We start from the raw sequence: 50688 nt of genomic DNA, 5'->3' as shown, positions 1-50688 counted from the left end.
TTAGTAAGACTCGCTACACTGTGCGATCTAAACACCTTAAATGATAGGTGTTGACATTTAAGTGGCTTTTCTACTTAAGGCAGCTTTCTATTACAAGACGCCTTTCTCATTCAAGAACTAAGAATTATAGGTCTTTAATGTTCTCAGCTTCTAACTCAGAGAAGTACTTAACTGTTTTCACTTTAAGTTCTTGAGTTGCCGGCTCGTCACAAACAATCACTGATTTAGGGTGAAGTTGCAGAGCTGATACCGTCCATAGGTGGTTAACAGAACCTTCAACCGCTGCTTCTAGAGCAAGCGCTTTGTTGTGGCCTGTTACTAGGACCATGATTTCTTCAGAATCAAGTAGAGTACCAACACCGATTGTTAGTGCGTACTTAGGAACTTGGTTGATGTCGCCATCGAAGAAACGAGAGTTCGCGATACGAGTGTCTTCAGTCAACGTTTTGATACGAGTTCGTGAAGATAGAGAAGAAGCTGGCTCGTTGAAAGCGATGTGACCGTCGTTGCCTACGCCACCCATGAATAGGTTGATTTTGCCGTAAGACTTGATTTTGTCTTCGTAACGTTTGCACTCAACTTCGTTGTTTTCCGCGTTGCCATCTAGAAGGTTAATGTTCTCTTCTTGAATGTCGATGTGGTTGAAGAAGTTAGTGTACATGAATGTACGGTATGATTCTGGGTGATCAGCAGGGATGCCAATGTACTCATCCATGTTAAATGTAACTACGTTTTTGAAGCTAACTTCACCAGCTTTATGTAGCTCGATAAGTGCTTTGTAAGTAGCTAGTGGCGTACCACCAGTTGGTAGACCAAGTACAAAAGGACGCTCTGCAGTTGGTTTAAAATCGTTAATGCGTTTAACGATGTGTGCTGCTGCCCATTTACCTACTTGTGCTGCTTGATTTAACGGGATAAGTCTCATTAATTTGCCCCTAGATATTAGAATTTATAGTGTTCCTAAACATTAATTCGCATTATAAAATAAGTTATCAACTTGCGCTATTGTTTTAGGTCAAGTTTTTGCTTTTTCGTCATATCTGTGATTATAACACTCAAAATTGCACAATTATTGTATGGATATTTGGTGAAGTTAAACAAGATTAATACGTTTGTCACATACCGAGATATTGATTTTATGCAGAGCCAAGTGTCAAAAGAAAAAGGTAGGATGAGGAGTGATGAATTCAATTGGGATTAAGATCCATAGAACGGATTGAAATTGTGTGGCTATCACGCTATCGATATGAATTTTATATAAATATTGGTGTTTTTGTGTAGGTTAGCTACACTTGATTATGACGAAGAAGGAGCATGTTTGTTTTAAGTTCCCGTTAATCCGAGGTGAACAAAAAAAAGCTCAAAGTGATGAGGTATCACTTTGAGCAGTTTTACTAATCTTCTAACACTAACTCTCTTTCGTATTCTTCCCGAGAAACTTCGCTGCGTTTGCAGCCGTTTAGGGTATGAAAGCGACGGCGTCCACGAGCCAGTTGAATGTACTTCAACCAAACACGCTCTAACTTGGACTTCGCCTTATGAGGGTGAGACAACACTTTGATGAAGTGTTTTTCTTCTGAGTTGCTTGGCGAAAGTTCGCCAGTCTCAAGTGCAAACATGGTGTCACCAAACAAGGTTAGGATTTCCTCTTCTGAAAGAGTAAAATCACCCGACTTAGCAAACCCTCGTGGGAATTTAATGGTGTCATAAAAACGTTTTTTTCCGTGTCGGAATTCGGTCTCAGACATATCAGCCTCAGTAATGTGGTTAGATAGAAATTAGTGTTTATTGCTCACGCGAAAATATTGTTAAAAGGCTAAAATAGGAAGCAAAACGTTTTTGCCTTTACGATAAACAATCCTAGATCGGCTAGTTAGCAGATTTATTACAGAGATGTATTTTTGATGGATGTGAAAGTATTTAGAACCTTTCTTGAGGTTGCAAGGGTGCGCCATTTTGGGCGTGCAGCTGAAAACTTGTATTTAACACAAGCGGCGGTAAGTGCGCGGATCAAACAGCTTGAAGGCTACTTTGATACTCAGCTCTTCATTCGTGACCGCAATAACATCAAGCTGACCTCTTCTGGTGAGCGTTTGATTGGTTATGCTGAAGTGATGGTATCCACCTTACAACAAGCCAAATTTGAGCTGTCGTTAGAAAGTGGAAAAGCGTTGCAGTTAACACTGGGTGGCACACCGAATATCTGGGATGCGTATCTACAAAACTGCTTAAGTGTGGTGACCGACTCTTTCGGTGGCTACGGCTTTATGGCCGAGGTGATGGGGCGCGAGCAACTGAACCGTAATTTGTTAGAACGAACCTTAGATATGGCTTTCGCTTTTGATCAGATCAAAGCGGAAGAGCTGAACTGTAAAAAAGTCGCTGATTTGGTTTTGGTGTTGGTATCAACACAACAAGATGACCTGGAATCTGTATTCCAACATAAATACGTTTATGTCGATTGGGGAACGCGCTTCGGTTCTGAACATGCCGAGCGTCACCCAAAAGTGCCCGCGCCGTATCTACGTACCTCAACGGCTCGTATCGCTTTAGATTTTATCTTAGAGAAAGGTGGTAGTGCGTATTTACCTGTTTCTATGGTTGAACCTTTTATCGAGTCGGGTCAATTGCACAAGGTCAAAGGGGTTGAAGACTGGTATCGCCCAATTTACCTGAGCTACCGTAAAAGCAGTACTTCGGTTGATGCGATCATTCAGGTTGAGAAGTTGGTTAATGAAATTGACCCTTCGACTGCCTACACGTTGCAACAAGCCGCTGAACAAACACCAGAGTAACAGCTGTTTCTGTAACCAATATGCTTTGTTGATTAAATAAAAATGGCTCCTAACTAGTTGTATAGTTGGGAGCCATTTTTGTTTTTAAACCAGAAATGTACTTCTTTTCGGAACTAGAGCTCGTTTCTAATTCCATAAATATCGTTTAAGCCTGGTATGTGTAGCCTTTTTTAAAAGCCCTATCACTTCAAAGCACTATTCTTCGAAAATTCTAGAGATTCATTAGATTCTCGATAGACTCTTCAAGAGAGTGTGACATGTAAGAATGGATTTGATTGCCATCCGTTGCGTCAATCTCAATCTTAGAAATCCCCTTATCCGCTTCGTCTTCAAGAAAGCTGAGAGACTGCTCGACTGATTGACTGGTGAGAACCTGTTGGTTTGATAAAACAATACGACACGTGTGAAGAACCATAGCCTTTTCCTTTTTATATTCGACAGGTCTCTGCATCTTAGTGTGCTAAGTACCTATCGTTGACGTTGTGAGAAGAGTTTCTTCTCAAGGTTAAATTTAGTCGAATTGCGTAAAAAGAAAACCCTTTTTTGTGATTTATCTAACCTTCAGTTCCGAAAGTGGCTAGCGACAATGACAGTTCACGGTAAACTTTTAGGTATCGGAGTAAAAATTATGGCAAATGGGAAGAGCACAGCATGTCGAGAAATATTCATCACAACAGTACGTTAACGAGTGAGCAGTGTCATTTAGCTCGATACGCGCGAGATGCTCGCTTTGATGGGATGTTTTTTACGGCGGTAAAAACAACCGGAATTTTTTGTCGCCCTATTTGCCCTGCAAGCCCACCCAAAGAAGAAAATGTCGAATACTTTTCTCATCAAGCTCAGGCTTTGAAAGCGGGTTATCGCCCATGCTTACGTTGCCGACCAGACAGCGCGCCTTTTTCTCCGGCTTGGAAAGGTGTTGAAACTACCTTTCTGCGAGCTATGCAATTAATCGACAACGGTGCGCTGAATTCGGGGTCGATTGTCGACCTTGCCACTCGACTAGGCATCTCAGATCGTTATTTACGAACCTTGTTCGACAATTACATCGGGGTGTCACCGAAGCAATATAGCCTTTATAGCCAGTTGATGTTTGCCAAGCAGTTACTGCATACCAGCAGCATGAGCATTACCGATGTCGGTTTTGCGAGTGGTTTTAACAGCACGCGCCGCTTCAATGATGCCTTTCAAAAAGAGCTTCAGCTTTCGCCAAGTCAAATACGAAGAGCTAAGCCAAGTAACAATCTAAGTAATCATATCCAACTCAGTTTCCATGGCCCGTTGGACTGGGATCATTTGCTGGGCTTTTATCGACGACGAATGATCGAAGGCTTAGAAGAGGTGGGCGACGGTTATTACCAACGCACAGTGAACGTGAACGGCTCGAAGGGCTGGTTCAAGGCCACTTTAGCCAAAGAGAGCAGTTTGGATATTGAGTTTGAGTTGGATGATATGAGCCAATTAAGAAGTTTGATCGCCAATATTCGACGTATGTTCGACCTTGATGTTGATATCAGCAAAGTTGAAGATTTCTTTAGCACCATTGATCCCAACTTGGTGGCTAAGAGTGGTATTCGTATCCCTGGTGTGTGGAGTGCTTGGGAAGCCGGAGTAAGAGCGATTCTCGGGCAGCAAGTCTCGGTAACAGCGGCCATTGGTCAGCTCAACTTGTTGGTGCGAAAGCTCTCAGGTTCATATCAGGTGTTTGATTCACAAGAGCAAGCTAATTCACAAGAGTGCTCTGACTTACAACAAATTGCTGATTCATCAGAGAAAGCGTATTTCCCTACACCTAAACAAATAGCTGATGCTGATGTGAGCTTTCTAAGGATGCCGGGAAGTCGTAAGGAAACCTTAAAGCGTTTTGCCCAATACATGGTCGATAACGAAGCTGAGCATCCTTCTAAGTGGATTGATCTCAAAGGTATTGGTCCTTGGACGATTCAATATGCGCTGCTGCGCGGGCTCAGTGAACCTAACCACTTGCTAGTAGGCGATTTGGTGGTGAAGAAATTCATCGAGCATCGCCCTACCATTAATACAGAGAGTGTTTCGCCTTGGGGAAGTTACGCCACGTTCCATTGTTGGAATCAGTCTTAAACGATGTTTCAAGTGGAATAGAGATACCTCTCTGATATAGAAGCAATGAATAAACATCGGAATTACCAAGCTAGGAGAGATTATGACTAACCGTTTTACTTATTATCAAAGTCCACTAGGAACCGTGACGTTACAGGCGAACGATGAAGGGCTGCTCGGCCTTTGGTTTGAAACTCACACTACCAAGCCTGAACAGTTAGGTGTTCAAGATGATAGCTTTCCGATCTTTGCGTTGGCTATCAAACAGCTCGATCGTTATTTTGCTGGTGAAGCTATCCAGTTTTCTGTGCCTATCGCAGCCAAGGGCACTCCGTTTCAGCAGTCGGTTTGGCAAGCGCTGATGACCATTCCTTATGGAGAAACATGGAGCTATGCACAATTGGCCGATGCGATTGGTAACCCAAAAGCGGTGCGTGCAGTGGGTTTGGCGAATGGCAAAAATCCGGTGTCTGTGATTGTGCCGTGTCATCGTGTGATAGGTAAAAATGGAAAGCTGACGGGTTATGCGGGTGGCGTAGAACGTAAACAACGCTTGTTAGTGATTGAGGGAAGAAAACAAACTTAGAAAGCTACTTAGCTAGCGACTTGAAACTCTGTTCTGTCGGTTAAGGTTGAAGGTTTGTACGACTGAGGAGGAATATTAAGAGGCCTCAAGCGTGACTCTGCAATAAAAACGTGACTTTGCAATAAATTCGCCACTTTCTGGAAAATAATGATTTGGTTGCATATTATTTAGCCATGTTTTTTAGGCAAGGATGCCCAAATGAATAACCATCATTTTCTGATAATAGCTTTCACTAGTGTGTTATTGCTGACCGGTTGTTTAACTGATACTAGTCGCCCCTTTGAAGTACCGCAGCTTGTTTTGTTCAAAGGGATGTATGAGAACGCGGACGATAACAGCTATCTACTTTTTGAGTCAGGACAAATGACCTATCAAACAATCGGTAACACGGTCACTAGAACTTATCGTATTGAAAATGATTTGATTAACATCGAGTTGAATTCAGGAAATAGCCGAGTGGATTCTGGGCTGATGATGCGTATTCAACAAGAAGGAGCAGTGTTAACCTGCAACCAGTGTCCAGCAGTGCAGTTAAGCAACGTCTGGACACGTGTTGAAAAGCCTTTAGTTGATTCCCCTTTAGACTAGAACATATCACCGTTCAGCCATAGGTGAGCGGCGATACTGACCCCATAACCAATCATGATTACTGGCATCCATTTTAAGTGGCCAAAAAAGGTGTACTTACCATGTGCAGCCCCCATTAATGCCACACCAGCGGCACTACCAATAGACAATAAGCTGCCGCCAACGCCCGCGGTTAGGGTGATCAGTAGCCAGTTGCCCATCGACATTTGGGGTTCCATGGATAACACGGCAAACATCACCGGAATGTTATCGACAATAGCCGATAAGATCCCCACCATGACGTTGGCCCAAATTGGATCCCACTGGCTATACATCACGCCCGAAGCTAATTCCAAGTAACCAAGTAGACTCAAGCCACCGACACACATTACCACGCCGTAGAAGAACAAAAGCGTGTCCCATTCGGCATGAGAAACTCTTCGAAATACATCGAATGGCACAACAGAACCGAGTCGCTTCAGGGCGCCTTCATCGTTATTGGCGATCGCTACCGCCTTTTTCTTGGCGAGTGAGTTGGGCAAAGTCTTGCGTAAGTAATAGCCAAAGAACTGCAGATAGGCGAGCCCCATCATCATGCCCATTACTGGAGGGAAGTGGAGTACGGCATGGAAAGCAACAGCGGTCGCTATTGTCATGATGAACAAGAATACGATGCGCCTCGCACCACGTTTTAATTCAACGTGTTGATGGACTGTGTCGGGCTGAGTGGTGGGTACAAAGTAAGACATGATCAACGCAGGGACGAGGTAATTCATCACCGAAGGAATAAACAAAGGAATAAACTCACTAAAACTCACATAGCCAGCCTGCCACACCATGAGCGTTGTGATGTCTCCGAATGGACTGAATGCACCGCCAGCATTGGCGGCTATCACGATATTCACGCAGGCTAGGTTGACGAATTTAGGGTTAGAACCTGCCACTTTAAGAACCACAGCGCACATCAGTAGAGCTGTCGTGAGGTTGTCGGCGATAGGTGAGATAAAGAAGGCCAGAATACCGGTTATCCAGAACAAAGAGCGAAAGTTAAAGCCTTTGCCTACCATCCACGCTTGCAACGCATCAAACAGTCTTCTCTCTTCCATGGCGCTAATGTATGTCATGGCGACGAGTAGAAAGAGTAATAGTTCGGCGTATTCGAGTAAGTTGTGTTCGAGCGCTTGTTTGGCGACTTCAACAAGGTTGTGTTCTTGGTAGGTAAAACCAATGATTATCCAGATCAGGCCCGCTGCAAGTAGAACTGGCTTGGATTTTCGGAGTTTTAGGTATTCTTCCATCATCACCACGATGTAGGCGACAACGAAAATGGTCAGCGATAGGTAGCCAGCAAATGAACTGGTTAGTTTGAGCGGCTCTCCCAACTGAGAAGTGGCAGCGCCTGCTACCGTAGAAAAAAATAATAAAGAGAGAACAGCAGAAAGCTGGATACCTAACATGGATTACGCTCCGAAGTTAATCAGTTATTAACACGGGTAAAAGCGTAGACCTAAATAACCCTGTTCAGTGTGATAGATATCTTAATAATTCAATAGATTATATAGAAAACAGTAGATTGGGTGAAAACGTGAGATCACGATGAAAGATTTTTTTGAGCTTTCTATTCGAAGCCTGATTATTGTGGCGATTATGTGCGTTTTTGGTTGCGGTGTTGAAGCTAGGTTTGTTTAGTTTTGTATGAGAAGTATTCTAATTTTTTTAGCGTATACCTCTACTTTAAAATTTGAATCACAGTTTTATATGTTGCTTTGGTTCTTCTATTTAAACCGATGCACTATTTGATTTTGGTCATTAACCTTTTGCTCATTAGTTTGCACTATCTATACGTGTTCTGTTCCACATAAGCGAGATGTATAGAGGTCCTTATGACTAATCCAACCAAAACCGATCGTAAAGTCACGATCGGCAGCTATATCGCACTCGCGTTCGCGATTGTGTTCTTTTCAGGCTTAATGCAGTCCAATGAATGGTATGGAGTGCTCGATTTTACGACGCTCAACGGTTCATTTGGTAAGGTCGCTTACGATGTGAGTGAGTCGGCTGATGGTATCCAAGCGGCAACGACGTCACTGCGTGGTAAAGGCGGTAGTGGTGCGCGCGACGGTTTCATTTTTGCATTGACACTTATTCCGACCGTGATGTTTGCACTGGGTATGATCAACGTACTTGAGCACTACGGTGCACTGGACGCGGCTCGTAAACTACTAACTCCACTACTTCGTCCTTTAATGGGTATTCCGGGCAACTCAGGCTTGGCACTGATTGCTTCTCTGCAAAGTACCGATGCGGGTGCTGCGATGACACGTCAGCTCAAAGATGAAGGGCATTTGACTAAGCGTGAAACCGATGTGTTCACCATGTTCCAGTTTACTGCGGGTGCGGCGATAGTTAACTTTTTCTCTTCAGGTGCGGTGTTGTTCACTCTAACGGCGATGGATGGTTCTTTGGCAGTGACATCGTCAATAGGTCTTGCTGTTGCGGTGATGTTTATCTTCAAGTTTGTTGGTGCGAACTTATTCCGCCTTTACCTCAATATTACTGAAGGTAAAGAAGACAAAACAAAATCAGACAAAGAACAAAAACTGGAAGAGGAAGTAGCATAATGAGCGAAGTTAAAGCGAAGAAACCAATGGTTACTGATATTTTCGTTGAAGGTGCTAAAAAAGGCTGGGTTATCGCGACAACCTCTACAGTACCTAATGTTCTGATGGCGTTTGTGATTATTAAGGCGTTGCAGATTACGGGTGCACTGGATCTGATGGGTAGTGTGTTTGCACCTATCATGGCGGTATTTGGTTTACCGGGTGAAGCGGCAGCAGTATTGATTGGCGCGTGGATGTCGATGGGTGGTGCAGTCGGTGTGGTTATCACGCTGTTTGACCAAGGCATTCTGAACGGCAACCATATTGCTATTTTGGCGCCAGCTATCTACTTGATGGGTTCTCAGGTGCAATATATGGGACGCATCATGGGACCAATTGGTACTGAAGGTCGTTATATCCCTGTGATGATCGCGATTTCAGTATTGAATGCGTTTGGTGCTATGTTTTTGATGAACATTATTTTGTAACGTGGCTTTGAACGGTTAGCTACTATTTGAACGATTAGCTACTATTTGAACGATCAGTTACTAATAGCTTTTCGACGTTGAAAAAAGAAACCCCGTTTGGCTTTCACCAAACGGGGTTTATTCTTTTTCGTAGCCATCCTGCTACTGACGTTGTTACTTATTTTTTAATAAGGTCACGTATGCTCCTTGCATCGTTCCTTGATTTGGCTAAATCCTTTAACCTATCCAATCCATCGCCTTCCTAACGGTGTCCATGCTAACTCATCATCCTGACAAGTGACTCTATCCTAGAGTAAAACTTCCTTGCTGATCTCTCATCCTAAGCCATCAAATCTTCATCCTGAAGATACCTAATCCGTTAGGCTTTTTCCTGTTCCTGCCAACTCCCTGTCGACATGAGTATTAAACACTTTGGAGGCTTTATTCGCAATTAGCCTTAGGAAATAAATATCCTCGCTAACTAAAATAAATATGCGTGGATTCATATAAAACAAGGGGTTGGGTTTGTAATTTTTCTTTTTTCTGCGAAGCTTGACTGTGATCTCTTACGTTCGGTGTGAGAGATCTCTTACAAATTTTCGGGCGCGAATATCATTCGTTGTCGAACTCATCCGTCGATAGGTGAGCGAAATACGCTCAACAAACTCAAAGTAATAGGAAAATATAATGGTTACAGCACTTTACGCAGCCTTGCTGACGGTCGTAATGATTTGGTTGGCGATAGAAGTCATTAAGCAAAGACGAATCAATCTGGTTGCTCATGCAGATGGCGGTGTTGAGTCGCTACAGATAGCACGTTCCGCACAAAGTAATGCAATGGATTACATCCCAATTACGGTTATTTTGATGGGCTTTTTGGAGATGAATGGTGCCAGTGTGTGGCTTATTCATGCCATTGGTGTTGCATTTATTCTGGGGCGTGTGATTCATGCAAAAGGTATTCTGGCAAAAAACTTAAAGGGTAGAAAAGTGGGCATGGTGTTGACGCTTATCTGCATGATCTCTTTGATTGTCCTAAACTTAGCTTACCTACCTTTTGATAAAATGTTCTAGGGAGCATTATGGCATTGCGCCTTCCCCCTGCTTGGGCGATTGTCCTTGCAGGTCTCATACTGAACGTCATGGCTATTGTCATGTCGAGCTTGGTGCTCGACAAAATTGAAGCGGAAAAATCGGAATACAACGATCGTAAATACGGTAATGTGTACTCAATACAACTGGCCTGGAATACGATCGAAACCTTAGAGCGCAAGCGTGAAGCCATTCTGATCCACCTAGATAAACCCTCAACAGAAACCGCTCAACCTGCCACCATCCTCGATGAAGCGCTGCGCGGCCAACTCCGGAGTTGGGTGAGTGAGGAGGTGCCAGCCATCTCGTTGGCTAATTTACCCAAGCTTATGATGCTGATAAACAGTGCTCAAGAAGCCCAACGAGCACGAATTGATGACTACTATTTGGATAATCTGACCTTGGTTGAATTAATCCAAAGGCTCGATGAAAAAATGGCTTTCTACAAGAATATTGCCCTGTTTCTTCAGGTGTTTGGTTTAGCACTTATCTTAGCTCGCGACCTCGCTAGAAGGCCTTAGTATTTATCTACCACTTACTTAGCTACCTAGTTATCTACCCATCGACTGGTATCGCTAGCGAGACTCACTTGGCAGGTTAGGGTGCTGCTGGCCTTGGTACTTCTGTAATTGTTCTTTTAGCCCTTTAAACGTGCTCAGTGCACTATCAATCGATAATTTGTTCATTAACCAATTTGGCAGGATGCCACCTGCGTTCGCGTAAGCGGTATAGGTGATATAGGTATTACCATTGGTGAGCGGTTGCAGAGTCCATAAGGCATCTACATCATAAATTCGAATGTACCCCGACTCTTTCGCCAAATAATCAGACGCATCCTTGATCGACAAGACAAACTGCCCATCCTCGATGCTGTATTTTGAGTAGGTCACCATATCGCGATCTCTGGCAGGCCAAGGCGCTTTGAACTGGGTATAGACGATATTTTCATCCTCAGATATCTGCATCAAAACACGACTTTCCGATACGTTATCTATCCAGTTTGGCACGTTCGCGCTGTCTTCCAATAACAGCAAAAAACCAGAATAAGTGGTGGGCGTTTGCATTTGTGCTCGTATTTCTACCAAGCCTTCAGTGTGAGGTCTCTTATCAATGATGATGCCATCTTCACTTTTTACGAACTGCCATGGAGCAGCGTAAGTCAGTGTTGATAAAGCATAGAGTCCGATTGCTAAAATCCTAGGTAATATCATTATTCTTCCATGAAAAGAAAAGCTTATCTTTAGGAGTATAGAATAAAAATGGTTTTGATTCGTGCTGAAATCGCACTGATTTCTCTCTGGTTTGAGCGTTACATCGCTGTTTATCTTGGTGTTATCAATAATTGGCTGCTTATTTGTATTTGAGCCGTGAAAATAAAAACGGAAGCGTTCGGTTTCTTCCGTTTTGTTCGTGGGCAATGGATAAACGTTGAAGGCTAGAACTTAGAACTTATAACTTAGAACTTAAAACCTAGAGCTTATAGGCTTCGACGGTTTTGATCGTGGTCCAATTGCTGTTGGCGTCTTGGATGAATTCTTGCGTATTCTCCAGCCAACGCTTTTGAACTGACTTATCTAAGTTTAAGTACAGCTTCCCACCTTCTACTTTCCAAGCTAGTGGGTCCGTTTCAAATTTCTTACCCATTGCCACACCAAAGGCACAATAGCCACCATATTGAGGTGCATAAGCCGATGGGTTAGATCGGAATTCATCTCGGTTTTCACTGCTCACAAAGTTATAAATCGCATTCTTATAAGTCGCTGTGAATTCAGATGTGCCTTTAACTGGCCCCTCATTGGCAAAGTAAGCAACAGGGTCATAACCTTTAATGGCGAGATCATTGTTGTCGACACTCATATCAAGGTCTGCTGCCATTAACGAAAAGCTGGTTCCTAGTAACGCGGCCAATAGAGTGATTTTTTGACTGGTCGATTTCATGTGTGACATATCAAGTTCCTTGTCAGTGTTGGTTATCTTGTTTGAAATAATTTAGCCCACTCGTCCGGTCTATAGAGGGACAAAAGAACTAAAAACTAAGCGAATCGTTCGGAGGGTGCATGGATCTGCTGTCACAATTAATGGAACACTTCTCGATACGCACTGGCGTTTTCTATTCTGGAAACCTGTGTGGGGTGTCGTCATTTAACGCGCAACAAGGCAAAGAAGGGCACCTTCATGTATTAAGTTCGGGGGAGTTGACCTTATCTGGTGCTCATACGGAATGCAGGCAGCTTTCTCAGCCCTGTATTATTTATCTGCCGAATAGCACACCACATGTAATTGAAGGTGTGGGAGAAGGTGCAGAGCTTGTGTGTGCGAACGTGGAGTATCGTTCAGGGCAGATGAATCCTTTATTATCGGCTCTGCCCGACATGATAGTAATTCCGTTTGAAGATGCACCGAACTTAATGCCTGTGATTGAGGTGCTGTTTCGAGAGTCGGGGCAAGCATCTTCAGGACAACAATCGTCAGGGCAGCAATACCTAATGGACAAGTTGAGTGATGCGTTGATGGCGTTGATTTTTCGTCATCTCATTGAACAACAAAAAATCGATAGCGGCGTTTTCTCTGCTCTTGCACACCCAAGGCTTGCTGCTGTGGTGACCGCTATTCACCGGTTGCCTGCTCGTCATTTTTCGGTTGCAGAAATGGCGTCACTGGCTTTGATGTCTCGTACTCAGTTTATTGAGGCGTTCAAGCGTGAGGTGGGTGAAACACCGGGAGATTACGTGCAAAAGTGGCGTGTTTCCGTTGCTCAATCTCTGCTACTGCAAAATAAGCCCATCAACTGGGTTGCCGATGAAGTCGGTTACAACAGTTATTCAGGTTTCTCACGCGCATTTCAGCATGTATCGGGTGTGTCGCCACGTCAGTGGTTAAAAGAGAGTAACGCATAAGAGGGAAAGGGATGTTGAAGTTTAAAGTTGCCAGTGAAAGCGAGTTAGTGCTTTCACTGGCAAGGCGAACCTCGTTGCAGAAAAGAATGTTGCATCAAGGCAAATTACAGACTGAGGATTGTCACTAGGCCTGTAATACGTCGTTGGCTAGATGAGCACTAACGAAGTAACCAGTGGCGCAGTGGCGTTTTTTCTATACCAGCGATCAATATAAAGCTCAGGGTAAAGGTGCCGAAGAACACGGTAATGTCTTTAGCGAGTTCAGTGATGCCCAATACTCCGCAGACATTGAATAGCAAAATAATGATCAACAGATGGCAAACGTAGATACCCAGCATACGATTCGAGATAGCGTGAAGCCATGCGTAATCGCCGATGTTTGGATTAGCTAAAAGCCACATGAACACACCAATCCCCCACAAAGCTGTACCAAACAAGAAATCGTGAATATTAAAGGCGATATCAAATTGGGTTAGCCATGCCGCTTCGGCAAAGTGGATGACCATGCCTAACGCCAATAACCCTAATGCTTTGGCTGAGGACACTTTCCATTGATGCTGACGAATGAGGAAACCTAAGGTCACCATTAACGTGCTGAAGAACGGACCGTTACGCGTGAAGAAAGGGGCACTAAGGTCGGTTAAGCTTGTGTAGCTGCCCGCCAATACACCATAGACGTAAAGCAGAATGGCCACCGGTAGTAAAAGCTTATCGAGTTTCATCTCTACCATTAAGGCGATGATCAAAACCGCGCACACAAGGGCGGGAATGAACCATAAATGTACCAACCCACCCTCTAAGAAAGAGTTGAGTGGGGTATTCATTAAGAAACCCCAATAGCCTTCACGTTCGCCTAGATAGCCAAACTCTTCTACTTTCGCGAGATTGAATGGCATCACTAAGCAAATGATGCTCCATGCCAACCAAACTTTGAGTAGTGGTTTGGAGTAGTTGATGAAGGCTGTCCAAGGTGATGCTGTGAGCTTAGGTTGAATCAGATAGCCTGAAATAAGGAAGAACAGAGGCACGGCAAAACGAGCGGTTTGGTTGAGCACATAACCGATCCAAGGCACCTCATCTATTTGCCAATAAGTGAGTGCCATTTGGCCGTGCAAACCAATGATCGCCAAGATAGCAATCACTCTGCCTAACTCGATACTGGCGATGTGTTGTGAAGGCGTATGTTGAACGGAAGACATATCAGATCTCTTAGTAAAATTTTTACGAAATCTAGCAGTCTTTATGCCCAACCAGTTAGTCCTAAATCAAGGCTTATGACCTTTGTTTCAAGGCTTGTGTCGGTTTTTTGAAGCCTGTCGCAGCTATATTAAATCCATTGCAGTAAGTACAAAAATACCGAGAGTACAAGTGATAAGAGAAACAACAGTAGTAAGCGCGATGATGTTAGCCGCCAGTGTTGAGTTTCCTCCCATCGCACGAGCCATAACGTAGCTTGCCGCTGCTGTTGGTGCTGCGCTCATCAAGAAGATAAGCCCAAGATCGAGCCCTTCAAATCCTAAGTACCCAGCCGCCAATGTAATCAGTAACGGTGAGGCAATTAACTTGTAGCTAGAGGCAAACCACGTCGATAACTTTTCTTGTTTGAGCGAGCTGATATCGAGCGACCCACCGGTACATAGCAGTGCTAACGGCAACGTCATGTTGGCAAAGTATTGACCAGCGTCAGTGATCATTTTTGGGATAGGGATAGAAAGCGCATAGAAGACGACCGCTAAGAAAATAGCGATGATCAATGGGTTTTTGGTAATCGACTTGGCGATTACTTTAATCGCTTTCGCGCCAGTGTCTTCGCCTTTGGGTGTCAGTGCAATCACGGCTTGAATGTTATACAGCACGGTTAGGGATGCGACATAGATAGCCGCCAATGCCACGCCTTGGTTGCCATAGATATTAGCCACATAGGCGAGGCCGATGATCGCGGTATTAGCGCGGAATCCACCTTGGACAATCACACCTTGATCTTTCGAACCTTTAAATACTAACTTGGTTGAGAAAATCGTGAACAAGAAAAAGGCAAAGTTAGCGATGACGCCAAACGCAACTAACGCGCTACTGGCTGAAAAGTTGTGATTCGATTGAACAATACTCAGAAATAGCATCGCGGGTAGGGTGACTTGAAAGACCACCTTAGATGCGACATCAATGAAATTGTCATTGATTAAGCCGATTCGCTTGAGCATCACACCAAGAAACAGCATTAAACAGATAGGGCCTGTTACCGACGCCGAAAACGCAAACTGTTCCCAAAGTGTGTTCATTGTTTTTCCTTTGTTAGTCGATTTCAATTCCCTTTGAATACTGTCGCATTTTTCCACAGTTCTTTGATAAGACAAAATGAATACCAAGGGTTAAGTAAAAAACTTGAAAAAAAGTACGAACGTGCTAAAAATAAAGAATCAGATTTATTGTTGGTGAATAATGAGCAAAGGAAAGATAACCAAAGAGTATATTTTGAGCCATGCATTCGCGCTTGCGAGTGAGAATGGTCTCGAGAGTTTGACGATTGGTGAGTTAGCCAAGCAGTGTGGCATGTCTAAGAGTGGATTGTTTGCGCACTTCAACTCTAAAGAGAACCTGCAACTCTCTGTACTCGAGTACTCCAACGCCATATTCACTGAGAGAGTCATTATTCCCGCAAGAGAGCTGGGGGATGGTGATATCGAAGCGAAATTGAAACAGTTGCTCGACAATTGGTTGGGTTGGAATCATTCATTCCAAGGCAGCTGTATGTTTATTGATGCTTGGAAAGATGCAGGCAGCGAAACGTCTGTGATTCAGAAGGCACTGCAGAAAACCATTTCAGTGTGGATTGATTACTTGACGATTCAGGTAGCGAAAGCGGTTGAGAGCAAACAGTTCAGGGCCGATTTAGATCCAAAACAGGCAACCTTTGAGTTATATGGCCTTTATTTGAGTGCGAACTTGTTCTACTCGTTACGAGGTCAACAAGCGAGCCACACCCATTTTTGGAGTGGTGTAGAACGCTTGGTAGCCAGTTGGAAAGCGGTTTAATACATACAGCAGGTTAACTCGTAAGCCACTTAGCTCGCAAATCATGAAGTTCGAAAATCATGGAATTCGCAAAGCATGTGACCTTGCTTAGTTAAGGTTTGCAAAAGATTTTAAGAGAAGTGGCGGCAAGCAGTCATAAACAGCGCTAGCGCCATTTTTTATACTAACAAATAGCACGGTCGTTCGATTTTAGGGCCGAGCTCGATCCGCCAGTAATGATGGCGATACAAGGAACGGTCATGAGTGACAAAATCTATTTCAATACATCGAACAAATTCAGCTTCAAGCGCAGCTTGATTGGCGCTACAACTAATTTGCACTACATTTTAGCGCCAAGTCATGCAAAGAAAACGGCACGTAAACTGCTGCTCACACCGATGCGTACCGAGCAAAAAAATGCCGATCCACAAGGGCTGGTCAAGAGTGAAATCAATGGTCGTGATGGTGTTTTAAAAACCTACTCTTTGGGTACCGGTCCAGTTTGGGTGTTAACTCATGGTTGGTCAGGCACCGCGAGTCAGTTCTTTCCTTTAATGGAACATATCGCAGCTAAAGGTTTTACGGCTCTAGCTTACGATCATCCTGCTCATGGTGGCAGTGATGGGGTACATGGTCATATCCCTGCGTTTGTGAACGGTCTTGAAGCCATTCTCGATTCAGTGGGAGAGGTAGCAGGTTTGGTCGGTCATAGCATGGGTACCGCTTCTGCATTGGAATGTAAGCACGTTAAATTGGAAAACAAGCCGTTATTGCTGATTGCACCTGTACTGGATTATCTAGAAAACCTATTTGGCAGTGTTGCTCGTTCTGGTTACTCAATGAAACTGTTTGAGGCGGTAGTCGGAGAAGTAGAAGAGCAGTTTAACTACCCAATTCAGTCTGTGGATCCCTATGGAAAGCTAGCGCTTCGTGAGTCTCAGACGATCATTGTTCATGATGAGCAAGACAAGTTTACTAAGTTTGATGTCTCTCAGCGTGCAGCTAATGAAATGGATCGTGTCACCTTAATCGCGACTCAAGGTCAAGGCCACGGACGAGTGATGAAGTGCCCGCAAGTGTTCGAGAGCTTTGATAACTTGATTGGCTAAGTTTAACGAATCAAGCAAGTAGAACGCCAATTAAGAAAACAAACACTAAAAAGGCCAACCAGACATTATCTGGTTGGCCTTTGCTTTTAGGTGTTTAGTCGACGCTTAGTTAGCGTTTATCAAAACCCTATTTTTAGTTTGCACAGTTTGCTGGACCGATCTCTTTCCACACGCCCCATTGGCCTGTCGTTGTTGGATCTTCACCTGTTGTCCACCACTTCGCTTCCCAAACTTTACCGCCTTGAGTCACTTGGTCGCCGCCAGTGTATACCGCGCCTGAATCCCAAGCGTTAGTACACGTACCGCCGCCTGTGGTTTTCTTCAGGACTTTCACTGAAGTAGCCGCGACTGATGTATCTGTACCATCACTCACTGTCACAGAGAAGTTCAGTACCGTGTCTTGCGTGTATTCCGCCGCCACAAAGCTTACTGAAGCGCCTTGAACTGTTGCATCAATACCAGCAGGTACATCCCATGTGAAGGTCAGTGTGTCTTGGTCTGCATCGCTCGAAGCCGAAGCATCAACCACGACTACATCACCCGCATTCACTTCAGTCGGAGCCGTAACCACAGCTACTGGAGCGGTATTAACTGGACCTGTGTCTTTAGGGTTTACCGTTACCACAACGGTGTCGGTGGACGTAGCACCTTCGTTGTCAGTCACGGTTAGGCTAAAGGTCAGTGTTTCTTGTTGTGCTACTTCAACCACATCGAAGCTTGCAACAGCCGCATTCGCGTTGGCCAGAGTTACGGCTGTTCCGCTTACTTGTGACCAAGCATAGCTCGCAATCGTACCGTCGCTGTCTTTTGAAGTGCTACCGTCTAGAGAGACAGACGCTGGGCCTTCAACTGATTTGTCTGCGCCCGCTGCTGCGGTTGGTTTACGGTTTACAGGGTCAGTAGTTCCACCTGCTAGACCTTCATGCATCGCATTCAGAATATCGCCGTTATCCGCATCAATTTCCCAAGAGAATAGACCCGCAAGGCCAAGGCTACGAACGTATGCGCCTTTTGCTTTCACTGAGCGGTCATCATCAAATGTGATCAACTTGCCTGAAGTACGGTTCCAAACGTAAGGCGCTTCTGCCATTTCGTCGTAGCCATATTCAAAGCCGTTGATGCCTTGGTTGTTTGCACCAAGCATGTTCGCTTTTATGCCTTTGTAGTCAATAACGCCATCTTCCCATACGCCTTGCGCAGAGCTGCCGGTTAGTTTGCCATTACCCACGCCTGTCATTGGATCGCTAGGATCTGAAAGTGATGACGGTAATACGCCCTCCCAACCACGACCGTACATTGCTGTACCAACCACAAGTTTGTTCGCTGGAACGCCTTGCGCAAGAAGCAATTGGATGCCGTTGTCTGTAGTGTAGGCTGGGCCTGTGTACTGTTCGCCATTTTCATCTAGCCCTGTACCATCACATTGACCCGGGCGCATGAAGTTACCGCAGTTCAGTGCTGTTTGGTGGCCTAACACGTTGTTCCAACCGCCGTAGAAGTCGTAAGTCATTGCGAAGATGTAATCCATGTATTGGATTGCTTCACCATAGTTCACGTCTTCGATCTTGTCGTGACCGACACCAATCGCAGAAGTTAGCTCGTAAGTACGACCGTTTTCCGCTTCTAGTTGATCAAGCATAGTGCGAAGTTCTGCCATCAGTGCAATGTAAGCTGGGCCATCATTCACAGGGTCACCAAGGTCTGGCGCCGCACCGCCTCCACCAGGGAACTCCCAGTCGATATCTACACCATCGTAGAATTTCCACGTGTTAAGGAATTTCTTAACCGATGCAATGAAGGTGTCTCGGTTAGCTTTAGTTGTGAAGTCGAAGAATGGGTCAGACAGCGTCCAACCACCAATCGATGGAATGATCTTCAAATCAGGGTTACGCTGTTTTAGCGCCATCATCATCGCGTAGTTACCCTTGATAGGTGAGCTGTATTCGTGTCCTGCTTGAGGGAAACTCTTCTGGAAAGCCGCCCATGGGTCATGAATCACCACTTCGTAATCGTTAACGCCCTGACACGCTGTCATGAGTGCGTTGTAGCTGTTACCGCCTACTGATTTCACTGATTCGTTAGGACCACAAATTGGGATGAAGCCGTAAAGGATATGGGTCAAATTGTCAGCAGGTAGGTTATCGACTGTGTAATCACGGCCATAGATGCCCCACTCAACAAAGTAAGTACCGACTACCGTGTTTGGATCTGTGTTGTATGACTTGTTGTTCGGGTCCACATTCATCGCAAGCGGCGCTAAGTGTGAGCCATCGGTATCTGCGATTGTGATCTGAGCGGGTGCACTCTTGGCACAGCCTGTTTCGTCACATGCTTCAATTTCCATATCGAATAAGCCGCCTTGGCCGTATTCGAATGAAGCCGTGGTTTGGCTTCCAGTGATTGGGCCCGTCGCTACTTTAACGCCATCAAAGTAGATGTTGTACGTGTTTCCTGACGTTCCGCTCCATTGGTTGAACTTAACGTCGACTTTTGCTTTATCGTGATATTTAACCATCTGGTTGTAGCCAGAGGTGGTTTCCATCGCGAGTTCAATTTTAGAAAACTGTAGGTTGTTGGAACCGTACATATCAATGCTAGGTGCTGTTGGCGCGGCCAATGCCGTACCAGATAGCGCTAGAGCAATACTCGCAGCACAGGTGTTTATACGAATCATACTATTTCTCTCATTCCTTGAAGGTTTAGAACCAAGTGGTCCTAGAATAGGCTCCCGTCAGTTTTGAAGGAGCTTCCCCGTCAGTATTCGAGAGAGTTTTAATTTCATGACTGAAAATAAATCCGTTTTCGATGGACAACTAAAAAATTGTATCTTGTTACAATTCTGTTGCTTAATGAATGAGAGGCTGAGTCCATGTTTTATAAAATAAAACCGCACTCAGAAGGAAAGTCTCATAAGTGAAATTACACGACATGAAGTTATGAAAAAGTGCGGTAAGCTATTATTAAATATCGCAAACTGAAGCGGCATCACAATCTGAAGCACGTCATACCGGTGCTTGTAAGGGGCAGGGAGTATTGATGTAAGAGGGGTTACTAAACAAAGCGCTGTTGAAAGTATTATTTTTTGAATTGTTCAGCTAATACTGAGCGTCGTTGCTGCATGAGTCCTTGAGTATCACCCGCTACAGTATCTTCATACCCTTCTTTTATGAATTGTTTGGATGGTGTGTTCGGCACTAGCCGCTTTAAACGAGGTGAATTGTAGGTACCGCTAATGGTATAAATCGTTGGGCCTGAACCTGTATTGATCGTGACATCGTTACCATCAAAATCAAACGAGGTACTGATGAAACGATAGTTCATCATCACACCATCATCGGAAAGTGTAAGAATATCTGTTTTGTAAGGTGGAGCACCAATCTCGATCCATGTGCCATGGACGTTACTTGGGCTTACAGATTTTTGGTAGGCTTGGTAGCCAAAATAGCCGACGGAGAGGGCAATCATAAAGCCAGCCATTAAGAAGGCGTAGAGTAACGAATTGGCCAATATATCGCTGCTTTTCGTGGTATTTTTAGCCATTATCTCTTCATTTTAGTTACTCATACTGGTGATGATTCTATAAAATAAAACGATAGGTTGCAAAGGTTCTTATAAGAGTTAGAAGCAGGATCGAATGTTCTTTTGAATCAAACTGCCTCAGTGATTTTTTACCCACACATTCAGTCTTCATGCTTTGTTAAGGAATATTTACTTAGAATGATTAGGTTGTATACCCAATGCCACGCCTAAAATGATTTCATCTCGAACGAAATTTAACTTCGAAAGGTCAACAGATCCTAAGCTATATTCATTTATTTCTTGTAGGACAGTCTCGAATTGGTTAAAACAATTAGCACCTAAATTTACGCATAGGCTTATTCGTTGAGCCTAGTAATGCAATTTTGAGATAACAAGGAAGTACAATGATTAAAGAAAATACATACTTTGAAGGCGGTGTTAAGTCGTTAGCGTTTAACCAGTCTGGTGCTGATGTGAGTGTTGGTGTGATGGCCGCTGGTGAATACACATTCGGTACTGCAGCTCCGGAAAAGATGACTGTTGTTAAAGGTGCTTTAATTGTAAAGCGTGTTGGCGATGACGATTGGACGACATTCCAATCTGGTGAGTCTTTTGACGTTGCGGGTGACTCTTCATTCGATTTACAGGTTAAAGAAGCGACAGCTTACCTGTGTGAATACTTGTAGGAAGGCCTGAGTTCGTTCAACCAGAGTATCGTTTATCTATGGCTTAATAGAAAAAAACCACGCTCTAGGAGCGTGGTTAAATAAGTGATAATAACCGGCAGTGGATAGTGTCACTTGTTTTTACAGTCATCAAATGGATGACCAAATTGTTGTTCGTTGCAAAATCTCTTCAATCTTCAATCTTCAATCTTCAATCTTCAATCTTTAACTTCAATTCAAAGCTAAAAGCGCAAAGACGTCGTCAATTAGTAAGTCTCAAAAACGCCATTGTTGTAGTCCTGAATCGTCTGTTCAATTTCTTTCATCGAGTTCATGACAAACGGACCATAGTGCGCAACAGGTTCATTAATCGGCTCACCAGAAAAAATCAGTACACCTGAATCTTCTAAACTACTCAGAGACAGCAAGTCAGCTTTAGTGAGTAACGCAAGTTGACCTTGGTTGATGACTTTATCACCGATCTTAATACTGCCTCGGTACACGTAAGTCATGGCATTGTGATTAACATCTATCCCTAATGTTATTTTTTGCCCAGAATGAGATCGCCAATCCGCTACGCTTAACGGCACACCTGTTTGTTGCAGTGGGCCTTGCGTTCGTAAAGCCTCTACATCATGGTCAGCTAGGTTATGCAGTTCGAATACACCAGCAATAACTCTCAATAAACCATTTTGTTCACTTTGATGCTCCGCGATGCTTTCACTTTGGAAGTCGTGATATTGCGCTGGTTGCATTTTGTGTGTTGCAGGCTGGTTTATCCAAATCTGAAATCCATGAAGTACACCTTCTTCCATCATTGGCATTTCGCTGTGAATCACACCACGACCCGCGGCCATCCACTGTGCACCACCGCTGCGAAGCTCTCCAACATTCCCCATGTGATCTTTGTGCTGGAAGTGACCTTGCAGCATGTAAGTGAGCGTTTCTATCCCACGGTGAGGATGTGGAGGAAAGCCGCCAATATAATCTTTGCTTTCATCCGACTTAAGTTCATCAATCATTAAAAATGGAGAGAAACGCGTGTTATTGAAACCAGCGAGTCTTTGTATTTTTACGCCATCACCATCGGAGGTAGCGTGTGCTGCAATCACATGATCTACTGCTCTTACACTCGTCATTTTGAAATCCTCATAAACTTGAATAGCTGTAGTTTATGTAATTTGATTTAAAAAGAAGATGGCACAGTGTTGAGTGACTTATTCGAAAATTTTGAACAGGTAAGAATATGAAATTATGTCTATACTTGAATAGAGAGCAGACCGCCAAGGAGGCCGCTATGGCAGTACAGCAAAAACATGGCGAAAGGCAAGGTCGGATGGGCTTTGATAACGATTTTACAACGGAGCAAGGTCAGCGTTTTACAGAGGTTGCGAATAAAGCGGTTAAGCGCCGTGTTAGAAAGCACCAAGCAGATGGGCCTTTTATACACTCGGCCAAGCAAGCCGCTTTTAAAACCGTTGCTAAATCTAAGAACGAAAACCGAAATTTAGTACGACAAGTCGTATGGATTATTGTTATTGGCTTAGTGAGTTTATGGGCCATGTATATGGCAGGCTAGCGTGGACGCGTTTTTAATAACGTAACATTGCTCCCTTCGACCTTCGCTTCAAGACAACCTTCAAGCTCAGATGATTCCGATTCTGAGAAGGCGAGGTTCGTTGGTAGCTCTTCTATCAAGGTTGATACGGGATTATCGTGATAATAAGCGTATCGATTTTTTCCTGAATGTTTGGCAACATACATCGCTTTATCAGCACATCTCGTCAGCTCATGTAATTCTTGAGCATCTTGCGGGTACAACGAAACCCCAACACTGAGTGTCAATTCCTTGATTCTCTCGTTTGTCTGGCAACCACTTTCGAATAGCCCACAAATCCGATCTAAAATACCGTCTAGATCCTTGCGAGTTGGTACATCGTAGAGCATCAAAACAAACTCATCTCCAGCAAAGCGCGCAATCGAATAATCGTATTCATGACTTACCCTGTCTCTGGTTCGGATGTTGTTGCTCAAACGATTCGCAAAATGCTGCAAAACACTGTCTCCGACGTCGTGCCCGTAGCTATCATTAATGCCTTTAAAGTCATCTATGTCCAAAAAAACTAATGCAGTCAGTGAGCGTTCACTATCCACTGTCGCAAGTTTTTCTGTCGCCCAGCGTTCAAAGCTCCAACGGTTTGCCAAGCCTGTTAGTTGGTCTCTATAGGCCAGATCTTCAATCCCCTCTTTATATAGGCGTTGAATATAACTGACGGCTTTTGTGTAGTAATAAGCTGATGTGTGACATACCAAGCTCATTGTAAATAAGCTAAGAATAAACCGGTGTGAGCTGCTAAAAGGTAAAGAAAAGCTGCTAGGCATCGCTGTAATCAAGGTGCTGATAAATACACAAAATGAGGTACTGAATATAATGCCAATTCTGAAATCGTTTATGAAAATGACGGCAGCCAAAATCGGGTAGAGCCAGAGTGTCCGCTCGGGAATGGCGTGACTGTACAAGAATAGGATGACTCCTTGAACGAGCAGAACACCACTTAGAATCAATTCTGAATACTCAGCGGCAGTGACTTTTTTTACGTAAAATGCATTGGAGATAGCAATAAGTGCAAAACACAGTTCGAAAATTGACAGCGTGTAATGCTGACCTTGGAAGTAAGCCCAAGTGTAGAATGTGAATAACGCAGCGGCAGCCAGTGAAAAGGAGTGGACAATTTTTTGCTTGCGAGTGGATCGTATGTCCGCCATTTCTTCTAGGTGTCTGCCGACGAGCCTTTTCATGTGATTTGTGCCAAAGATTTTGATAATTGATGTTAATAGTAGATGAAATAAAAGTCATAGCAGAGTGTTAGTGACCTTTTTAGTGTGACTACTATCAAGGTTTCATATTTAAATGATGAGTGACTCACAATAAATAGTGATGCGCGTCACTAACGGTGCGGATGTATCCGAGAGTGAAACAATCAAGGTTCTAGTTGCAGGAAGTTACTTGGCTATTATCTACTTGCTTTCCAATGCGTTACTCAACATAGTTTGTAGATAGCTATTGTTTATAGATACCTAAATTTGATAGAGGCTCAGAATGTTAATTACCTTTAGTTGCAAGGCTCATGCTAGCGTCACGATGTTTGGTGAAGTCGGTCTTCAGTTCGTTAAGATGCTTGGACATAGTGGCACTATCCCAGGAGCAATTGATGCTTCAGAGGTTTCTCAAGCGTTAAGCAATTTGCGTGCTGCGATCGCCGCTGAGCAGAGCAAGCTGGTAGAGCAAGAAAATGCCGATGATGACAGTGAAGAAGCAGTTGTTGAAGCGCCTGTTAATATCGGTAGCCGAGCTTTCCCGTTAGTTGAACTATTGAAAGCGGCCATTAAAGACGAATGCGAAGTGATGTGGGAAGACGGTAGCGGTAAGCGATTGTAAGAGTATTTGAGCTCTTCGAATCAGAAAACAAACGTTTTCATAGGTTGACTAATAAATGCAAACTGAAACAATAAGTCGCATTTATAGAAGTGTGTTGATCTAAAGGAAATTTGATGAGCTCTTATTCTCACGTTCGCAGTTACGCCAGTTTATTCAGTGTCTTATCGTTGGCGGTTACGTCAGCTCCGAGTGCCGCTGATATATCAACAACGCCCGTCATTGGTGGCGTTTTTAGCTCCAGTGAAGTGTTGAAAAATCAGGTGCTTTCAAGCCTAAGTTATTCTGCCAAACTCACTCGTGATGCGGCTCTTTTCACGATTGGTGGCGTTACATTAGATGCGTATATTCTCGCTCTCCCTTTAGATGTCAAAACAAAAGCCAGAGTCGTTGCTCAGTTATCTAACCCGACGTACTCAATTCCTTTGGGTTATTTTCTCTATAGTTATTACGACCGCTATTCAGGCTTGGGCAGTGAAGATGTGTTCAAATCTTACTTGTCGACGGTTTATGATAAGCAGGCGCTAAAGGGCTTTGAACATAGCCTCTATCATGTTGGAGATAAGCCAACCTCAGAGCATCACGAGCCAGATACCTCGACTGAAGCAACGGGACATCATGAAGGTATTCGTATCGATGAACAGTTCATTGCTAACATGGTGGTTATCTACGATGCGTTATTCGAAATTGGTGTTTGGCAGGATATGGACACGCTCCCTGCGAATTACACATACTTAACCAATAGCCCTAAAGATCTAGCGATCATCGCTCAGATTCAACCGATCATCGTTGATTTGATCGGTAAAGCGGCATTGGGAATGGATGACGGCGACATGAAGTCTGCAATGTTGGCGATTGCAGAAGATGGTAAACCAGAAAACGCTGATAAGCCGAATAACAAAGCCCAAGCTCTTACCATCACTCTCATTGATTTTGTGCGCTTAAACTTGCTTAAAGCTTACCGACAGTTTGTGTTTAAAGAAGAACGTGCAGAAGCGCTCGATGAGTGGATGCAGCAAGCGTTCAGTGACCAGCCTGATGCGCTCATTCAATTCTTAGAATCCCAACAGAACAAACGTTTTTCGGTCCAGGTGACCGTCGATGGTTTACAGCAAGGATTGATTGAGGGGTTGGTCGATCAAGATTCACCTTTCATTTCGGTTGCTTATCAGAACCATAAAAACCGAGCGCAATATAAACCTCAGTTAGAAACGGTGATTGAACCTGAACATCAACAGCAGGTGAGGTTCATGGAAGTTCTGTCTGAACAAACCTACCGTGATCCGAATTATCTTCCGTTCTTCAAAAATCTCTATCAAGAGCATCGAGACAATATTAGCCGAGTGGGTATCTCTTCAACTCCAACAATCAGCGTACGTAATCTACCGATCATCAAAACGGGCGCAAAAGTGTCTGGTAACGGTGGTACGGGTATCCCTAATTTCCACTTTGTTGACCGAGAGATCGACCGAGCTTATTACTTCTTCGGCAATGATGCCCTGCAGTTGGATGTGTTGATGGCAAACAACAAGGTGCAGACCATGTTTGATCGCCTTGATTACCTGAAAACGCTGAACTGCAACGCTCAATATGATTGGAATGCTCATACTACTTACGACGGGCTAGTAAACCTAGGTTTGGGTGAGTCACTGCGTGATTATGGTGAGAAACGCTGCGTGAAAGAGCTTCAAGAACGTTCAGAAGTCGAAGTGGTTTTGCAAGAAAAGCGTCAAGCCTTGATTGAAGATATTGAAGCGTATCAGTCTATATCTGGCTTTGATTTTTTCACTAAGTTTTCAAAGAGAGCTCTGGTAAAACAGTCGATCACTCAGTTTGCCGAGTTAGATGGAAAAGGGATGCCAGACTACACCTTGGTGTATAACCCATGGCCGGATCACTTCGCACACTTTACCGGTCCTTTTAGTGACGAAATTCTGATGCCGACTGGAGAGCTTAACCGACTGGACTATTGGATTCGCCAGATTGAAGCGACCTACCGCAGTGCAGGCGTTTACGATAAAACGCTATGGGGAATGGCAGGGGATCATGGTTTAACGCCGGTGTTCTACGCGCTCAATCCCGAAAAGCAGGTATTTGAAGGCTTACAAGCAGAGCTAGAGTATCCAATTGTGGTTAAGAAGATATCTTCAGACGAGGGTGAAGGGCCTAAAATCACCAATGCTCTAAGCTACCCAAGCTCGAAGGAATTGGATGTGGTGGTCGCCTCTACTGCTGGTGGTAACTTCATGATGGACTTCTTTAATTCGGCTCAAGGGTGGCAGGTTCAGCCTGTTTACCAAGAACTCACGCAGTGGTCTCCGATTGCAGCGTCAGCTGGTCAGAATATCGACATCATTAATCAGATAGCGCAACGCTTGCCTGAAAGTCTTGATTATATGGTCGTAAGAGAAAGCACATGTGATCAACAACGTTGTGCTGTTCGTGTGATTGGCAATCGTGATTTAAAACGGGTTGATGAATTGATCACACGTGAAGGTGACAAGCTTTTCTATGAGTCATTGGAAGACAACCGAGCGCCGATTTTGCTCAATACGCAAAGGTTAAATCCATACCTAGCATCACCAAGCGAAGCTGATTTTTCACAATATTCTCAATTGGTCGACAAGTGTATTAACCGAGCGGTTAAAGCGGATGTGACAACGTGGTGTAGCAGTACTGAGTGGACTTCATTAACGCAACCAACACCTCGACCAGATTCAGTGAATCAACTGGCTAATATCTACCTTGAAGATAGGGCTGGCACGGTTAACTTGTTCCCTAAAGCGGGAATTGGTTATAACACTAAGGTGCCGGGTCGTCATGCTGGTGAGGATTACTTAGAGAAAGATGCCTTCATCGGATTCTGGGGAGCGCCAATTGGCGATAAGTCTCAGCAATTGAAAATCGAAGCTAACGGATCTTTAGCGCCAACGCTGTTTGAGTATTTGACCGGAGAACCTGTGGTCGAAGGCGAGAACGGTTGGGGGTTTCCGTCGTTGCTGAATAAGTTGGGTGTGTCTAAGAATAATTAAACTCTATTATTTATCGTTTAGGTTACGATACCGTAAAGCGAATCTAATGTGGCTTTTATTAGCCACTTTAGACTTCAATCAACTGCTCAATACAATCGATGTTTAGTTTGCTTGGGGCACCTATTAAATACCTTAACTAACGACACCTTTCCAATACCTCTTCACGGCATAACACATTTTAAATAAAGTGATGCTGTTCACGCTTTCTTGACTCCCAATTCTGAACTAAGAATTTTTCCTAGTTATTCTAAGACCCTCTCTCATGCGGTCGCTTTTTAGACTCCTTATTATTTCATCATCGAATTGCAAAGAGTGCATGGTCAGTAATGTTCCGTGCAGACCTCATCAATAATAAGAGAGTTCACAATGTTAAAGTTCCTAGATCAGGTTAGAAAACCGACGCTGGATCTTCCGGTCGAAACTAGAAGAAAAATGTGGTTTAAACCATTCCTACAATCGTACCTAGTCGTATTCATTGGCTATTTGACCATGTATTTAATCCGTAAGAACTTCAATGTCGCGCAAAACGACATGATTTCTACTTATGGATTATCAATGACCGATCTAGGTCTTATTGGTCTTGGCTTTTCAATTACTTATGGTATTGGTAAAACGGTTGTTTCCTACTACGCGGATGGCAAAAACACCAAGCAGTTCCTGCCATTCATGCTTATCCTATCTGGCCTTGCCATGTTGGGCTTTAGCTTCAGCTTGGGTGGAGGCAGCGCTAGCTTATTCATGATGGTTGCCTTCTACGCATTGAGTGGTTTCTTTCAAAGTACCGGTGGTCCTTCAAGTTATTCGACTATTACTAAATGGACGCCTCGTAATAAGCGTGGGTCGTATTTAGGTCTTTGGAACATGTCACACAACGTAGGTGGTGCAGGTGCTGCTGGTGTAGCGATGTTTGGCGCTAACTACTTTTTTGATGGCAACGTAATTGGTATGTTCGTGTTCCCATCGATCATCGCGATTGTGGTTGGTTTTATTGGGATGCGTTTTGGTAACGACTCTCCAGAAGCATACGGTTTAGGTACAGTTGAAGAGTTGTTTGACGAAGAAATCAGCGAAGAAGATACTATTGCTGAAGAAAATCAAATGACTAAGAAAGAGATCTTTGTTGAATATATCCTTAAAAACAAAGTGATCTGGTTACTCTGCTTCGCGAATATCTTTTTGTACATTGTTCGTATCGGTATCGATCAATGGTCTACAGTTTATGCGTATCAAGAGTTAGGTCTATCAAAAGAAACGGCTATTTCAGGCTTTACTCTGTTTGAAGTTGGCGCTCTGGTCGGTACATTAATGTGGGGTTATTTATCAGACCTTGCTAACGGACGTCGTGCTTTAGTTGCTTGTGTATCGCTTGGACTGATTATTGTATCTCTAGAGTTTTATCAGCATGCAACGAGCGAGTTCATGTACCTAGCATCACTATTCGTACTTGGCTTCCTAGTATTCGGTCCTCAACTGTTGATTGGTGTTGCTGCGGTAGGTTTTGTTCCTAAGAAAGCAATCAGTGTGGCTGATGGCGTGAAAGGCACATTTGCTTACCTAATTGGTGACAGTTTTGCCAAACTTGGCCTAGGCATGATTGCAGACGGAACGCCTATTTTCGGCTTAACAGGTTGGAAAGGGACATTTGCAGCACTCGATACTTCTGCTGCCATTTGTATTGTTTTACTGTTGTTCGTTGCTATTGCGGAAGAGAAGAAGATTCGTCACGCGAAGAAGATGCACCTAGCGGCTCAAAACGCGTAGCTTGTCTGAGTACTTGTTCTCGCAAAGATAGTTTCGGGTAGATAGTTTCACGTGCTTTATTGGTTTAAAGCACGTGAGATCATACCAATCGTTAGTTCGATTCAGTATCATCTCTACCAATAAACTTAATTTTAGATAGCTCCTGTTGGGGCTATTTTTCTTTCTCACTCTTAATTTTGGTTAATATCATGATTAATGTTGCGCTTGTTGATGACCACGTCATTGTTCGATCTGGCTTCGCTCAATTACTCAGTCTTGAAACTGATATAACGGTCGTGGGGGAGTTTAACTCTGCGGCAGAAGCGCGCCTCGGACTGCCAAGTTGTCACCCTGATGTCGTTATCTTGGATATTTCAATGCAAGATGAAAGTGGCCTGAGCTTATTGGAAGAGATTCCATCTGGCATTGCTAGTATTATGTTGAGCGTACATGACTCTCCGGCGATGGTTGAAAAGTCATTAGAGTTAGGAGCTAAAGGTTATCTCAGTAAACGCTGTAGCCCTGATGAGTTAATTCAGGCCGTACACACGAGCGCAAATGGCGGCTGCTACCTTACGCCAGATATCGCCATAAAACTTGCGACACCAATGAAGAATAAAGCCTCGTTAAATCAGCTCACCCGCAGGGAAAGCGAAGTGTGCCAGTTATTGGCGACAGGGCTCGACGTGAAATCTATTGCTGTCGAGTTAGGGGTTAGCCATAAAACGGTACATGTGCACCGTGCCAATGCCATGGACAAACTCAATGTTAAGAACAACGTTGAGTTAGCTAAATTGTTCGCTCAAGACCAGTACTAATGCGTTCTTATCTAGCCACCTCCTTATGCGGGGTTTTTATGGCTGGCTGTGCATGGTTCTGTTTATGGGTTATTGCCTTCTATTTCATTAATGACCCTGAGTTAGCCATTCTGCTTTTCCCATTCTCACTCCGGTTAGGAATGACGCTGCACACTCGCACTCACTATTGGCCTGCTATCTATATTGCAGAGTGGGGGCTCGCGATTGCCCTCGCTCTCCTACTTGATGAACCTCAATGGCTGACGATACTAATCGCCAGTGGACTAAGTATTCCAGCCACTCTAATTGCCAAACGTTATTATTCTGGTGACCTGAATCGTCACTTGTTGGTGATGGCGAGCTTAATCATGGTCACAGCACTCATCAATGTTGCCGCGGTCAGTTCTCATGTTCCGGCTGTTTACATGGTGTGGTTGGTGAGCATCACGGGTGGTTTGATGTTAGTGCCGATGTGTTATCTGGTATGGAATTACCTATTCCAAAATAAGTGGGCGCCACTGAGCTCTTACTTAATCAACAATGTCATTGAGTTCAAAATCCGTCACATCGCTTTATATAGCCTCTTGTTGGTCGTCAGTATTTTGATACAAACCAGTTTGCCAGATGAGCTAAGGCGCTTCGCCCCGTTCTGTATGGCTATCCCTATTATCTTGCTCGCCGTTCGTTATGGATGGCAAGGCGCCTTGCTCGCTACCCTGCTAAATAGCGTCGCGTTGATTGCAGCCCACAGTGGCACGTCCAAACTCGAAATTACTGATTTACTCTTGTCTCTTTCCGCTCAGACCATCACAGGTATTTTGCTTGGTTTAGCTGTTCAAAAACAAAAAGATCTCAACTCGAAATTACGCAGTGAGCTCTCTAGGAATCAAAACCTTTCCCGTCAGCTAATCACGGCTGAAGAATCGGTTCGTCGTGATATTGCCCGTGAGTTACATGATGAGATAGGCCAGAACATCACGGCAATTCGGACTCAAGCGAGCATTATCAAACGTGTCGATGCGGCTGAAATGAGCGTTCGCTGTGCTGGTACGATTGAATCATTGTCGTTGAATGTTTATGACACCACCAAGCGTTTGCTAACAAAGCTAAGACCAAAAATGTTGGACGACCTTGACCTGAAGGACTCCGTTGAACAGCTCATACGGGAAATGGAGTTTTCAGATCACGGCGTTGATATCCAGCTAAATTGGCACGGTGACTACTCATGTTTGAGTGACACGCTCAAGGTTACTCTCTTCCGACTGTGCCAAGAGTCTTTAAACAATGCCCACAAATATGCTGAAGCAAGTGAAATTAGAATAGAACTGATTCTAGATGATCAAGCTTATCTTCGAATTACAGACAATGGTGTTGGTTTTACAGCGCAGGATCTTCTCAAAGGAATGGGTGTTCGTGGTATGCAAGAGCGTGTTCAGGCGCTCGGTGGCAAGATGGCAATCAACGCTAATGACTCTTCTTCGGGTACTAATATCAGCGTTACATTACCTAAAGTGTGAGAACGAATATGTTTGGATTTCTGCGCTCAACAACGTCAAAAAGTCATACTCTAAGCGATGATGAGATCAATCAGCGTTATCGTTATTGGCGTCTTCACATCATGATAGGAATGTATGTCGGCTATGCAGGTTTTTACTTCACTCGTAAAACCTTTAATTATGCCGCGCCAGCCATGATCACCGATCTTGGCTTAGACAAAGGCGATATCGGCTTGATTGGCACGCTCTTTTATCTTTCTTACGGCTTATCTAAGTTTATTTCAGGCACCATATCGGATCGGTCGAACCCGCGTTACTTCATGGGGCTCGGCCTAATCGCGACAGGCTTGATCAATATCGCGTTTGGTTTTTCTAGTTCGTTGGCGGCTTTTATATCGCTTTGGGTGCTTAATGCATGGTTCCAAGGCTGGGGCTGGCCATCGTGTTCCAAGTTATTGACGACCTGGTATTCTCGCTCCGAAAGAGGCTTTCGCTGGGCTATATGGAATACAGCACACAACGTTGGTGGGGCATTGATTCCTATTCTCGTCGGCTATCTAACTCTCCAATACAGTTGGCGAACTGGGTTTATATGGCCGGGTGTGATTGGTGTTTTTATTGGTCTTATCGTCTGTTTGCGCTTACGTGATAAGCCCACGACCATGGGGCTTCCGACGGTAGGGAAGTGGCGCAATGACCATCTAGAATTGGCGCAAGAGAGCCATGGGCAAGGGTTAAGCTATCGAGAGATCCTGAAAGCCTATGTGTTCAGCAATAAGTACATTTGGCTGCTCGCCTTTAGCTATGTGTTGGTTTACATCGTAAGAACGGCAGTTAACGACTGGGGCAATTTATATCTCACCGAAGAGCACGATTATAGTTTGATAAACGCCAACGCTGCGTTGTCTCTGTTTGAGATTGGCGGTTTCGTTGGTTCACTTGTTGCTGGATGGGGATCGGATAGGCTGTTTGGTGGTAACCGTGGTCCCATGAATATCCTGTTCGCGATTGGTATCTTCCTCTCAGTATCCGCTTTATGGCTTATGCCTCTAACCAACTTTGTGTTTCAAGCGGCTGGGCTGTTTTGTGTAGGCTTTTTTGTGTTTGGCCCTCAAATGCTAATAGGTATGGCTGCCGCGGAATGCTCACATAAAGACTCCGCAGGAGCTGCGACAGGCTTTGTTGGCTTATTTGCCTATATGGGTGCTGCACTTTCTGGCTACCCATTAGCGCTCGTTCTAGAAACTTATGGCTGGAGTGGGTTCTTCATTACCATCTCGACTTGTGCGGCCGTTATTGGCTTGCTGCTACTGCCTTTCTTACAAGCTCAATCGCCTCAGAAAAGTGCAGAGGTTCGCTCTGGCTTTTAAGGGATTTCTTCGTAAATAAGATAGCTGCTAATGGTCCTCTGGTTATTATGCAGCTACCCTATCTTCAGCTTTTTTTTACGTAGCATTCAAATGTGACTCTTTTCACGCTTTTCATGGTTCTCACCTGTTTCTAAGAATTTTTCCTATTGCGTCTAAGACCTCATCTCATGTGGGTTCTAGCTGCTCTCTGTAGTCTTTCTAATTATTTACGTTATTAGAAATCAGCTCTCTGAATTGTGTTCAAAGGGCTCACTACGGAAAACGCCATGTCACTCAGCCACTTCTCAGAACACTCATTTTTCCCAATGGAAAACACCATCCAAAATTATGCATGGGGGAGTATTTCTTCGATACGTGAACTGTTTGGCTTTAAGAATGAGTCACAAGAGCCGCAAGCGGAAGTTTGGATGGGAGCGCATCCAAAAGGTTGCTCAATGGTTAAGCTTGACCAACATTTGGTGCCTCTCTCTGAGCTGATTAACAAGAATAAACCCGCTTATTTATCTACTGATATTGCGCAGGAGTTCGGTGAACTGCCGTTCTTGTTTAAGATCTTGGCAGCAGAAAAAGCGCTATCGGTCCAGGTCCACCCAAACAAGCACCAAGCCGAGTTAGGCTTTGCGAGAGAGGAGCAAGCAGGAATCCCTCTGACTGCAGGGCATCGTAATTATAAAGACTCTAACCATAAACCTGAATTGGTTTACGCGATCACTGAGTACCAAGCGATGAATGGCTTTCGAGAATTTAATGAAATATTAGGTTTGTTCAGAAGATTAGACTCTAGCGTGCTCGCTGGCTTGATTGAAGAGTTTGGGACCCACCTTGACTCTCTAGGTTTAGAAGCGTTTTTCCGTGATCTATTAACGCTTAATGACCAATGTAAACATCAAGCACTAGAGCAACTTCTGACTTACGCAGAGGCTCACCAAGATCAAACAGAATTTGCATTGATCATTGAACTTAGCCATCAGTACCCGAACGATATCGGTCTGTTTTGTGTTCTGCTGCTTAACTTGATCACACTAAAGCCAGGTGAAGCGATGTATTTGAATGCGAACACTCCGCACGCTTACATTAAAGGTACCGGGCTTGAGATTATGGCAAATTCAGACAACGTGCTACGAGCAGGTTTAACGCCAAAACACATTGATGTCGCTGAGTTAGTCGCCTGCACAAAATTCACGCCAATTCCGTTCGAAGGCTTGTTGTTAGAGCCATCAAAACTGGGTAAATGTGATTGTTATGATATCCCGGTCAGTGACTTCAATTTCAATATCTTTCATCGTCCTCATCAAGAAGAAGTTATCACAAGTGGCGCTGAAATTTTAATGGCAATAGATGATGACCTAGTGCTAATGAGTCAGAAAGGCGAGCACTTAACCCTCACCAAAGGGCAATCGGTATTTATCCCAGCCTATATTGGTCACTACGAATTGAGCAGCAACGGCCGAGTGGCTAGGGCGTTTAATTAGCGAAGTCGCTTCTAGTTTAAATAGAGAGTCATCCCCACGAAATTAGTATCACTATCATCAACAATTTGGTAGCCAAGCGCCTGATAAAAACTGATGGCGCGGGTGTTACTTCTAAAGCTCGACAGAGTGACTTGGTTTCGTTGTTCTTGATGGGCTTTTTCGTGGATGAGTGACATGACTTTTTTACCAAGAGACTGACCTTGGTATTGAGGGGAAATGATCAGCAGATGAATATGGTATGCGTTGTCATAAGGCTTAAAGCAGACTAGTCCTACTTTCTCATTTTCGCTATATATCCAATGAAACCAAGAGGGATGATAATCATTGATTAGGCGTTGACGTTGGAAGTCGTCGTCCCATCCGAAAACGTTATCTACGTGTATGAAAAGACCTTGTTTAACACACGTAAACAGTTCTTCGAATTCAGAATTTGAAACGAGCTGGAGTTGTATATTCTCTTCTTGTCTTGCCACTTTGCTTTCTTCCTTATCAAACGCCTTTGAATAAGCAAACAGTAACATAATTGAAGAAGCCGAATTAGCTTAGAATTGCGATGTGATGAAACCAAAAAGCCATGCGTGATGCATGGCTTAGAATAAAGTCTTGGACTGATTTTTCTATACGATCTTAAGTGCGTGGTGGCGCGTGAGCTGTTTGTGTAGCGAGTCTTTTAGCGCCATGCGTTCAACTTTGAGGTTGTGCATGCTGTCGTCATCGATAGGGCTGCCAGAGATTTCTAGCTGACGGATGTCGTAGTCGAGTTGGTGGTATTTCTGCATGTCTGCTTTGAATTTTTCGTCGTCGTGGTTGAGCTGAACAATGTCTAATTTAAGATCTGGGAAATCTAAGATAAAGGCATGGTTTTCATTGAGCATTGGCACTTCCTCTCTAGTCGGATTTTTAGGGCGTGTTGATCTTTCGAGCTTGTTTTTGCGGCGAATTGCTGGGTATTTCTACAAGGCAGAGGCTTTGATGTGTAGCTAGCCTACATGAGAGGCCGATAACGTAGTAGAAATAACCAGCAAACGCTGCCCGAAGGGTTCGGCTAAAAGCGTTTTACTCTTTGTTAAGGGAGATTTGCTTAGAATGACTAGGCTACTTCTCCCTCGCCGCGATTAAAACGCTTTTATCTCGAACAAAATCCAACCGCGGAAGGTCAACACGCCCTGACAGTATAGAAGCAATTTATCGAAAGAAATGTGGTTCAAAACACAAAGCCGTAAAGCGATCAAAAAAGGGCACAAACTCGAGAAATCATCTTCGAACTTGCGCCCTTTTTTGTGTATATAGCTAACTATTTATAGTTATATGTTTAGAACTATGTGTGTTGAAAGCAGAAAGCTTACTTTGCTTTCTTACCAGAGCGTTGCTGCTCTTTGTGTGCAAGCTTTTCTTTCTTACGTTGATCGATAAGGTGAGCGGCTTCGCCACCTACGTGGGTTTCACCACGGGCATTCGACAGTTGAACTTGCTTTTCACGTTCGCGGAAACGGGCTTTCTGCTCGTCGCTGTGCTTATCAATACACTTAGGGCAGCTTACGCCTTTCTCGAAGTGCTCAGAGGCTTTGTCTTCGTCAGTGATTGGCAGACGACACGCGTTACACACATCGTAACCGCTCTTTTCTAGTTGGTGGTTTACTGCAACACGACCATCAAATACGTAGCAGTCGCCTTCCCACATGCTCTCTTCTTCAGGTACTTCTTCTAAGTACTTAAGAATGCCGCCTTCAAGGTGGTAAACCTCATCAAAGCCTTGCTCTTTCATGTAGGCCGTTGATTTTTCGCAACGAATACCGCCAGTACAGAACATCGCGACTTTTTTGTGTTTCTTAGGATCGAGATTTTCTTCAACGTATTGAGGGAATTCACGGAAGGTTTCTGTGTTTGGGTTTACAGCATTTTTGAATGTACCGATATCGACTTCGTAGTCGTTGCGAGTATCAACCAGAATTACATCAGGGTCAGAAATCAGAGCGTTCCATTCGTTTGGTTTCACGTAAGTGCCGACAACGTGGCGTGGGTCGATACCCTCAACGCCCATGGTTACGATCTCTTTCTTAAGCTTAACTTTGGTGCGGTTGAATGGTTGTTCTTCGTTGAACGACTCTTTGTAAACAACATCAGCCAAACGAGAATCTTGTTTGAACCATTTAAGAAGAGCGTCGATAGATTCGCGCTTACCTGCAACGGTGCCGTTGATACCTTCACTCGCAAGTAGCAAAGTACCGCGGATTTGGTTGGCTTCTAACACGTCAGTGAGTGGCTGGCGAATTTCTTGGTAATCATCAAGTGCTACGAATTTATACAGAGCACATACAACATATTGAGACATGGTTTTTCCTTTCTGCGAGCTGGAACGTAAATCCAGAGCGGTCGCCTTTTATGATACATACTGAGTTTGATTTACTCAGGTTTGCCCATATTGGCTTATTAAAATCCGCCGCAGTATAACCAAGCCAAGGAAGGACAAAAACCAACCAAAAGTAGGGCTATTTAGCATTATTGCCAGTGTGGTTTTAGGTGTGTGGAGGTGGTAGCTATTTGATAAGCAGTTTTAGCTCAGATAAGTAGTGATATCTTGTTGTTTATTGAATATTTGGCTACGAACTTATGTTGTATCTCATTTCAATGAGCTGGTGTTCCCCGACGATTTCTACTTCACGAATGAACTCAAAGCCAAACTTTTCATAGTAATTCTTTAGGTATTGATGAGCGTGGATTTCAATTACTTTAGCACCATGTTCAGAGGCATGTTTTAGAAGTGCCATAACAATTTCAGATGCGATACCAGATCCTCGATAAGGCTGTAGAACAGCAACACGCGCCATAGTTGAGCGTCCTGATTCATCAATGTGCAAGCGTGCAGTCGCGACTAAATTATCTTCATCGGTGATGAGTGCATGATGTGAGACAGGATCGAGCCCATCAAGATCCAATATCTGCGGTATGCCTTGTTCAACAAGGAAGACTTGATGACGAATGGATTGTGCTTTCATTATCAATTCAGGGTTGTTACCAATCACCACTTCCATTTATTGCTCCATGCTGTCTAACTAATGCTTTGAAAACACTCTATTTGAGAGGCTGTTCGTTTGTGACTTGCCTTTAAACTAAGGCTTTTGAATAGCTACTTGTCTCTATATCAATGATCTCTACGGTCAGCGAAGCATTGGATAGTGGAAGAGTCAGTAATTGATCCAAAATGGACTTGGAGAGCATCGTTTTAATGCTTTCGTTACGCCCAGACAAAATACGCACAGAGACATGCACGAAGTCTTCTTTTACTTCACCAGTTTGGTAATGCTGGTAGGCAAGGCTGCGTACTTTGATGTCTTCTCCTGTTGGTGAGAACAACTGAGATTCCATCGCGCCGAGAAACACTTTCTGATTGATTTGCTGACCATCAATAGTGGATGAGTGTTCGATAATACAATGAGGCAAAGTGAAGTCCTTTCTGTGTTTTATAGCGACCTAAAATTAAGGCCAATGTGACTCTCTTGTTGAGAATGACATTGGCCCTTAATGCTAATTCGTTGCGGCTTTCTCGGCAATAAGCCGATCAGGCTATCACCAAAGCGTTCAGTATCGTCAGCGATTACGCTTGGTTAAGTACTTCCGCTAAGCGTTTCACCGCTTCTGTTAATTCTTCTGGGTTGGCGTTAGTGAAGTTTAGGCGCAGTGCGGCTTTTGCTTCATCGGCCTTTGGATAGAATACTGGGCTTGGTACTACCGCGACGCCATTCGATAGCAAAGTCTTAGCTAATTCGAAGGTATCGCACTCTGGGATTTCTACCCAAATGAACATTCCGCCATCAACGGATTTTAATACGCAGTCAGCAGGCAGCTGTTTCTCTAGTTCTGAAAACAACACTTCATAACGAGACTTGTACAGTGTGCGAATGTTTTCCATATGTACGTTGAAGTCTTCATGTTTCAGAAGACCGACAAGCAGCGCTTGCATGGGTACACTTGAGTGCAAGTCAGCGCCTTGTTTCACTTTGATCAGTGGCTCAAGGTAGCTGCGTTTGCCTGTTACCGCGCCAATACGTAGGCCTGGCGATGCAATCTTAGAGAATGAACGAAGAACGATAGAGTTATCAGGGCAGAACGAAGAAACCAATGGCAGTTCCGTACCAGTGAAACGTAGCTCACGGTATGGTGCATCTTCAATGAAGGCTACGTTGTATTTGATACACAGCTCAGCCACTTTTTGACGAGTTTCTGTTGCCCAGCACACACCGGTTGGGTTGTGGAAATCAGGCACGGCATAGAACATTTTTGGCGCTTGCTCGGCAAAGCATGTTTCCAGTTCATCTAGGTTCGGGCCAAATTCAGTTTGAGACACGGTAGCGATGTTTGCTTGAACTAGGCCAAACACCTGCATCGCACCTAAGTAGCTTGGCGCTTCCATCACAACCACATCACCCGGGTCAACATACGCACGAGCAATCAAATCCAAACCTTGCTGAGAACCGGTACAGATCATGGCCGTGTGTGACTCTGGCAATTGGTAGCTTTGTGTTAGGTGATCAAGCAACGGGCCATAACCTGCGGTCGAACCGTATTGGAAAACTTCAGGCATGTTCGCTAGGTTTTCTAGCGTAGGCTTCATTAAATCGATAGGGAATGTTTTCGCATCGGGTAAACCACCGGCCAACGAAATAACATTTGGATCGCTTGCGGCTGCGAGGATCTCTCGAATGTATGAAGATTGAATCTGTTGTAATGACTGTGCGATTTCCATGTGTTGTGTCTCGTCGTTTATCGTTTTTATTCTATCGCTTGATATTACACGGCAATTGTAAAAACTGGCGTGTCCGTTTATGCTCTTAAACATGTCCATTTATGCTATTTGAACGATGTCACGACAACACATATCCCGAATCAATGATGTTTTGTTCCATATTCACCAAGACATCAGTCAGCCTTTGTCGGCAAAAGCGCTCTCTGAGATTGCTGCGTATTCAGAGCAACACTTTCATCGCACGTTCAAAAGTGTGGTTGGGGAGTCGTTGCATCAATACATTCGACGCACTCGAATGGAGTATGCGGCTAATCAATTGATGTTCGATACCAGCTCGTCTGTGGTTGAGATCGCCCATAAATGTGGCTTTAGCTCTGTGTCTTCGTTTAGCCGAGCATTTAAAGCGACCTTTAATATGTCGCCCGGAGAATGGCGTAAGCATGATTTACAGATTGCAGAGAAACCTTACCTGAAAGATCCCGAAGTGGCGGCAGGCTATTTGAATGTGTCGCAGCGGGAGTTGCCGGAACCTAAAATTGTTGAAGTATCAGACCGAATGGCAGCTTATGTTCGACATACTGGCTATAACCGATCCATTCGCAATGCTTGGTTGATATTGAAAGCATGGGCGAACTCCGAACAGCGTGATTTTTCGAGTCAATTCGGCTTGCATCACTCTAACCCTGCTTGGGTTGAAATGGATCAGTGTCGTTATGTAGCGTGCATCGCGATAGATGAGCCGATCAAGTATCGAGGTGTCGTGAACCAGATGGTGATTCCAGGCGGTTTGCATGCCGTATTTCGACTTAATGGTCGTTATGGTGAGCTGCTACCACAGATCAGTATGGTATTGGAAAAATGGTTACCGGCTTCTGGTTTCAAACAGCGCTCGACTCCTGCGTATGTGCATTATCATCGGAACCATTTTCTCAATAGTGATGAGGTGTTTGAGCTTGATTTCTACCTCCCTGTGAGTTTTTACTGAGTCTTTATTAGGCTAACTAATGAATTGTATCGGTAACGTATTGTTGTGTTTTGTCGAGTGTGGCTTTACTCATTTGTTGTGGCTAATTTGCTCACTCAATGGCTGAAAGGCATCTTATGTTGATGATGTAATGAAGAGAAAGCTTGTTGATAATTTACCTCAGTAATTGATGACAACGTACGGATTAAGCGATAGCATTCCGTTCTAATTGCAAATAATTCTTAATATCACTCGCTAGAATATATGACCATTACCCATAAAGATTATCTGAAAATCGCCTTCCCCTTCATCATCTCAACGGTGACACAGCCTTTGTTAGGTGCGGTGGATACTGCTGTTATCGGCCAACTTGGCATTGCTGAATTGATTGGTGGCGTGGCGATCGGCACCATCATTATGAACACCATGTATTGGCTGTTTGGTTTTTTCCGTGTTAGTACCACGGGACAAAGTGCGATGGCACTGGGCAAAGGGAATCGTTCTGATTTAGCGGGCAGCTTGATGCGTCCGTTCGTGCTGTCTGGTTTGGTGGGTTTGATCTTTATCTTGATACAACCACTCATCTGGCAAGGCGCGATGTGGGTGATAGAACCTGAAGCGAAAGTGGCTGAGCACGCGCACATCTACTTCAGTATTTTGATTTATGGTGCACCTTTTGTACTGCTCAACTACACCATTATTGGTTGGTTAATGGGGCAGGCGAAAGCCAAAGAAGTTCTTTACACACAAGTGTTTGGTAACGTGTTGAATATTGTATTGGATGCGGTGTTTGTACTTTATTTCGACTTGGGTGTTGCGGGTGTGGCCTACGCAAGTTTGATTGCACAAGTCACTACTTTCGCTATTGGTATGACACTGGTGATTAAGACCAGCAATATCTCGATCTCTGAGTTCCTACAAGGTTCGAAGATGACTAAGAAAGACCTATCGACAATTATCTCTTCAAATACTGATCTCTTACTTCGTACCATCTGTATTTTAGTTTTCTTCAATATGATGGCGCGTACTGGTTCTAAACTGGGTGCCGATGTTCTGGCTGCTAACGCGATCTTGATGCAGGTGACCTTCATTGTCAGTTACATGTTTGACGGTATTGCCAATGCATCGAGTGTGTTCGCGGGTAAAGCGGTAGGTCAGAAAAATCCTTCAATGTTGGATCGTGTATTAAGACTTAACTTCCAATGGACGGCGAGCTTTATTGCCGTACTAACCTTCCTCACCTTGGTATTCAAAGACAGCATTGTCTTCTTGTTTACCGATATCCCAACGCTTGTCGCTCTATATCAAGAGATGGCTCCGTGGTTGATTGTGTTCCCGCTGGTGTCTGGCTTTGGCTTAACGGTTTACGGCATCTTTACCGGAACGGGTACCACGCGTCCGGTTAGGGACTCTAGCATCGCTACTTTGTTGGTTTTCTTAGCGGTACAGGCATTATCAATCAATATGTGGGGCAATCATGGTTTGTGGTTGGCGTTTACCTTGTTTTATCTTGGACGTATTGCCTTCTTGTATCCGTTCATCGCACAAGTTAAGCAGAAGTGCCTTTCAACAGAAGGTGCATCCGCGGCGTGTCATTAGGTTAGAAACACAGTCGTTCTTGCCAGTAGCTTTGAAAGCGCCTGACAGCATTATGCTAAGGGCGCTTTTTCTATCTAATGACCTAGTAAAAATGGTCAATCAAACAGCCAATAAAATGCGATACGGTTCAATGTTAGCTTTTCATCATGTAGGCTTAATGATAGAGTTGTTATGTTATAACATCCATTTATGAGTATCTGCGTGAACGCCCCACTTCTGTCTGTTGACCAATTAACGATCAAAACCTCTTCGAGAACACTTTTTCAAGATATTCATTTCGATGTATATCGAGGTGAGCTGTTGGCGATCATGGGTCCATCAGGCATTGGTAAGTCGATGCTTTCACGCGCGATTGCGGGTTTTCTGCCAGAGACGGTTGAGGTTGAAGGCCATATTTCTCTTTCTGGCGATGCCGTGTGTGGCTTGCCTATGTTGCAAAGAACCGCAGCACAGCGCCCCGCAGTTATCTTTCAAGATGCGCTTCAAGCATTAAATCCTCTGGTTTCCATTGAAGGTCAACTCAGTTTGGCATTGACGGGGACGCGCACTAAGCTTAAATCACAAGACAAGATCAAACTCATTGAATTGTTAGTGCAGCTTGGATTTCCTAACCCTGAAACTATATTGCCGTTATATCCGAGCCAAATTTCGGGAGGGCAACGTCAACGGATTTGTATTGCGATTGGCTTGCTGAGTAACGCCGATCTCATCATCGCCGATGAACCAACCAGCGCGTTAGATCCGGTGACAGAGCAAGAGATACTTAAGCTGATTCGAGACAATGTTAAGCAACGACAAATTGGTGGCTTGCTGATTACGCATGACCTGCAAAGCGCATTGGCGTGTGACAAGTTGTTGGTCATCGATGATGGTGGAGTGGTGGCTTACGGCGCACCAAAACATGCGCTTGAATCAAGCTCTCACGCTTTCTGTTGTTCATTGAGAGACTTAATCGAATGAGCCCGACCTTACCATTAAATTCAGAAGTCTCGCCGTTAATGCCAGTGATAGATTCAGAAACACAAACACCGATCGAGATTAAGTTCGAGAATGTCGGTGTGCACTATTACTCAATCCCGAGTTGGTTGGGGGGTAAGGCGTTCAAAGCGCTACAGAACATCGACCTCAATGTTGAAGACAAAAGCTTAGCCATTGTTGGCCGTTCTGGTGCCGGAAAATCGACACTGATTGAGCTGTTATTTGGCCTAAAATCACCGACTGTTGGCCGAATCAGCCTATTTGGCCATTCGCTGCCGATTCGCAATAGCAAAACGCAAGCAAGGGTGTGTCGCTTGATCCAGTTGGTACCACAAGAGCCTCATACCAGTCTCAACCCTTACTATACCGTTCGACAGATCTTAGCCGAACCGTTAAGCAACTTAGACGTTTCTGGTAATCATGAAAGCATTATTGAAGAGACGCTATTGGACGTGGGCTTACCTGCCACTTTGTTATCACTGAAACCGAATCAACTTTCTACAGGCCAAGCTCAACGTGTGGCTATCGCTCGGGCTCTTGTCGTTAGACCCGCAGTGTTGGTGGCCGATGAGCCGACTGCCAGCCTTGACCCTGTGAACCGTCAAAGGTTGCTGGATTTACTTAACTCACTGAAGAATAAGCGCGACATGCGAATCGTTTTGGTGACGCATGATCTTGGTGCGGCAAAGGCGCTTTGTGAAGAAATTCTGGTTCTTGACCATGGCGAGATGGTGGAGCATGGACCGACACCTCAAGTGATGAGCACACCTGCTCACCCTGCGACTCAGTTGCTGATCGAATCTCAGCCACTTTCGAAATCTACTTGTTAACACAACCTTATTTATTACGAAATACTGCTTATTAACGAAATACAGCTTATTAACACAACACAGCTTATTAACACAACACAGCTTACAGAGAAAAATAACTATGCGTTTTAATTCAATCAAACTGGCTTGCGCGCTTGCGTTGGCTCTGCCTTTGACGGGCTGTTTTGACTCTCAACCAGAGTCGAGCGATGCGGCGGTCAAATCTGAAATCCGTGTTGCGATGATGCAACCGCCAAGAACCGGCTTGTCACCCCTTTCTGATGACGCTTTTAAGTTATCTCGTTGGAGCACGGCTGAAACGTTAGTGAACTTGAGTCCTACTTCGGTAGCACAGCCGATGCTGGCAACGGACTGGAAACAGGTTGATCCATTAACTTGGCAATTTACGGTTCGCAAAGGCGTTAAATTCCACGATGGTTCGACGTTAACGGCAAACTCTGTGGTGAACTCTCTACAAAAAGCGCTTGAAGCAGCACCTAAGCCGCGCATTCTAGATGGTGTAGACTTAGAAGTGAAAGCGATGGACAACTACCGCGTAGAGATCAAAACCAGCTTTGATGACCCTCTTCTACCAAGTCGCTTATCAAGCCCTCAATTAGCGATTCTTGCAGCAAGTGCGTACCAAGATGATGGTCGTGTTATCCCAACGGGCGCGGGCACTGGTCCATTTGAATTGACTGAAATTAACGGTACAACAAGCGCGAAACTGAAACGTTTTGATGGCTACTGGGGTCAAAAAGCACAGGTTGAATCTGTGATTGCAGAATACGTTCCGAACGGTTTTGCGCGCGCTGCGGCTCTAAGAACCGGTACGGCAGATATCGTAGAAGCGGTACCCGTTTCACAAATCGCGACCATTGATCCTGATCTGCTTTACGAAGTAGCGATGCCTCGTACTAATACGCTTTACCTGAACAACAAGTCAGGCGTGTTCAGCGATATTAATTTGCGTAAAGTCGCGGCTGCTGCGGTAGACAGAGAACAGATCGTTAGCACTGTTTATGAAAACCACGCGGATATCGCGCAAGGTCTATTAGGTCCTGCACTTGCTTGGGCTGAGCCAATTCGACCTGAAGGTCAGGCCGTTGATAAAACGCTAAAAGCGAACGGTGAAAGCATTGTTATCGGTACCTTTACTGATCGTGCTGAGCTTCCAGAAGTGGCAGCGCTGCTTAAACAGCAACTTGAAGCGGCTGGTTTCAAGGTTGAGCTGGATATCCGTGAATACGCTCAGATAGAAAACGACGCGCTATCAGGAAAGTTCGATGCGTTCATCCTTTCTCGCGCAACGGTTCTAGATTCGGGTGACCCAGTGGCTTACATGATGAGTGACTTTGGCTGTAAGGGTTCATTCAATCTTGGTCAATTCTGTTCTCAAGAAGTAGACCAAGCACTGACTCACGCTGATCTGCAACCATTAGGTGCACTGCGTCAGCAAGCGATTATCGAAGCCGAGCAAAAAATCCTTAACGACTTCGCGGCTATTCCACTGCTTCACGAACGTGTGATTCAAGGTGAAAGCGAGCGCGTGAGCAATGTGGTTCGTGACCCAAGTGAGCGCCGTTTAGTTGACCAAACTACACAGATCAAACAAGCGAAACAGGCTAACTAAATAGATGCTATCTGCTGAGACTCTGCGTCGAACCTTATTTATCTTGACGCCTTGGCTATCAAGAATTGCCTCACTGATTGTGGTGGTGATTCTTGTTGGCTTGATGCCTGACATTGCAGGCATCGACCCAAGTCAATCCATTCTGCGCGCGAGAGCGGGGCAACAACATTTGCTTACGCCAGAAGCTCTAGCAGCGGTACGCGCTGATCTTCAGCTTGACCGTTCGGCAAGCGAGCGCCTGATTGACTGGGTAGGAAGTGCTTTTTCAGGCGACCTAGGTAAGTCATGGATTGATGGCTCTTCGGTTGCACTAGGCATTCAAAAGACAGCGTCGACGTCTCTGTTTTTGATGTCTAGCGCACTTGTGATGACTTTCGTACTGTGTGGTGCAGGCTTGCTTGCCACCTTACGCAGCTGGAAGAAGGGCAAACTGGGGCAGAGCTACAGCAGTTTAAGTACGGTATTAATATCGTTGCCAGAGTACGTAGTGGCTTCGGTATTAATACTGGTGTTCTCTATCTGGTTAGGTTGGCTGCCGCCGTATGGTTGGCAAGGCTGGCAAGATATCTGGTTACCGAGTTTAGCGCTCGCATTGCCCGCCAGTGGCCTATTTAGTCGCCTACTCAGAGACAGTTTACAACGTGTTCTCAATGAACCTTGGGTGATTACTTGGCTCAGTGCCAACGTTCACTCCAACCAAATTATTCGCTTTGCGCTGAAAAGAGCGCTGAGCAGCCTGATCCCACAAATCGCGATGATCGTGATTGGTTTGACTGGTGGCGCGGTCGCGGTTGAGCTTATCTTCTCGATTCCGGGTATCGGGCGCATGATTCTAGGCGCAGCTAAGGCGCAAGACTTGCCGATGCTGCAAGGCGGCCTGTTGGTGCTGCTACTGTTTTCAATTGCTGTGAGCAGCATGAGCTTGTTTGTTCAGCAGTTGATTCTGGGTCACAGCCTGAAAAGCGGTAAGCTGATTAGTAGCCACTCTTCGTTTCGTTTTACACAAAGCCGCACCAAGCGTGCTGTTGCTTTTACAATACTCTCATTCCTGATTTCAATCGTGGTTTGGGCTGCATTTCGTGACCCATACACCAGTCAATTTGCTCGCTTAGCGGATCCAAGTTGGCAAGCACCATTAGGCGCGGATGGCATTGGCCGAGATCTGTTAGCGAGAATCGGTTCAGGTATGGTCGCGACCTTCCAAGCCGGTATCTTGGCGACGTTTTTGAGTTTGGTGACAGGCATCATCATGGGCTTCAATACCCGCTTTAGCCAAGGCCTTATCGAGATCACTAAGGGTATCCCTTACATCATTGCAGGCCTGCTGGTTGCTGGCTTAACGGGGATGAACCCGAACAGCGCATTGATCGCGATTGTATTGGTATCTTGGGCACCATTGGCTGCTCACTGTTCAAGCTTGATCGTAGAAGCAAAGGCTCAACCTTATACGCACCTCGCGCCATTGTGGGGCACCAGCAAGCTTCGAATCTTCCGTTTCTACTTGCTTCCTTATGTATTGCCACCTTTGCTAAGGCACGCGATGTTGAGGCTGCCAGTAATCACATTGAGCCTGACCTCGCTTAGCTTCATCGGCTTGGGAGCGAAACCGCCTGCACCCGAATGGGGTTTGATGATTGCAGAAAACTTGCCCTACATTGAACGCGCGCCATTAGCAGTCATGGGGCCAATTGTTGGGTTGATTCTGTTAGGCGCGGCCATCAACATGATGTTTGATGATTAACGAAAAAGTGCAGGTTGCTTAAGTCCTTGATTGGGTGTTCGATAGAGTGTTCGATTTGGCATTTATGTTGTAACCTTGAGCCTGTTTTTTTGAATTGGCTTTCGGATCGGTTGTCGATCGGTTTTTAGCTTAGTTAAATGTTCAGCGTTAAGGATTCAACATGTATCTCGTTTTGTATTGCCACAATATTGGTATGACCGACTTTTCCTTCTTTGAAACGGAAGATTTCGATAAAGAAGAGGGCTATATCGTGCGAGGTAAGTGGCCGAACAAGAAAGCGTTTCGTGATTACTTAACCAAAGAGTTTGGTGACATGAGCGAATTTCAAGTGATCGACTTAATCGCCAAAGGTGCAGAAGCAGAACACTACTCGCCAGAAGAGTTGATGCGCTTAGCTTTGTAATATCTAGTTTAATAACGGTTAGCTTATCAGCATCCAGTTAAGTAGCATCTTTCGAACAAACGAATAAAGAAATGGCAGCCTGATCCGGCTGCCATTTTCGTTTTAGGTTAAAGCTAATACCTTTTGCATCGTGAATGGTGCTACTGCGCGACTTCGTCCACCAAGTACAAGATTGATTGATACGGAATGCCACTGTGATGTGACAAACCGATCTCACAGGTTCGACTGTTACTGAACCCACGAGTACAGTTGCTCGGTACTTGTTCTTTGAGTGGGTGTACCGCCGCTTCATTCAGTTCTGGCGTAGTAAAACCTTTATCACCCGCCCAACCACAACACTGAATATGTTCAGGAACGATGACCTCTTCGGTACACGCTTTAGCAAGGCTCAACATCGCGCCTTCCAAACCCATTCGACGAGAGCTACAAGTCACATGCAGCATCACGGTCTCTTGTAGCGGCTCAAGCGTCAGGTGTTCAAGCAGGTATTGATTCACAAATCCTGTTGGCTCTAATACCTCTAACGGTTTGGTGAACTGTTCAATACTGCGTTTAGCACATGGGCTAGTATCCATTAAGACTGGGTATTCACCCTGACGACTGGCTTGCCACAACACTTCTTCGAGTTGTTGTGCTTTAGATTGGGCTAAATCGGTCATCCCTTTGCTGTCGTAAGGCATGCCACAACATTGGTCGTCTAGCTTCTTCGGAAGAATAACCTCAAATCCGGCTTTGTTAAGCAAAGACATGGTCACTTCAGTTAGAGGACGTTGGTCGCCCGCATCGCTTTGTTGTCCCATGGTGCGACTTGCACAGGAAGGGAGGTAAACCACCTTCTTATGATTGCTTGAGGATTCTGCCGTCACTGGTGATGAGACTAGCGAGTGACTATTGGATTGCGGCATCTCAGGCATCCAAACCGGCGTCGCACCTTTAGTTATTGAGCGCAAGCCGTTGGTTAGCTTGCCGACTGTATTCGCTCCTAGAACCTTGCTTGCCACTTGGTTGGTTTTGAGCCCAGCTTTGGTCAGCTTTGTGGTGGTCGAGAAATGATCCGCTGTCCATTTGGCGATTGGTGTAAATTTCTCGTATTTGGCAATACGAAGCTTCTTGATCAAATCGCCGGTGTTGATTCCCACTGGGCAACGCTCGGCACACAGGCCAGTTGCGGCGCAGGTATCGATACCTTGGTATTCGAAGGTTTTCTCTAGTTCGCTTGCTTCTATCTCTTCGCCCGCAGCGCGGCGGCGTTGCAGTTCTCGGTACAGAACAATGCGTTGGCGTGGTGATAGAGTCAGCGTACGAGACGGACAAACAGGCTCACAGAAGCCACATTCAATACAGCGGTCGACAAGGTCGTCAGCAGCAGGCATTGGCTTTAAATTGGTTATGTGTGAATTCGGATTGTCGTTGATAATAACGCCGGGGTTGAGCAGTCTTTCTGGATCAAACAGCGCTTTGATCTGTTGCATCAAGGCATAGCCGTCTTTGCCCCATTCCAATTCCACATAAGGCGCCATGTTACGACCAGTACCATGCTCTGCTTTTAGAGAACCTTGGTATTTCACCGCAACCAGCTCGGCAACATCGTCCATGAAACCGCCGTAGCGATCGATTTCTGTTTGGCTATCAAAGCCTTGAGTAAAAACAAAATGCAGGTTGCCTTCGAGGGCATGGCCGAAAATAATCGCTTCGCTGTAGTCGTATTTATCGAACAGCTCTTGCAGCTCTCGAATACCATTAGCAAGGTTTTCGACAGGGAAAGCCACGTCTTCGATGATAACGGTTGTACCGACTTCACGAACGGCTCCAACCGCAGGGAACATGCCTTTTCGAATGCCCCACAGAGTTGCGACTGTCTTTGGATCGGAAGTGAAAGGCACCGATTCAACAATCGTGTATTCAGTCAATGCGTCCAAAATTGATTTACATTGTAAATCTAAGTCCTGCTGGGAGCTGGCGTGTGATTCCACCAAAATAGCCGCGGCTTCCAAATCCAAGTTCGGCATGAATGCCGGCATACCTGGCTTATCAGCCACTGAGCGCAGCGCTCTGCCATCCATCAATTCAACGGCAGCAACGGGTGTTTTTGATAGCGTAGTAACGGCTTTACTGGCTTGCTCTATGTCTGCAAACACTAACAGAGCCGAAGCTTTGTTCGGATGTTCGATGACCGTGTTGTAGGTAATCTCAGCAATGAAACCTAGTGTGCCTTCTGAGCCAATCATCAAGTGTTTGATGATCTCAATTGGATCGTGGTAATCGACCAAGGCATTCAGAGCGTAGCCAGTGGTGTTTTTGAGGCGGTACTTGTGGCGAATTCTGTCTGCGAGTTCTTGGTTTGACGCTGTCTGTTGATGTAATTCAACAATGCCTTCAAACAGTTCTTTGTGCGATTGCTTGAATGCCTCAACACTTGCGTTATCAGCCGTATCAAGCAGGGAGCCATCACTCAATACGATTTTCATGCTCTCGACGGTGCGATAAGAGTTTTGCGCGGTACCACAACACATACCACTGGCGTTATTCGCTGCAATACCACCAATTTTACAGGTATTGATAGAGGCTGGATCTGGGCCGATTTTACGTTGGAAAGGGGCAAGGTATTTGTTTGCATCAGCGCCAATCACACCCGGTTGAAGGATGATCTGATTGCCGTTGTCGACGATTTCGTGGCCGCGCCAGTCGTCGGTCAGTGTGATGAGTACCGAGTCTGAAACCGCTTGCCCTGACAGGCTGGTGCCCGCGGCGCGAAAGGTAAAATGAATACCGAGTTCGCGACAACTTTGAATGGTGAATATGACTTCGTCTAAGTTCTTGAGCCTTAGAACCATTTTCGGCACCAAGCGATAGAAACTCGCATCGGTGCCGTAAGCCAATCGCTTTGCCTCTTGAGTGACAATGCGTTGTGTTTCTATTTTTTGAGCCAGTATCGCTTCAAGCTGCTGATAAGCTTGTGCGTCTATTACTCGCTCATGGGATGTGGTTGTCTCCATCTTTGCTTCCTTGTGCTTCTTATTTGGCACTGATCAGGGCGTGTTGACCTTTCGTGGTTAAATTTTGTTCGAGATAAAAGCGTTTTAATC

At 44.8% G+C, this 50688-nt stretch carries 46 protein-coding genes; 27 read left to right on the top strand and 19 right to left on the bottom strand.

The annotated features are described in order from the left end of the window. Window positions 1-124 precede the first annotated feature (124 nt). Both nagB and AB6E08_RS12555 read right to left on the bottom strand, forming a co-directional pair. Window positions 125-925, bottom strand: coding sequence for a glucosamine-6-phosphate deaminase (gene nagB, locus AB6E08_RS12560; protein WP_012601215.1), 801 nt, complete (start codon window positions 923-925; stop codon window positions 125-127). A 469-nt stretch (window positions 926-1394) separates the two neighbouring features. Continuing rightward, window positions 1395-1748, bottom strand: coding sequence for a DUF413 domain-containing protein (locus AB6E08_RS12555; protein ID WP_012601214.1), 354 nt, complete (start codon window positions 1746-1748; stop codon window positions 1395-1397). Window positions 1749-1904: 156 nt separating this feature from the next. On the opposite strand from AB6E08_RS12555, the gene AB6E08_RS12550 reads away from it, so the two are divergent. Next, entirely contained in the window at window positions 1905-2795 is an 891-nt protein-coding gene (locus AB6E08_RS12550) for a LysR family transcriptional regulator (RefSeq protein ID WP_029225450.1), read from the top strand. 211 nt (window positions 2796-3006) lie between these two features. Here AB6E08_RS12550 and AB6E08_RS12545 read toward each other — a convergent pair whose 3' ends face one another. After that, window positions 3007-3210 carry a hypothetical protein gene (locus AB6E08_RS12545; RefSeq protein ID WP_012601212.1) on the bottom strand — a complete coding sequence of 68 codons (204 nt, stop codon included), beginning with the start codon at window positions 3208-3210 and terminating at the stop codon, window positions 3007-3009. A 236-nt stretch (window positions 3211-3446) separates the two neighbouring features. On the opposite strand from AB6E08_RS12545, the gene AB6E08_RS12540 reads away from it, so the two are divergent. From AB6E08_RS12540 to AB6E08_RS12530, 3 genes are all read left to right on the top strand, one after another. Then, entirely contained in the window at window positions 3447-4895 is a 1449-nt protein-coding gene (locus AB6E08_RS12540) for an AlkA N-terminal domain-containing protein (RefSeq protein ID WP_372064621.1), read from the top strand. 82 nt (window positions 4896-4977) lie between these two features. After that, a complete protein-coding gene (locus AB6E08_RS12535) occupies window positions 4978-5460 on the top strand; it encodes a methylated-DNA--[protein]-cysteine S-methyltransferase (RefSeq protein WP_017097792.1) in 483 nt (160 codons plus the stop codon). A gap of 198 nt (window positions 5461-5658) precedes the next feature. Continuing rightward, window positions 5659-6048, top strand: a complete 390-nt coding sequence (locus AB6E08_RS12530; RefSeq protein ID WP_102248811.1) for a hypothetical protein — start codon at window positions 5659-5661, stop codon at window positions 6046-6048. On the opposite strand, the gene nhaD is transcribed toward AB6E08_RS12530, so the two are convergent. Then, window positions 6045-7484 carry a sodium:proton antiporter NhaD gene (gene nhaD, locus AB6E08_RS12525; RefSeq protein WP_012601208.1) on the bottom strand — a complete coding sequence of 480 codons (1440 nt, stop codon included), beginning with the start codon at window positions 7482-7484 and terminating at the stop codon, window positions 6045-6047. The two genes, AB6E08_RS12530 and nhaD, sit on opposite strands and share 4 nt — an antisense overlap. Before the next feature lie 426 nt (window positions 7485-7910). On the opposite strand from nhaD, the gene AB6E08_RS12520 reads away from it, so the two are divergent. The 4 genes from AB6E08_RS12520 to AB6E08_RS12505 all read left to right on the top strand — a co-directional run bounded on the left by AB6E08_RS12520 (window position 7911) and on the right by AB6E08_RS12505 (window position 10707). After that, window positions 7911-8648, top strand: a complete 738-nt coding sequence (locus AB6E08_RS12520; protein ID WP_009846112.1) for a nucleoside recognition domain-containing protein — start codon at window positions 7911-7913, stop codon at window positions 8646-8648. Beyond that, window positions 8648-9115, top strand: a complete 468-nt coding sequence (locus AB6E08_RS12515; RefSeq protein ID WP_004737023.1) for a YjiG family protein — start codon at window positions 8648-8650, stop codon at window positions 9113-9115. The genes AB6E08_RS12520 and AB6E08_RS12515 overlap by 1 nt, the downstream gene beginning before the upstream one ends. Window positions 9116-9781: 666 nt before the next feature. Further along, on the top strand, window positions 9782-10168 hold the full coding sequence (locus AB6E08_RS12510) for an MAPEG family protein (protein WP_009846114.1): 387 nt from the start codon (window positions 9782-9784) through the stop codon (window positions 10166-10168). Window positions 10169-10176: 8 nt separating this feature from the next. Then, a complete protein-coding gene (locus tag AB6E08_RS12505; RefSeq protein ID WP_009846115.1) occupies window positions 10177-10707 on the top strand; it encodes a hypothetical protein in 531 nt (176 codons plus the stop codon). A 54-nt stretch (window positions 10708-10761) separates the two neighbouring features. Here AB6E08_RS12505 and AB6E08_RS12500 read toward each other — a convergent pair whose 3' ends face one another. After that, window positions 10762-11397, bottom strand: coding sequence for an START domain-containing protein (locus AB6E08_RS12500; protein ID WP_012601207.1), 636 nt, complete (start codon window positions 11395-11397; stop codon window positions 10762-10764). Window positions 11398-11656: 259 nt separating this feature from the next. Beyond that, entirely contained in the window at window positions 11657-12133 is a 477-nt protein-coding gene (locus AB6E08_RS12495) for a YHS domain-containing (seleno)protein (protein WP_009846117.1), read from the bottom strand. A gap of 110 nt (window positions 12134-12243) precedes the next feature. On the opposite strand from AB6E08_RS12495, the gene AB6E08_RS12490 reads away from it, so the two are divergent. Next, window positions 12244-13083, top strand: a complete 840-nt coding sequence (locus tag AB6E08_RS12490; protein WP_102257673.1) for an AraC family transcriptional regulator — start codon at window positions 12244-12246, stop codon at window positions 13081-13083. A 158-nt stretch (window positions 13084-13241) separates the two neighbouring features. Here AB6E08_RS12490 and AB6E08_RS12485 read toward each other — a convergent pair whose 3' ends face one another. Both AB6E08_RS12485 and AB6E08_RS12480 read right to left on the bottom strand, forming a co-directional pair. Next, complete coding sequence (locus AB6E08_RS12485; protein ID WP_009846119.1) at window positions 13242-14282, bottom strand: acyltransferase; 1041 nt, start codon at window positions 14280-14282, stop codon at window positions 13242-13244. Window positions 14283-14405: 123 nt separating this feature from the next. Next, a complete protein-coding gene (locus tag AB6E08_RS12480) occupies window positions 14406-15362 on the bottom strand; it encodes an AEC family transporter (RefSeq protein WP_372159961.1) in 957 nt (318 codons plus the stop codon). A gap of 160 nt (window positions 15363-15522) precedes the next feature. On the opposite strand from AB6E08_RS12480, the gene AB6E08_RS12475 reads away from it, so the two are divergent. Both AB6E08_RS12475 and AB6E08_RS12470 read left to right on the top strand, forming a co-directional pair. After that, entirely contained in the window at window positions 15523-16116 is a 594-nt protein-coding gene (locus tag AB6E08_RS12475) for a TetR/AcrR family transcriptional regulator (protein WP_004732750.1), read from the top strand. A gap of 239 nt (window positions 16117-16355) precedes the next feature. Further along, window positions 16356-17204, top strand: a complete 849-nt coding sequence (locus tag AB6E08_RS12470; RefSeq protein WP_371707002.1) for an alpha/beta hydrolase — start codon at window positions 16356-16358, stop codon at window positions 17202-17204. A 133-nt stretch (window positions 17205-17337) separates the two neighbouring features. On the opposite strand, the gene AB6E08_RS12465 is transcribed toward AB6E08_RS12470, so the two are convergent. Then, a complete protein-coding gene (locus tag AB6E08_RS12465; RefSeq protein WP_372064615.1) occupies window positions 17338-19878 on the bottom strand; it encodes a glycosyl hydrolase family 18 protein in 2541 nt (846 codons plus the stop codon). Window positions 19879-20279: 401 nt separating this feature from the next. Then, window positions 20280-20744 carry a DUF2850 domain-containing protein gene (locus AB6E08_RS12460; RefSeq protein ID WP_372064613.1) on the bottom strand — a complete coding sequence of 155 codons (465 nt, stop codon included), beginning with the start codon at window positions 20742-20744 and terminating at the stop codon, window positions 20280-20282. A gap of 383 nt (window positions 20745-21127) precedes the next feature. Here AB6E08_RS12460 and AB6E08_RS12455 point away from each other — a divergent pair, with 383 nt between their 5' ends. Next, the gene (locus tag AB6E08_RS12455; RefSeq protein WP_009846125.1) at window positions 21128-21409 is read left to right on the top strand and encodes a pyrimidine/purine nucleoside phosphorylase; all 282 of its coding nucleotides are present in this window, start codon (window positions 21128-21130) and stop codon (window positions 21407-21409) included. Between the two features lie 245 nt (window positions 21410-21654). On the opposite strand, the gene AB6E08_RS12450 is transcribed toward AB6E08_RS12455, so the two are convergent. Further along, complete coding sequence (locus AB6E08_RS12450; RefSeq protein WP_372064611.1) at window positions 21655-22527, bottom strand: pirin family protein; 873 nt, start codon at window positions 22525-22527, stop codon at window positions 21655-21657. 158 nt (window positions 22528-22685) lie between these two features. On the opposite strand from AB6E08_RS12450, the gene AB6E08_RS12445 reads away from it, so the two are divergent. After that, entirely contained in the window at window positions 22686-22967 is a 282-nt protein-coding gene (locus AB6E08_RS12445) for a hypothetical protein (protein WP_009846127.1), read from the top strand. On the opposite strand, the gene AB6E08_RS12440 is transcribed toward AB6E08_RS12445, so the two are convergent. After that, window positions 22964-24154, bottom strand: a complete 1191-nt coding sequence (locus AB6E08_RS12440; protein WP_102582608.1) for a GGDEF domain-containing protein — start codon at window positions 24152-24154, stop codon at window positions 22964-22966. The two genes, AB6E08_RS12445 and AB6E08_RS12440, sit on opposite strands and share 4 nt — an antisense overlap. 334 nt (window positions 24155-24488) lie before the next feature. Between AB6E08_RS12440 and AB6E08_RS12435 the strand changes: the two genes are divergently transcribed. The 7 genes from AB6E08_RS12435 to manA all read left to right on the top strand — a co-directional run bounded on the left by AB6E08_RS12435 (window position 24489) and on the right by manA (window position 34731). Next, on the top strand, window positions 24489-24827 hold the full coding sequence (locus tag AB6E08_RS12435; protein WP_372064609.1) for a DUF1840 domain-containing protein: 339 nt from the start codon (window positions 24489-24491) through the stop codon (window positions 24825-24827). Between the two features lie 113 nt (window positions 24828-24940). Beyond that, window positions 24941-27856 carry an alkaline phosphatase family protein gene (locus tag AB6E08_RS12430; protein WP_372064607.1) on the top strand — a complete coding sequence of 972 codons (2916 nt, stop codon included), beginning with the start codon at window positions 24941-24943 and terminating at the stop codon, window positions 27854-27856. Window positions 27857-28222: 366 nt separating this feature from the next. After that, complete coding sequence (gene uhpT / locus AB6E08_RS12425) at window positions 28223-29617, top strand: hexose-6-phosphate:phosphate antiporter (RefSeq protein WP_372064605.1); 1395 nt, start codon at window positions 28223-28225, stop codon at window positions 29615-29617. A gap of 188 nt (window positions 29618-29805) precedes the next feature. Beyond that, window positions 29806-30414, top strand: a complete 609-nt coding sequence (gene uhpA / locus AB6E08_RS12420) for a transcriptional regulator UhpA (RefSeq protein ID WP_009846132.1) — start codon at window positions 29806-29808, stop codon at window positions 30412-30414. After that, the gene (gene uhpB / locus AB6E08_RS12415; protein WP_372031593.1) at window positions 30414-31910 is read left to right on the top strand and encodes a signal transduction histidine-protein kinase/phosphatase UhpB; all 1497 of its coding nucleotides are present in this window, start codon (window positions 30414-30416) and stop codon (window positions 31908-31910) included. Before uhpA ends, uhpB begins: the two co-directional genes overlap by 1 nt. 8 nt (window positions 31911-31918) lie before the next feature. Then, window positions 31919-33259 (top strand): MFS transporter, encoded by a 1341-nt coding sequence (locus AB6E08_RS12410; protein ID WP_372031596.1) that lies wholly within the window; start codon window positions 31919-31921, stop codon window positions 33257-33259. A gap of 266 nt (window positions 33260-33525) precedes the next feature. Continuing rightward, window positions 33526-34731: a mannose-6-phosphate isomerase, class I gene (gene manA, locus AB6E08_RS12405; protein WP_102257668.1), complete on the top strand. Its 1206-nt coding sequence runs from the start codon at window positions 33526-33528 to the stop codon at window positions 34729-34731. 11 nt (window positions 34732-34742) lie between these two features. Here manA and AB6E08_RS12400 read toward each other — a convergent pair whose 3' ends face one another. From AB6E08_RS12400 to AB6E08_RS12375, 6 genes are all read right to left on the bottom strand, one after another. Next, window positions 34743-35252, bottom strand: coding sequence for an N-acetyltransferase (locus tag AB6E08_RS12400; RefSeq protein ID WP_017100903.1), 510 nt, complete (start codon window positions 35250-35252; stop codon window positions 34743-34745). Between the two features lie 96 nt (window positions 35253-35348). Further along, a complete protein-coding gene (locus AB6E08_RS12395; protein WP_010432560.1) occupies window positions 35349-35606 on the bottom strand; it encodes a YdcH family protein in 258 nt (85 codons plus the stop codon). 467 nt (window positions 35607-36073) lie between these two features. Then, window positions 36074-37063 (bottom strand): rhodanese-related sulfurtransferase, encoded by a 990-nt coding sequence (locus tag AB6E08_RS12390; protein WP_017082996.1) that lies wholly within the window; start codon window positions 37061-37063, stop codon window positions 36074-36076. Window positions 37064-37331: 268 nt separating this feature from the next. Further along, entirely contained in the window at window positions 37332-37763 is a 432-nt protein-coding gene (locus AB6E08_RS12385) for a GNAT family N-acetyltransferase (RefSeq protein WP_017082997.1), read from the bottom strand. A gap of 73 nt (window positions 37764-37836) precedes the next feature. Next, window positions 37837-38172 (bottom strand): hypothetical protein, encoded by a 336-nt coding sequence (locus tag AB6E08_RS12380; RefSeq protein ID WP_017089988.1) that lies wholly within the window; start codon window positions 38170-38172, stop codon window positions 37837-37839. Window positions 38173-38326: 154 nt separating this feature from the next. After that, window positions 38327-39475 (bottom strand): PLP-dependent aminotransferase family protein, encoded by a 1149-nt coding sequence (locus AB6E08_RS12375; protein ID WP_280532153.1) that lies wholly within the window; start codon window positions 39473-39475, stop codon window positions 38327-38329. Between the two features lie 115 nt (window positions 39476-39590). Here AB6E08_RS12375 and AB6E08_RS12370 point away from each other — a divergent pair, with 115 nt between their 5' ends. The 7 genes from AB6E08_RS12370 to AB6E08_RS12340 all read left to right on the top strand — a co-directional run bounded on the left by AB6E08_RS12370 (window position 39591) and on the right by AB6E08_RS12340 (window position 47602). After that, window positions 39591-40460 (top strand): GyrI-like domain-containing protein, encoded by an 870-nt coding sequence (locus AB6E08_RS12370; protein WP_017083000.1) that lies wholly within the window; start codon window positions 39591-39593, stop codon window positions 40458-40460. A 243-nt stretch (window positions 40461-40703) separates the two neighbouring features. Beyond that, window positions 40704-42038 carry an MATE family efflux transporter gene (locus tag AB6E08_RS12365; RefSeq protein ID WP_372064600.1) on the top strand — a complete coding sequence of 445 codons (1335 nt, stop codon included), beginning with the start codon at window positions 40704-40706 and terminating at the stop codon, window positions 42036-42038. Window positions 42039-42239: 201 nt separating this feature from the next. Then, entirely contained in the window at window positions 42240-42998 is a 759-nt protein-coding gene (locus tag AB6E08_RS12360; protein WP_372064598.1) for an ATP-binding cassette domain-containing protein, read from the top strand. After that, window positions 42995-43846: an ABC transporter ATP-binding protein gene (locus AB6E08_RS12355; protein WP_102540430.1), complete on the top strand. Its 852-nt coding sequence runs from the start codon at window positions 42995-42997 to the stop codon at window positions 43844-43846. Before AB6E08_RS12360 ends, AB6E08_RS12355 begins: the two co-directional genes overlap by 4 nt. A gap of 100 nt (window positions 43847-43946) precedes the next feature. Beyond that, window positions 43947-45458 (top strand): ABC transporter substrate-binding protein, encoded by a 1512-nt coding sequence (locus tag AB6E08_RS12350; RefSeq protein ID WP_372064596.1) that lies wholly within the window; start codon window positions 43947-43949, stop codon window positions 45456-45458. A 4-nt stretch (window positions 45459-45462) separates the two neighbouring features. Further along, the gene (locus tag AB6E08_RS12345) at window positions 45463-47199 is read left to right on the top strand and encodes an ABC transporter permease subunit (RefSeq protein ID WP_260256686.1); all 1737 of its coding nucleotides are present in this window, start codon (window positions 45463-45465) and stop codon (window positions 47197-47199) included. Between the two features lie 160 nt (window positions 47200-47359). Next, window positions 47360-47602 carry a hypothetical protein gene (locus AB6E08_RS12340; RefSeq protein ID WP_372064594.1) on the top strand — a complete coding sequence of 81 codons (243 nt, stop codon included), beginning with the start codon at window positions 47360-47362 and terminating at the stop codon, window positions 47600-47602. Window positions 47603-47742: 140 nt separating this feature from the next. Here AB6E08_RS12340 and AB6E08_RS12335 read toward each other — a convergent pair whose 3' ends face one another. Then, on the bottom strand, window positions 47743-50598 hold the full coding sequence (locus AB6E08_RS12335; RefSeq protein ID WP_372064592.1) for an FAD-binding and (Fe-S)-binding domain-containing protein: 2856 nt from the start codon (window positions 50596-50598) through the stop codon (window positions 47743-47745). Window positions 50599-50688 lie beyond the last annotated feature (90 nt).

Source organism: Vibrio sp. 10N.247.310.24 (genome assembly GCF_041467175.1).
Taxonomy (GTDB): domain Bacteria; phylum Pseudomonadota; class Gammaproteobacteria; order Enterobacterales; family Vibrionaceae; genus Vibrio; species Vibrio tasmaniensis_A.
This window is presented reverse-complemented; position numbering and strand designations above follow the sequence as displayed.

Bases quoted from the DNA above. Each gene is read 5' to 3' on its own strand.
- AB6E08_RS12485 (WP_009846119.1), bottom strand. From the start codon at position 14,282: ATGTCTTCCGTTCAACATACGCCTTCACAACACATCGCCAGTATCGAG.
- uhpB (WP_372031593.1), top strand. From the start codon at position 30,414: ATGCGTTCTTATCTAGCCACCTCCTTATGCGGGGTTTTTATGGCTGGC.
- manA (WP_102257668.1), top strand. From the start codon at position 33,526: ATGTCACTCAGCCACTTCTCAGAACACTCATTTTTCCCAATGGAAAAC.
- AB6E08_RS12515 (WP_004737023.1), top strand. From the start codon at position 8,648: ATGAGCGAAGTTAAAGCGAAGAAACCAATGGTTACTGATATTTTCGTT.
- AB6E08_RS12335 (WP_372064592.1), bottom strand. From the start codon at position 50,598: ATGGAGACAACCACATCCCATGAGCGAGTAATAGACGCACAAGCTTAT.
- AB6E08_RS12555 (WP_012601214.1), bottom strand. From the start codon at position 1,748: ATGTCTGAGACCGAATTCCGACACGGAAAAAAACGTTTTTATGACACC.
- uhpA (WP_009846132.1), top strand. From the start codon at position 29,806: ATGATTAATGTTGCGCTTGTTGATGACCACGTCATTGTTCGATCTGGC.
- AB6E08_RS12465 (WP_372064615.1), bottom strand. From the start codon at position 19,878: ATGATTCGTATAAACACCTGTGCTGCGAGTATTGCTCTAGCGCTATCT.
- AB6E08_RS12545 (WP_012601212.1), bottom strand. From the start codon at position 3,210: ATGGTTCTTCACACGTGTCGTATTGTTTTATCAAACCAACAGGTTCTC.
- AB6E08_RS12535 (WP_017097792.1), top strand. From the start codon at position 4,978: ATGACTAACCGTTTTACTTATTATCAAAGTCCACTAGGAACCGTGACG.
- AB6E08_RS12370 (WP_017083000.1), top strand. From the start codon at position 39,591: ATGTCACGACAACACATATCCCGAATCAATGATGTTTTGTTCCATATT.
- AB6E08_RS12540 (WP_372064621.1), top strand. From the start codon at position 3,447: ATGTCGAGAAATATTCATCACAACAGTACGTTAACGAGTGAGCAGTGT.
- AB6E08_RS12365 (WP_372064600.1), top strand. From the start codon at position 40,704: ATGACCATTACCCATAAAGATTATCTGAAAATCGCCTTCCCCTTCATC.
- AB6E08_RS12455 (WP_009846125.1), top strand. From the start codon at position 21,128: ATGATTAAAGAAAATACATACTTTGAAGGCGGTGTTAAGTCGTTAGCG.
- AB6E08_RS12390 (WP_017082996.1), bottom strand. From the start codon at position 37,063: ATGTCTCAATATGTTGTATGTGCTCTGTATAAATTCGTAGCACTTGAT.
- AB6E08_RS12550 (WP_029225450.1), top strand. From the start codon at position 1,905: ATGGATGTGAAAGTATTTAGAACCTTTCTTGAGGTTGCAAGGGTGCGC.
- AB6E08_RS12450 (WP_372064611.1), bottom strand. From the start codon at position 22,527: ATGACGAGTGTAAGAGCAGTAGATCATGTGATTGCAGCACACGCTACC.
- AB6E08_RS12510 (WP_009846114.1), top strand. From the start codon at position 9,782: ATGGTTACAGCACTTTACGCAGCCTTGCTGACGGTCGTAATGATTTGG.
- AB6E08_RS12375 (WP_280532153.1), bottom strand. From the start codon at position 39,475: ATGGAAATCGCACAGTCATTACAACAGATTCAATCTTCATACATTCGA.
- AB6E08_RS12460 (WP_372064613.1), bottom strand. From the start codon at position 20,744: ATGGCTAAAAATACCACGAAAAGCAGCGATATATTGGCCAATTCGTTA.
- AB6E08_RS12480 (WP_372159961.1), bottom strand. From the start codon at position 15,362: ATGAACACACTTTGGGAACAGTTTGCGTTTTCGGCGTCGGTAACAGGC.
- nhaD (WP_012601208.1), bottom strand. From the start codon at position 7,484: ATGTTAGGTATCCAGCTTTCTGCTGTTCTCTCTTTATTATTTTTTTCT.
- AB6E08_RS12470 (WP_371707002.1), top strand. From the start codon at position 16,356: ATGAGTGACAAAATCTATTTCAATACATCGAACAAATTCAGCTTCAAG.
- AB6E08_RS12495 (WP_009846117.1), bottom strand. From the start codon at position 12,133: ATGTCACACATGAAATCGACCAGTCAAAAAATCACTCTATTGGCCGCG.
- AB6E08_RS12350 (WP_372064596.1), top strand. From the start codon at position 43,947: ATGCGTTTTAATTCAATCAAACTGGCTTGCGCGCTTGCGTTGGCTCTG.
- AB6E08_RS12475 (WP_004732750.1), top strand. From the start codon at position 15,523: ATGAGCAAAGGAAAGATAACCAAAGAGTATATTTTGAGCCATGCATTC.
- uhpT (WP_372064605.1), top strand. From the start codon at position 28,223: ATGTTAAAGTTCCTAGATCAGGTTAGAAAACCGACGCTGGATCTTCCG.
- AB6E08_RS12400 (WP_017100903.1), bottom strand. From the start codon at position 35,252: ATGTTACTGTTTGCTTATTCAAAGGCGTTTGATAAGGAAGAAAGCAAA.
- AB6E08_RS12395 (WP_010432560.1), bottom strand. From the start codon at position 35,606: ATGCTCAATGAAAACCATGCCTTTATCTTAGATTTCCCAGATCTTAAA.
- AB6E08_RS12445 (WP_009846127.1), top strand. From the start codon at position 22,686: ATGGCAGTACAGCAAAAACATGGCGAAAGGCAAGGTCGGATGGGCTTT.
- AB6E08_RS12340 (WP_372064594.1), top strand. From the start codon at position 47,360: ATGTATCTCGTTTTGTATTGCCACAATATTGGTATGACCGACTTTTCC.
- AB6E08_RS12345 (WP_260256686.1), top strand. From the start codon at position 45,463: ATGCTATCTGCTGAGACTCTGCGTCGAACCTTATTTATCTTGACGCCT.
- AB6E08_RS12435 (WP_372064609.1), top strand. From the start codon at position 24,489: ATGTTAATTACCTTTAGTTGCAAGGCTCATGCTAGCGTCACGATGTTT.
- AB6E08_RS12520 (WP_009846112.1), top strand. From the start codon at position 7,911: ATGACTAATCCAACCAAAACCGATCGTAAAGTCACGATCGGCAGCTAT.
- AB6E08_RS12440 (WP_102582608.1), bottom strand. From the start codon at position 24,154: ATGGCGGACATACGATCCACTCGCAAGCAAAAAATTGTCCACTCCTTT.
- AB6E08_RS12355 (WP_102540430.1), top strand. From the start codon at position 42,995: ATGAGCCCGACCTTACCATTAAATTCAGAAGTCTCGCCGTTAATGCCA.
- AB6E08_RS12530 (WP_102248811.1), top strand. From the start codon at position 5,659: ATGAATAACCATCATTTTCTGATAATAGCTTTCACTAGTGTGTTATTG.
- AB6E08_RS12385 (WP_017082997.1), bottom strand. From the start codon at position 37,763: ATGGAAGTGGTGATTGGTAACAACCCTGAATTGATAATGAAAGCACAA.
- AB6E08_RS12430 (WP_372064607.1), top strand. From the start codon at position 24,941: ATGAGCTCTTATTCTCACGTTCGCAGTTACGCCAGTTTATTCAGTGTC.
- AB6E08_RS12410 (WP_372031596.1), top strand. From the start codon at position 31,919: ATGTTTGGATTTCTGCGCTCAACAACGTCAAAAAGTCATACTCTAAGC.
- AB6E08_RS12490 (WP_102257673.1), top strand. From the start codon at position 12,244: ATGGATCTGCTGTCACAATTAATGGAACACTTCTCGATACGCACTGGC.
- AB6E08_RS12505 (WP_009846115.1), top strand. From the start codon at position 10,177: ATGGCATTGCGCCTTCCCCCTGCTTGGGCGATTGTCCTTGCAGGTCTC.
- nagB (WP_012601215.1), bottom strand. From the start codon at position 925: ATGAGACTTATCCCGTTAAATCAAGCAGCACAAGTAGGTAAATGGGCA.
- AB6E08_RS12500 (WP_012601207.1), bottom strand. From the start codon at position 11,397: ATGATATTACCTAGGATTTTAGCAATCGGACTCTATGCTTTATCAACA.